Here is a 49,204-nt window from a genome sequence, read left to right as displayed (position 1 = left end):
CTCAAGAAGGCTCCGTGCCCGAGGTGGCGCAGGAATACGACTTCTACCACTGGAGCGCGATCTTGCGCAGCGTCAGCGGCTTTGAGGTCTACCGCAAGGTCTACCGCGACGTGATCCGACCCGAGCGGGTGGCCGAATTGTTGATCTTGCGGCCCGACATGCCGCGCTCGCTGCACGCCAGCTTGAACGAGGTGGTGGCCAACCTCAAGCTGGTCTCGCACGACGCCGACAGCGACACCCTGCGCCACGCAGGCCGTTTGCGCGCAGAGCTGGCTTTTGGCCGCATCGACGAGATCCTGGCCACCGGCCTGCATGCCTACCTGACGCAGTTTTTGGAGCGGGTGAATGTGCTGGGCGGGCGCATCAGCCGCGAGTTTTTGATGCCGCAGGCCGCTTGATTCAGTCCAGGGTCAAGACCACCGGCGCGTGGTCGCTGGGGCGCTCGTTTTTGCGCGGGGCGCGGTCGATCACGCAAGCCTTGGCGCGGGCCTTGAGGGCTGGCGAAATCAAAATGTGGTCGATGCGCAAGCCCCGGTTGCGTCGAAACGCAAACTCGCGGTAGTCCCACCAGCTGTAGCTTTTTTCGGGCTGCTCAAACAGGCGAAAGCTGTCGGTCAGGCCCAGGTCGATCAAGGCCTGCAGCTTATCGCGCTCGGCCACCGTGCAGTGGATCGTGTCTTTCAGGCCCACCGGGTCCCACATGTCGAGTTCGTCAAAGGTGATGTTGTAGTCGCCCAGCAGCACCAGGTTCGGGTGTTTTTGCATTTCGCTGCCGACCCAGTCGCGCAGGGCATCGAGCCAGCGCATCTTGTAGACAAACTTGTCGCTGTCGGGTGCTTGGCCATTGGGGAAGTACGCGCCAATGACCCGAACTGAAGCGCCCGCACCGTCAGAGTAGGTGGCGGCGATCACGCGCGACATGTCGTCTTCAAAACCGGGGATGTTTTTGACCACTTCGGTGCCCATGGCAGGCGAGATCAGGGCCACGCCGTTGTAGGTTTTTTGGCCGAACCAATGGGCTTGGTAACCCGTCTCTTGCAAAGCCGCGATGGGGAATTTGTCGTCGGTCAGCTTGAGCTCTTGCAAGGCCAGCACATCGATGCCACCGGACTCTTTTTGCGCCGCCAGCCAGTCCAAAACTTGCGGCAGGCGCACCGACAAAGAGTTCACATTCCAGGTGGCGATCTTCATGGTTTGGGAGTGCGTTGGTGTTGGTAGGTGACGAAGCTGAAGCGCAAACCATTGGCCGCCACATGGGCTTCGCGCTGCACTTCATTCCAGCCAGCGGACAACTCGGGCGCGAAGGCATCGCCTTCAAAGTCGGCTTCGATCTCGGTCACCACTGCTGTGCTGGCCAAGGGTTCGGCCTGGCGGTAAATTTCGGCACCGCCCATGATCCATGCATCGGGCGCATCGCCGCACTGGCGCGTGGCGTCTTCGATGGAAGCCGCACGCAAAGCGCCTTCGGCTTGCCAGTCGCTCTGGCGGGTGATCACGATGTTGACGCGACCCGGCAAGGGCCGAAAGCGTGCAGGCAGTGAATCCCAAGTTTTGCGGCCCATGATGACCGGCTGACCCAGCGTGACACGCTTGAAGTGCGCCAGGTCTTCGGGCAGGTGCCAGGGCATCTGGTTGTCTTTGCCAATCGTGCCGTTGCGGGCACGGGCGTAAATCAGGTGCAACTTCATCGTTCCCCGCCTCAGACAGCGACAGGCGCTTTGATGGCAGGGTGGCATTCGTAGCCCAGCACCTCGAAGTCTTCAAATTCGTAATCGAAGATGGAGGCTGGCTTGCGCTTGATGTTGAGCGTGGGGTAGGCCATGGGCGAACGGCTCAGTTGCAGCTCGACCTGTTCGTGGTGGTTGCTGTAAATGTGGCAGTCACCACCCGTCCAGATGAAGTCGCCCACGTCCATGTCGCACTGCTGGGCCACCATGTGGGTCAACAAGGCGTAGCTGGCGATGTTGAAGGGCACACCCAAAAAGATGTCGGCGCTGCGCTGGTAGAGCTGGCAGCTGAGCTTGGGTTTGTCGCCCGCTTTTTGGGGCGGCGCCACATAGAACTGAAAGAAAGCATGGCAGGGCATGAGCGCCATCTGGTCGAGCTCGGCCACGTTCCAGGCGTTCACGATGATGCGTCGGCTGTCCGGGTTGTTTTTGAGGGTGTCCATGACCTGCTGCATCTGGTCGATGTGGCCGCCACCCGGGGTAGGCCAGCTGCGCCATTGCACACCATAAACGGGTCCGAGCGAACCGTCTTCGCGAGCCCACTCGTCCCAAATGGTGCAGCCGCGCTCTTGCAGCCACTTCACATTGCTGTCGCCGCGCAAAAACCACAAGAGTTCCACGATGATGGCCCGTAAGAACACCTTTTTGGTGGTCACCAACGGAAAGCCTTCGTTCAGGTCAAAGCGCATTTGGTGCCCAAACACACTGCGCGTGCCGGTGCCGGTGCGGTCACCTTTTTGCACCCCCGTCGTGTAGACATGGCGCATGAAGTCTTCGTATTGGCTGCGGATGGGGCGGGGATTGGCAGGAGTGTTCATGGGGATTAAGTTTAAGGCACCCGCCAGGCGCTATGCTTATGCCTCCTTCAGTTGAATGTTGAGTCGTGAATATGAAAGTTTTATACCCAAGCCTCATGAATAAGGCGGCTTTGCTGGCCGGGTTGTGGATGGTTTTCGGAGCGCAGGCCAATGACACCCCTGTGGCCGTGGTGAACGGCGTGGCGATCGCTGCTCGCCTGATGGATCGCAACGTCCAAGCCAATGTGGCCCAAGGCCAAAGGGACACCCCCGAATTGCGAGCTGCGCTCAGGCAGGAACTGGTGGCGCGTGAGCTGATGACCCAAGAGGCGCAAAAGCGGGGCTTGGACAAATTGCCCGCCACCCAAGACGCCTTGCAGACGATGCGCCAAAACCTGCTGATTGATTTGGTGCTCAACGACGAGTTAACCAAGAACCCGATCACGGACGCAGAGCTCAAAACCGAATACGAGCGCCAGGTCAAAGCCTTGAAGGCCGCGGGTGAGCTGCAGCAGTTTCAGATTTCGACCATTGCGCTGGCCACCGAAGCAGATGCCCGCTCGGTGATGACAGCGTTGCGCTCAGGTCAGGCCTTTGATGCCACGGCCAAAGCCCGATCGATGGACCCGAGCAAAGACAAGGGCGGTGAGTTGGGATGGTTCCTGCCTGACCAGATTGCGCCCGCCATCTCCAATGTGGTGGTCAATCTGGCCCCAGGTGCGGTGTCGGCTGCGCCCATCCAGGTAGGGCCTTATTGGCATGTGGTCAAGTTAAACGCCAAGCGCCCCTTCCAAGTGCCCGGTTTCGAAGAGAGCAAAGCCCTGGTGCAATCGGCCGTGGTGCAAAGTCGGCGCGCTGCTTTGCTCAAAAGGCTGAGCGATGCGGCGGTTGTGAAGTGATTTCGAGTGCTTGAGCGCTTCAGCTCAGCTCAGCTCAGCTCAGCTCAGCTCAGCTCAGCTCAGCTCAGCTCCCGCCTATGATTTAGGATTAATTTTTTTAATGAGTAATAAATATTTAAATTTATTGCCATTGCAATACGCTGAGTACAAGGCAACGGTGGATATTGCGATGCTCACGATTTCCGGTGGAGAGTTGCCTCGAAGGGCGCAAGAATTGGTTCTGGATTGGGCTGAATTGCATCAGCAGGAATTGTTGGAAGATTGGCGTTTGTGCAGGGAAAAGCAGCAGCCCAAACCCATCGCACCATTGAAATGAGGACGAGCATGGATTGGGACGTTATCGATGTCAAACCTGTAGCACCTTTGGCGCTCAAGGTTGAGTTTGCCGATGGGACTGTGGGCAAAGTCCAATTTGAGGCAAGCCATTTGACGGGCGTATTTGCTGCCCTCAAAGATCCATCAATTTTTCAACAGGCATTCATCGACGGTGGCGCCGTGGCATGGCCCGGAAACTTGGATTTGGCGCCCGATGCCATGTACCAGGCCATCAAATCTCATGGTGAATGGGTCTTACGCTGAGGCGAATGTGGCAAAGCCATTTTCGGCCCTCAGTCTGGGGCTATCGCCCTTCAATTAAATCAAAACCCGCCCCGGGTTCAGGATGTTCTGCGGATCCAGCGCCTGCTTGACGGCGCGCATCATGGCCAGCGCGGTGGGGTCTTTGTACAAGGGCAGTTTGTTCACTTTTTGTGCGCCTACGCCATGCTCGGCGCTGATGGAGCCGCCATAAAGTTTGACCTTGTCGAACACCAAGGTGTTGATCTTGTCCTCGAAGGCGATCACAAAGGCTTTGCTGTCAGACGCTTCGGGCGCTTGCACGTTGTAGTGCAGGTTGCCGTCACCCAAGTGCCCAAAGTCGACCAAGCGCACGCCAGGCACCTCACGTTCCAGCAGGGCATCAGTCTCGGCCACAAAGGCCGGGATGCGTGAGACCGGGATGCTGATGTCGTGCTTGATGTTTTGGCCTTCTTGCACTTGGGCCAAAGTGATGCTTTCGCGGATGTGCCACAGGCCTTTGGCTTGTGTGAGGTTTTCGGCGACCACCGCATCGCTCACCCAGCCCTGTTCCATGGCGGTTTCCAGCAAGGCTTCAAACTGGGTGCGGGCGTGTTGTTCGCTCTCGCTGTCGGAGTTTTCCAGCAGCACGCACCAAGGCGTGTCCTTCCAAAGCGGCACGCGCAGATGGGGGTAGTGCTTGTCCACCAAGCTCAGGGCAAATTGGCCCATGACCTCAAAGCCCGTGAGGCCCGGCCCCAGGCGTTGGTGCGCCAGACCCAGCAGTTCAACGGCCGCTTCCATGCTGGGCACGGCGGCCCAAGCGGTCAGTTGAGCGGCGGGTTGGGGGTAGAGCTTCATGGTGGCGGCTGTGATGATGCCCAGTGTGCCTTCGCTGCCAATCATCAGGTTGCGCAGGTCATACCCGGTGTTGTCTTTGCGCAGACCGGTTAGGCCGTGCCAGATCTCGCCTTGTGCGGTGACGACTTCCAGGCCCAGGCACAGCTCGCGGGTGTTGCCGTAGCGCACCACTTGCGTGCCGCCTGCGTTGGTGCCCAGGTTGCCACCGATGGTGCAGCTGCCTTCGGCGCCCAAGCTCAATGGGAACAAAAATCCGGCTTGCTCGGCAGCCGTTTGCAGGTTTTGCAGCACGCAACCGGCTTCTACGGTGATCGTCAGGTTGGCTGGGTCGATGACGCGCACCGCATTCATGCGGGTCAGGCTCAGCACGATTTGCTGACCCGAGTTGTCGGGGATGCCGCCCACCACCAAGCCCGTGTTGCCGCCTTGCGGCACGATGGGTGTTTGGTGTGCGGCGCAGGCTTTGACCACAGCCGCCACTTGCGCCGTGTCGCCTGGCCTGACCACGGCCAAGGCTCGGCCGCTTACGCGTTTGCGCCAGTCTTGTTCCCAAGGGCTCAAGTCGGTGGCGGGGTCTTCGTGCGTCAGAACGTTCGCTGCGCCACAAATTTCGCGCAGCTCTTCAAGCAGTGGGTAGGGCAAGGGGATGCTCATGGTGTTCAGTCTCGGGGGACGGGGACAAAATTGCCAGTGGCTTTGGCCGCCTTGAAACGGATGCGGACATGCAGGGCGCAGGCCACAAACAAGGTGGTGCACAGCAAGGTTTGCAGCATGGCCAAGCCCGAAGAGGGCCAGGCATCGCCCCAGGCGCGAACCACCCCTTCGGTGAAGTACAACCAAACCAGCATGCTGACCCAGCGGTAGGTGTACATGCGGTTTTTCAATAATCCGGCCATGGGGATGCACAAAGGCAGCACCTTGATGGCCCACCAAGAGCCACCTTCGCGCAGCGGGGCCAGCCAAAGTTCCCAGGCCAGCCCCAGGACAATCAGGCCCAACAGGCTGCCCACGGCCAACCAGCGGGTGGTGGCCAGGCCTGCTGGCGCAGCAGATTCTTCGGGGGGGCGGGGGCTGGTTTCGTGGTTCGTGTTCATTGCGGTGGCATCATACCGGGCATGCCTTCCTCCTTGAACAAAACCTCTTTGCGTGCCCATGCCGGGCTGTGGTGGCAAGAGGTGTCGGTTTTTCCCTGGCGACAAATGGGTGCCGTGCTGGCCGAGCGCTTTCGCGATGCGCGTTTGGGTGTCAGCGCCAGTTCGCTCACCTTCACCACGGTGTTGGCCATGGTGCCGCTGTTTGCGGTGGGCTTGGCGGTGTTTTCGGCCTTTCCGATGTTTGGCAAGTTCCAGGACACGATCCAGCGCTGGCTGATTGAGAGCCTGGTGCCCGAGAGCATCGGCCGCCAAGTGCTCAGTTACCTCACCCAGTTCTCGCTCAAGGCCAGTCGGCTGGGCACAGCCGGGTTGTTGGCCGTGCTGCTGTCGGCTGTGTTTTTGATGGTGACGATCGAACGCACTTTGGGCCAAATTTGGCGCTTGCAGCGTCAACGGCCCTTGCCGCAGCGGGTGCTGCTGTATTGGTCGGCCATCACGCTGGGCCCTTTGCTGTTGGGCAGCAGTTTGGCCGCCACGTCTTTTGTGGTCACGGCTTCGCGCGATGTGGTGAATGTTTTGCCCGGTTCGACACGTTGGCTGTTGGACGGGTTTGAGTTTTTGATGCTCACCGCTTGTGTGAGCGGTTTGTATTTCTATGTGCCCTACACCCGGGTGCGCTGGCGGCATGCCATCACGGCCGGATTTTTGGTGGCGGTTTCGCTCGAGGTGGCCAAAAAATTGATGGCTTTTTACCTGCTGGAGGTACCCACCTATTCGCTGGTGTATGGCGCTTTTGCCGCGGTCCCGATTTTGCTGGTCTGGATTTATGTGACCTGGCTGCTGGTTTTGCTGGGTGCGGTGCTCGCGAGCAGTCTGCCCGAGTTGGGGCGCCAGGCATGGCGAAAACCCGAAGGCGCTGGGTGGTCATTCAGGCTCGCTTTGGAGGTGCTGGCCGAGTTGAATGCTGCCAAAGTCACCGAGCGACGTGGGCGCAGCGTTGACGAGTTGGCCGCGTTTTTGAGGGTTGAAACGGACGAGTTGCGTCAAGTGCTGGCGGTGCTGCAAAGCTTGGATTGGGTGGGCCGATTGAGCGAGCAAAACGACCTGGGTCAAGCCCGTCTGGTGTTGCTGGTGGACCCCGCCATGGCCAGTGTGGCCCCGCTGGCCGATCGTTTGCTGGTGCTGCGAGCTTCGCCCACTGACCCGCTGTGGCTGCAAACCGGGCTGGACCAGATTCGGCTGGTGCAACTGTTTAAAAACTGACTCTCCCACGCCACATGTCGCGGTACATCACCCAGTCGCCCATGAAGCTGTAGAGTGGGCGTTTGAAACTGGCGGGTTTGTTTTTCTCGAACACAAAGTGCCCGATCCAGGCGCAGCCATAGCCGCACAGCAAGGCGTATAAAAAGTATTGCGGTTTGCCCGTGATGGCCAACATGGCCAGACACATCAGGCTCAAGCTGCTGCCCAGAAAATGCATGCGGCGGCAGGTGCGGTCGCTGTGTTCGCTCAAGTAGAAGGGGTAGAACTCGGCAAAGCTGGCGTGCCGGGGTGCAGGTGTTTCAGCGGGGTTCATGGTGTGTCTCCAGGGGTGGATCGGATCGAAAATGGCGCCTGCAAAAAGCCGCGAAAGCGCGCCCGGCCGCCGCGAACCGGGGCTTGCGTCAGCTGGTAATCGGGAAAACGCTGCAAAAACCGCCCGATGGCGATGCGCCCCTCCAAACGCGCCAAACTCAAACCCGCACACTGGTGCACCCCGAAGCCAAAAGCCAAGTGCTTGTTGCCAGTGCGGCGCAGGTCCAGTTGTTCGGGGCTCTCGTACACGGCCGGGTCGCGGTTGGCCGCGCCGATGCACAGCGTGACCAAGGCCCCTGCTGGCAAATCGAAACCGTTGACCTGCGTGGCTTGCAGGGCGCGGCGGTTGCTCAGTTGGTTGGACGATTCAAAGCGCAAAAATTCATCCACCGCCAGGCCCATGATCTGTTCGCGCACTTCGTCGGTGGCGGCTTCTTTCAGGTCGGCCTTCAATTCTTCGCGCTGCTCGGGCCATTCCTGCAGGCTGATGAGCGCGTTGCCGATCAGGTTGGTGGTGGTCTCGTGTCCGGCGTTGAGCAAAAACACGCAGTTGTGCAGCAGCTCGACCTCGCTCAGGGCGTCGACACCATGGAAGTCGTCTTTTTCGCCCTGGATCAGCCGGGTCAGCACGTCGTTTTCCGGGTCGCCGGGGTGTTGGCGGCGCTGCGCCACCAACTCGCGCAGATAGGCCAAAAATTCGCTCACGCTGCGGTGACCCAGTGCTTCTTGTTCTGGGGTGAGCGAGGGCTCGAGCGCCCCCAAAATGGCCAGCGACCAGCCGCGCAGCGGTTCGCGCTCGGCGTGCGGCACGCCCAGCAGGTTGCCGATGATCTCCACCGGAATGGCCGAGGCGAAGTCTTCGATCAGGTCGCCGCCGCCCTTCGCCGCGATCTTGTCCAGCAGGCTGTCCACCAGCAGCACCAGGCCAGGCTCCATGGCTTCAATGGCGCGGCGGGTCAATGCACCCATGATCAGGCGGCGCACCCGGGTGTGCAGTGGCGGGTCGTTGAAGACCAAGCTGTGGGTGTGGTGCTCGAACAGCGGGGATACACCGCTTGATGTGGCGTAGGGCGGCTGGTTGAAAGGCACGTGGTTGTATTTGGGGCCAAATTCGACCTGCTTGTCAGAGCTGAAGACCTTGGCGTCGCGGTACACCGCCACCAAGTCGGCATGGCGCGTGAAGAAATACGAACCATCGGGCATGCGCTTGATGGGTTCGGTTTCGCGCAGCGCGGCATAGACCGGGTAGGGGTTGTTCAGGAAATCGGCAGGCAGCGCACGCAGGTCCAGGTTTTGGGCGATCTTTTGGGCCCGCGCCGCGTCCATGCTGGGCGTGGTGTTGAAGTTCATGGCTTCAAAAAATCTTTCAAAGCCAACAACACGCCTTCGGGCGCTTCGGTCATCAGTGAGTGGCCTGCCGGCAGCTTCACCACTTTGGGCTTGGCACACAGCTCGATCAGGCTTTGCGCCGCTTTGGGCGGCGTCATCTGATCGGCATTGCCCAGCACAAACAGGGTGGGGCAGGGCACTTGAGGCATGGCAGCTTCTGCGCCTCGGTAATCGTCGCAGGCCTTGAAGCCGGTGTGGAACACATTGACCTGTGTGTTGCTGGCCAGCACCCGGCGCATGAGCGCCTTGCTGCCGCCATAGAGCCAGGTGCCGGGGCCCAGGGCAGAGGGGGGCGGTGCCAGTGTGGAATGCGAAAAGTTGTTGACCATGTCAATCGCTTTGAACGGGGCGCTGACCGATAAATCGAGCAATGCGGGGGACACAGCCATGGGGTAAGCAGTGCCCACCATCACCAAATGGCTCACGCGCCCCGGGTGTGCTGCGGTGTCGCGGGCTGTGGCTTCCAAGGCGATGAGGGAACCAAAGCTGTGGCCGATCAGCGCGGCTTTTTTTATCTGCAGCGCATCGAGCAAAGCTATGACGGTGTCGGCGACTTCTTGCACACTTTGTGGTGGTGTGCCTTCGCTTTTGCAGTGGCCAGGCAGGTCGATGGCCAGTACGTTCCAGCCGTGGTGGGCCATGTAGCGGGTTTGCAAAATCCAGACGCTGTGGTCGTTGAGCACGCCGTGGATGAACACGGCAGTGGGTTGCACGGGGTTGAAGGGCTTGCCACCGGTGTACGCGTAAAGCTCGTGGCCTTGAACGGAGACTTTCATGGTCAGGCTCCTGCTTTCTCTGCCGCTTTGAGTGCCTTTTTCAGGTCTTCGATCAGGTCGGCCGGGTCCTCCAGGCCAATTGACAAGCGGATGGTGCCCGGGCCGATGCCGCCTGCGGCCAGTGCTTCGTCCGTCATGCGGAAATGCGTGGTGCTGGCCGGGTGGATCACCAGGCTCTTGGCATCGCCCACATTGGCCAGGTGGCTGAAGACCTTGAGTGCCTCGATGAAGGCTCGGCCTTGCTGGCGGCTGCCGGCGATGTCGAAACTGAAGACCGAGCCTGCGCCACGCGGCAAGAGTTTTTGCGCCAGCGCGTGGCTGGGGTGGCTCTCCAGCATGGGGTGGCCCACGCGGCTGACCAGCGGGTGCGCGGCCAGAAACTCGACCACTTTGGCCGTGTTCTCCATGTGCCGCGCCATGCGCAAGGGCAGGGTCTCGATGCCTTGCAGGATCAGCCAGGCGCTGTGTGGACTCAGGCAGGCGCCAAAGTCGCGCAGGCCCTCGCGCCGAGCCCGCAACAAAAACGCGCCCACGGTGCTCTCTTCGCTGAACACCATGTTGTGAAAGCCCGCATAGGCCTCGGTCAGTTCAGAGAACTTGCCCGAGCGCTCCCAGTCAAAGCTGCCGCCATCGACCAGCACGCCGCCGATCACGGTCCCGTGGCCCGACAAAAATTTGGTAGCCGAGTGGTAAACCAAGTCGGCCCCATGGTCGAAGGGCTTGATCAGCCAGGGCGAGGTCAGGGTGGAGTCCACCAGCAGCGGCACCCCCGCTTCGTGCGCGATGGCGCTCACCGCCTCGATGTCCAGCACGTCCATGCCGGGGTTGCCCACGGTTTCGCCAAAAAAGAGTTTGGTGTCGGGTTGCACCGCGGCGCGCCAAGCGTCCAAATCGCCAGGTTTGACAAAAGTGGTGCGGATGCCAAAGCGGCTCAGGGTGTAGTGCAGCAGGTTGTGTGAACCGCCGTACAAAGCGCTGGAGGCCACGATGTGCGAGCCCGCACCCATGAGGGTGGCAATGGCCAGGTGCAGCGCCGCTTGGCCGCTGGCGGTGGTGATGGCACCGATGCCGCCTTCAAGGGCCGAGATGCGCTGCTCCAGCACGGCGGTGGTGGGGTTGCTGATGCGGCTGTACACATGGCCGGCGCGCTCCAGATTGAAAAGGGCGGCGGCCTGGTCGCTCGACTCGAAGACGAACGAGGTCGACAGGTGCAAAGGAACGGCGCGCGCGCCGGTGGTCGGGTCGGGGCCAGCCCCGGCATGCAGCGCCAGGGTGTCAAAGCCAGGGTTGGAATAGCCGGGCATGTGGGGTGTCTCTCCAAGGGGTTTTCTGAAAGCGCAAACCGCTACGCACAGATGCCATTGTGGGCTATATTGAAGCCTCTTCACCGTCACACGCTCGCCATCCGGAGAACCACCATGCAAGTCAGCGACATCCTGCGCGTCAAAGGCAACACCCTGTTCACGGCTCAACCTGACCAACCCCTCATGGACGCGGTCAGCTTCATGGCCGACAAGGACCTGGGCTCGCTGGTGGTCATGGACAGGGGCCAGGTGTCGGGCATGCTGACTTTCCGTGAGGTGATTCAGCAGATTGTGAAAAATGGTGGGCAAGTCGGCAACACCTTGGTGAGCGAGGCGATGGAAGCCAAGCCCTTGGTCTGTTCTGGCGCCACCGAGATCGACGAGGTGCGCCGCATGATGCTGGAGCACCATGCCCGGTACATGCCGGTCATGGACGACCAAATGCTGATGGGTGTGATCAGCTTTTACGACGTGGCCAAAGCCGTGGTGGACAGCCAGAATTTTGAAAACACCATGCTCAAAGCCTACATCCGTGATTGGCCCGACGCTTCCTCTTCAGACGCGGGAAACGCCAAGCAGTGAAGCCTGTTGCAGCGGTGTGAGCCCGCTCTGGGATAATCCGACCCCATGAGCGGCAATACCTTCGGAAACCTATTCAGCGTCACCAACTTTGGTGAGTCCCACGGCCCAGCCATCGGCTGCGTGATCGACGGCTGCCCCCCCGGCATGCCCTTGAGCGAGGCCGACATCCAGCCTGATCTGGACCGCCGCCGCCCTGGCACCAGCAAATTCGTGACCCAGCGCAACGAGCCCGATGCGGTGCAGATTCTCTCGGGCGTTTACCAAGGCCTGACGACCGGCACCCCGATTTGCCTGCTGATCCACAACACCGACCAGCGCAGCAAGGACTATGGCGACATCCTGCAAACCTTCCGTCCTGGTCATGCCGACTACACCTATTGGCGCAAATACGGCCTGCGCGACCCACGGGGCGGTGGTCGCTCGTCGGCGCGCTTGACGGCCCCCATGGTGGCCGCAGGCGCAGTGGCCAAGAAGTGGCTCAAGGAAAAGTTTGGTACCACTTTTGTCGGTTGCATGACCCAGATCGGCGAGGTGCCGATTGGCTTTGAGAGCTGGGACCATGTGCCGAACAACCCGTTTTTTGCCCCAGTGGCCGATGTGTCGGCGCTGGAGGACTACATGAACGCGCTGCGCAAGTCGGGCGATTCGTGCGGTGCGCGGTTGCGCTTGGTGGCGCGTGGCGTGCCTGTGGGCCTGGGTCAGCCGCTGTTTGACAAGATCGACGCCGACATCGCCTTTGCCATGATGGGCATCAACGCCGTCAAGGGCGTGGAGATCGGTGCAGGGTTTGGCTGCGTCATGCAAAAAGGCAGCATGGCGGGCGACACGCTCACACCCGAGGGCTTTGTGGGCAACAACGCGGGCGGCGTGCTGGGCGGCATCAGCACCGGACAAGACATCGAAGTGTCGATCGCCATCAAGCCCACCAGCTCGATCCTGATTGCCCGCGATTCGATCGACTCAAGCGGTCAGCCCACCGAAGTCATCACCAAAGGTCGCCACGACCCCTGCGTGGGCATCCGCGCCACGCCGATTGCAGAAGCCATGTTGGCCCTGGTCGTCATGGAGCACGCCTTGCAGCACCGCGCCCAGTGCGGCGATGTCGAGCACGCGCAGGCCCCGATCGCTGCGACCAAGCCCTAAGGCATGACGTCACGCCGTCAGCTTTGGCCTTTTGCCGCCTTGTCGGCCAGTTACTTTGCTCACATCGGGTTTTTCAACCCGTATTTGCCGCTGTGGCTGCAAGACATGGGCTTGAGCTTGCTGACCATCAGCGTGCTGACGGCTGTGCAGGCCACCACCCGTTTGTTTGCCCCGTACGCCTGGGGCGCCATCAGTGACCGAACGGGTGAGCGCGTCAAGTTGCTGCGCATTGGCGCCGGGGTGGCCTTTGCCACGGCTTGCTTGCTGTTTGGGGATTGGGGGCCGCTGGGCCTGGGGCTGGTGCTGCTGCTCATGTTCACCCACACCAGCGCCATGATGCCCATGAGCGAGGCGGCCATGGCCCACCTGGTCAGCCGGGGCGGGGCATTTGACACCAAGCGCTATGGGCGGGTGCGGCTGTGGGGATCCATGGGTTTTCTGGTCACGGTGTTTGCGGCGGGGGCCTGGTTCGAGGCCTTTGGCATGCAGCACTTTCCGGCGTGGACGGTGTTGACCCTGGGCGCGGTGCTGCTGAGTGTGTGGTGGATGCCTGATCTGAAAGAGACCACCCACCACACGGATGCGCATGTCCCTGTATGGCCTGTCTTGCGCCAAAAGCCGGTATTTTGGTTTTTCTCTTCCACGTTTTTCCATGTGCTGTCGCACATTGGGGTGTACGTTTTTTTCTCGCTTTACCTCGATTCGCTGGGTTACAGCAAAACCATGATCGGCTTGTTGTGGGCCGTCTCGGTGGCGGTCGAGATCGTCTGGTTTTTCACCCAGTCGCGCTGGTTGCCGCGCATGCCTTTGGCGGCTTGGCTGGTGCTGTGCTCGGCCGTGATGGTGCTGCGGATGCTGATGACCGCGACTTGGGCCGATGTGTTGTGGGTTTTGCTGCTGGCGCAAACCCTGCACGCCATCACCTTTGCCACGCACCACACGGCCTGCATTGCACTGATATCGCAACATTTTTCCGGGCGCTTGCGTGGTCGCGGGCAGGCGCTGTACACCGTGATCGCCTACGGCTTCCCTGGCGTGTTGGGCGCCTTGTTGGGCGGCTTGGTCAGTGAGCGCTGGGGCTTGCAGAGTGTCTTCGTGCTCAGTGTGCTGACCAGTGTGGTGGCCACGATGGCGGCGTTTAAAGTTTGGCGCTTGCATGAACCCGTTTGAATGTCCTGATTTCTTACCCGCCGATCTGCGCTTGTCGCTGGGTGGTGCCACACGTCTGCACACCATTTGCGAGGGCAGCCGCACGGTTTGGCACGCTTGGGGACTGCCCTCACAGCCCGCAGTGGTTTTGCTGCATGGCGGCAGCGGCAGCTGGACGCACTGGGTTCGCAACATCGCCCCATTGCAAGCGGCAGGCTGGCGGGTGTTGGTGCCCGACTTGCCCGGTTTTGGCGACTCGGACTTACCGCCCGGCTGCACCGATGTGGACGCTATGCCCGCCCACCTGCATGCAGGCTTGCAGCAGCTGCAAGCCCGTGGTGAATGTGGCGTTCAGGTCCGGGTGGTGGGCTTTTCTTTTGGCGGCATGGCGGGCGCTTTGTGGCTGGCCGCGCACCCGCAAGACGCAGAGCAATTGGTGCTGGTCGGCGCGCCGGGCATGGGTCTGGCGACGTCGCAGCGGGTGCCCCTCAAAGGCTGGCGGCATTTGCCCACGCCCGAGGCACAGAACCAAGTGCACCGCCATAACCTGATGGCGCTCATGCTCGAATCGCCCACCGCTTTGGACGACTTGGCATTGAGCTTGCATGCCGCCAATGTGCAGCGCGACCGCATGCCGCGTAGGCGCTTGTCGTCGACCGACATCGTGGCACGTGCCTTGCCTCAATTGCTCGTGCCAGTCAGCGCCATTTTTGGTGAGCACGATGCTTTGTACCGGGAGCGCTTGTCAGAACTCCAAGAAGCCATGCCCCACATGGCACAAAGCTGGGGGCAGTGGCACACCGTGGCGGGTGCTGGGCATTGGGTGCAATACGAAGCTGCAACGGCTTTTGATGCGGCCATGTTGGCCTGCCTTCGCGCTGATCTGACTTAGAAGCCTGGCGGTCTGCTCGGCCAAGTACGGCTTTATTTGCCGATGGCCGACACCGCTGCGCGCAGGCCCAGCAGATAGCTGTCCACACCAAAACCAGCAATTTGGCCTTTGGCTATGTCGGCGATCACCGAGTGGTGGCGAAACGCTTCACGGGCGTGGATGTTGGACATGTGCACCTCGATGATGGGGCACTTGAGGATGGCCAGCGCATCCCGGATGCCGTAGCTGTAATGCGTCCAAGCTCCGGCGTTGATGACCACGGCCTGCACGCCATCGGCGTGCGCGCGGTGGATGCGTTCGGCCATCTCGCCTTCAAAGTTGGTTTGGTAGCACTCGACCTGCGCACCCAGTTCAAGGCCCAAGGCGGTCACTTGGGTGTTGATTTCGTCCAATGTGGTCGTGCCGTACTGGGCCGGGTCGCGTTTGCCGAACATGTTCAGGTTGATGCCGTGCAGGACAAGGATCTTCATGGTGGGGCTCTATCGCTCGAAGGATCATGGGAATTGGGTGGCTTGGATGCGATTGTCGGTGATTTACGGCAATATCCGAAGCCTTGCTTGAAAGTGCGCCATGACCCCTTTGAAAATCGATTTTGTTTCCGACATTGCCTGCCCTTGGTGCGCAGTGGGTTTGGGGGCGCTGGAGCAAGCCCTGGACCGCCTGAGTGCCGAAGTTCAGGCCGAACTGCACTTTCAGCCCTTTGAGCTGAACCCGCACATGCCCCCCGGTGGCCAAGACTTGGGTGAGCACCTGACACAAAAGTACGGGTCCACGCCTGAACAGCAAGCCCAGATTCGCCAAACGATTGCCGCACGCGGAGCTGAAGTGGGTTTTGCGTTCCATCCAGCGGGTCGGGGCCGTGTTTACAACACCTTCAACGCCCACCGCTTGCTGCATTGGGCCGAGGCCCAAGGGGTTGGCGCCCAGCACCGCCTGAAAAAAGCTTTTTTAGAGGCCTATCAAGGCCGCGCCGAGTGCATGGAAGACCCTGAGGTTTTGTTGGCGGGCGTGGCCGCAGCAGGCCTGGATGTGGGCGCAGCCCGCGAGGTGCTGCAAAGCGATGCGCTCACCCAAGAGGTGCGCGAGCGGCAACAGTTCTATACCCAAGCGGGCATCCGTTCGGTGCCTGCGGTCATCATCAATGACAAGCACTTGATCTCGGGCGGCCAGCCGGTCGAGGTGTTCGAGCAAGCCCTGCGGCGTATCGCCTTGGGCGAAGTGGATTGAGCAGGGGCTCGCACATGAACCCACCATTCAAGCGACCAGCTGCAAACCACGAGACGCCGATGGTCTGCACTTCACGGCGCAGACTTTTGGGCCAATGGCCTGCGGCGGCGGCCTTGACCCTGATGGGCATCTCGGGCTTGGTGCAGGCGCAGCCTGAGCGCAGCGCTGCAGCGGCCGAATTGCTGCGCCTGTGGCGCCAAGGCGGCGGCGCGCTGCTGATTCGCCATGCCGCGACCGAGGCGGGCTTGGGCGACCCGGCGGGATTCACTTTGGGCCAGTGCCGCACCCAGCGCAATTTGAGCGAAGCGGGCAGGCAGGCCTCGCAGGCTTTTGGAGCTTGGCTGCTAGCCCAAAAGTTCAAGCCTGATGCGGTGCTGAGCAGCCAGTGGTGCCGCTGCCAAGACACGGCGCGACTGGCTTTTGGGCAGGTCGAAGATTGGCCAGCCTTGAACAGCACCTTCGCCGGGCAGGGCGATCCGGCTGCGCAGCAAAAGGCCTTGCTGGCCCGTTTGCGTGGATTGCCCCAAGGGCGCACCGAGGTGTGGGTCACGCACCAAGTGATCATGACCGGCCTGACAGGGGCCTACCCCAGCATGGGCGAGGGCTTTTTGGTCGATCGCCAAGGCCGTTTGCTGGCCCGAGCGGAGCTCGCCCCATGAGCGGCCTGCACAGTTTGACCGTCTACTTTGACGGCTCGTGCCCCATGTGCCGGCGCGAGATCGCCATTTACCGGCGTTTGCCCCAAGCGGCTGCCATTGATTGGGTGGATGTGAGTGCTGGGGCCGAACTGGGCGACTTTCTCAGCTGCGCACAGGCGATGGCCCGTTTCCATGTGCGCGACCGCCAAGGCCGCTTGTACAGCGGCGCGGCAGCGTTCTCGCAAATGTGGCGCATGTTTCCGGGTTGGCGTTGGCTGGGCTGGCTGTCGGCCTGGCCACCTTTGTCGTGGCTGTTTGAGGCCGCTTACCGTTTGTTTTTGCCGTTGCGGCCCTCTTTGCAAAAGTGGGTGAGGCGCGGCTTGGGTGAGGAGAAATTGTGATGACCAGAGGCTTGAAGGGTTCTGTGCCCGCAGTGGTTGGCTTGGGTTTGATTGGCGTATTGGCATTGACGGGCTTGCCCCATGTCCTGGCCCAAGTCCCCAGCCCTGTTGGCGAGAAAGTGACATTGGGTCCCTGGGCCATCGATCGCACCGAGGTCACCATCGGTCAATTTGAGCGCTATGCCCGCGCCACCGGCACCGTGACCCGCGCAGAAAAAGAGGGCGGTGGTTTTGAGTACGGCGCAGGCTGGGAGCGGCGGCCCGGTTGGTCTTGGCGCAAGCCCGATGGTGTGGCCCCTGCCAGCCCCGATTTGCCCGCCGTGCACCTGGATTTTATCGAGGCACAGGCTTACTGCCGCTGGGCAGGAGGCCGCCTGCCCACGGGTGCTGAATGGCAAAAGGCGGGGTTCACTGAATTGCGAGATGCACCGCCTGCGCCTTGGGTGAAGGGCCGAACTTACCCTTGGAGCACAGGCGATAGCCCACAAGGTGCCAACACCAGCGATCCCGATCCTTGGCCACGTGCCGCACCCGCCGGAGCGACTCGGGCGGGCGTCAATGGTTTGTTCGACATGGGGGCCAATGCATGGGAGTGGACCACCGATGCGCGGGGGAACGAAAGGCGCACGGTCGGAAGCTCTTGGTGGTATGGCGCTTACAACATGAAAGCCGATGTTCAAGCCTATAAGCCCGCAGACTTTTATGCGGTCTACATCGGTTTTCGCTGCGTTTACGACCTGTCACCTGCTGTGCCCAGTTCGACCCGGGTCAAGCCATGATGAGCTCTTTGCCTGAGGGCTACCGGGCGCTGGTCGTGGGCGCCACCGGGGCGATTGGCGGGGCTTTGATGCAGCAACTACAAGCTGACCCGCGTTGTGCGGCGGTGGTGGGTGTGTCACGTCAAAGTACACCAGACTTGGATCTGCTGAGTGAGCCCAGCATAGAGGCCTGTGCCCAGGCCTTGGAGGAGCAGGGTCCGTTTCATGTGGTGCTGGACGCCACTGGGGCCTTGACGCTGAATGGGCGAGGCCCAGAAAAAAGACTGGACGAGTTGGATGCCGCGCACTTGCTCAATGTGCTGCACCTGAACGCTGTGGGCCCTGGCCTCTTGCTCAAGCACTTTGCGCCCTTGCTGGCTTCTGGGCAGCGGGTGATTTGGGGCAAATTATCGGCGCGGGTGGGCAGCATCGAAGACAACCGAAAAGGCGGCTGGTACGGTTACCGGGCGGCCAAGGCGGCGCTCAACATGCTGCTGCAAACGGCGACGATCGAGTTGTCGCGACGCAGGCCGCTTTTGGTGGTGGCCGCCTTGCAGCCGGGCACGGTGCAGTCGGCATTGAGCCAGCCCTTTGTGGGCCAAGATGCCCTGCACCCAAACGAGTCAGCCCAGCGCTTGTTGGCCACGCTCAATGGCTTGCAGCCCACCGGGCGCGCCCAGTTTGTAGACTATCAGGGGCAGCACATCCCTTGGTGATGCGCCCAAGCAGAGGGCCTTGATCAGCCCAGCGCCTTGGCAATCTTGTGGCGCGGCACGGTGGTTTTGGGGCACTGGCCTTTGGGCAGCTCAAACCACTGGCGCACATCGTTTTCCACGCCCACGCCGTGCATGAAGTTGTAGATGGCTTTTTTCAGGCCCTGGCCCAGCAGGTCGTGGTCCACGCCCGGGGGCATGGGGGTCGGGTCGACAAACCCCACATCGTTTTTGGCAAAAGTGCCCTCGGGCAGGGGCAATAACGTCACGCCATAGGCCTCGGGGTTCAGGCCAACGGGTGAGTGCACGGTGCAGACAAAGCGGTGGAAAAAACCGCTGTGGATGCAGCCGTTTTCAAACAACTGTCGCACGTATTCGAGCGCGTCTACCGTGTCCTGCACGGTCTGCGTGGGAAAGCCGTACATCAGGTAGGCGTGCACCAGCACGCCCGCATCGGCAAAACCTTTGGTCACTTGCGCCACCTGCTCGACCGAGACGCCTTTTTTCATCAGGCTGAGCAAGCGGTCAGACGCCACTTCGAGCCCGCCCGACATGGCAATGCAGCCGCTTTGCGCCAGCAGCTCGCACAGCTCGGGCGTGAAGGTTTTCTCAAAGCGGATGTTGCCCCACCACGAGATTTGTACGCCCCGGCGCAGCAGTTCTTCGGCCAAGGCTTTCAAGGCTTTGGGCGGCGCGGCCTCGTCCACAAAATGAAAGCCGGTCTGGCCCGTTTCGGCCACGATCTGCTCGATGCGGTCCACCAGCGTGCTGGCCTGCGCGGTTTCGTAGCGGCTGATGTAGTCCAGGCTCACATCGCAAAAGCTGCATTTCTTCCAGTAACAGCCGTGCGCGACGGTGAGCTTGTTCCAGCGCCCGTCACTCCACAGCCGGTTCATGGGGTTGAGCATGTCCAGCAATGACAGGTATTTGTGCAGCGGCAAGCCGTCCCAAGTGGCTGTGCCCACCTCTTCAAACGGGATGTCGGGCTCTTGCAGATGGATGTACTGCACCTGGCCAGCGTCGTTGCGCACAAATGTGCGCTGCAAGCGCAGCTTGCTGCGCTGGCCTTGCAAATGCTCGATCAGGCTGAGCAATGGGCGCTCACCGCCGTCGAGCGTGACGAAGTCCACATGGTCAAAGACGCGAGCGTCTTTCAGCTCTCGCAGCTCGGTGTTGACAAAGCCGCCGCCTAAGCCAATGCGGATGGCAGGGTGTGACCGCTTGATGCATTGGGCGATGCGAAAGGCCGCATAGACCGAGCCCGGGAAGGGCACAGACAGCAACACCAGCGTGGGCTGATGCCGTTCAACGGCCTCCAGCGCCAGGCGCTCCAGTGTCGTGTCGATCAAATGGGGAGGCTGGGCCAAGGCTTCGGCCAATGCGTCAAAGCTGGGCTGGCTGGCAGCCAGACGTTCGGCGTATCGCACGAATTCAAAGCCTTCGTCGACCGCATCGCGCAGCACGTCCGCCAAGTCGTTGAGGTAAAGCGTGGCCAGGTGCCGGGCGCGGTCGGTCTGACCCAGAGCGCCAAAAGCCCAGCCGATCGGGTCGCCTGTGCCATCGTCCTCATACGCATCGAGCGCGGCAAAGCGCGGGCCTTCGGGCAAAAAGCCCCGGCTTGCAACCCGGTGGCTGAGCGTACTGTCGCGGCCTTGCAAAAAAGCGATGACCGGGTCGATGCTGACGGCGTAGTCATGGAAGTGGTCGAGAAAGAAATTCACCGGGCCTGAGCGTTCTTCGACCGGCAAAGCCAGCGCCGCATCACGCAAATCGGTCAGGCCTTTTTTGTTCAGCAAGGCCAGCACGGTGGCCAGGGCCAGGTCTTCTTGCACCGCATCGAAACCCCTTGCACGCAAAAAACCCGTCAGGTAGGCCGTGGACGGGTAGGGCGTGTTGAGCTGCGTCATCGGCGGGATGAGGCTCAGGATTTTGAACGGGGCGGGGCTGGGCATGTGCGGTGTTGATGGATCGGTGCGTGATTATCAACGGGCAGCGCACATGTCCGCCTTCAGACGAAGGGACGGGCCACAAGGCCGCGTTAACATGCCACAGCTTATTCAACAGGTTCATCAGCATTCGCCGGATGGATTTCTTTCAGAGAACGCCCTGTCCCGAAATGTCCTCTCATGCTGCACCTTCCCTGTCGACCTTGATGGTGAAAGCCTCGGCGCAAGAGAAACTGAGTCCCGCACAACAGCGCTTCAACGACTTGCTGGAACGGATTGAGCGGCTTTCGGTGCAGATCCAGCGACTGCAGGCATGGTCTGACAAGCACCGTTATGCGCACATTCAGAGCCTGCGAGAGTCGGTGCAGCTGGCGCAAACGCACCGCAAAAGCCTGCTGCTCTTTGTGCATGAACGTCTGCAAACAGCAGACCTCACGGACCGGCAGCAAGGCATGGCACGGGGCATGGTGCGTGGCTTGATCGACCATTTGGCTCCCATGGCCGACCCGCAAGTGCAGTCGCTGGCCGATGTGTATGTGAGCGAAGAGGACACCCAAGAAGAGGCTCAAGAACAGGCCGAGGCGGCGCAGCGCTTGCGCGAGCGCATCGAAGAAGCGCTGGGCCAACCCATTGAAAAGCCGGACCAATACCAAACGCCCGAAGAGATGATGCAAGCGGGCATGCGCCAATGGCAACGCCAGCAAGAGGCCGACGAGCAACGCAAAGCGGCCAAGCGTGCCGCCCGAAAGGCGCAAAAACAAGCCCAAAAGAAATGTGCTGCCGCCGAGAAAGGCGAAGTGCCTGCGGCGCTGATGCGCGCGCTGGATGCCAAAAGTGCCATCCGAACCCTCTTTCGGCAACTGGCCAGTGCTTTGCACCCAGACCGCGAGCCCGATGAAACTGAACGCCTGCGCAAAACCGCGCTGATGAGTGAGGTCAACGCCGCCTATGAAAAAAACGACCTCACCACTTTGCTGCGCCTGCAAATGCAGGTGACGCAAGGTGCACCCCAAAACAAGGCAGGCGCGGCACGCATGGCTGACGACAAGTTGATCGCCATGTCGGTATTGCTCAAGGAACAGGTGTCGGCGCTGCAAGATGATCTGGACGAGTTGCAAAGCCGCTTGAGCCAAGAGTTGTGCGTGCCGGTGCGCGCCGATGCCGACGAGGCGACGATGACGCAAGCCCTGCAGCGCATCCAGGCCGACCAGCGCCACAGCGCCGACAGCTTGGCGGCCGATTTACGACGCATTCAGAACGATACCGAGCTCAAGCGCTGGCTCAAAGAGCAGTGGCAGTTGGCTAAAGCCACTTCTGCATGAAGCTGGCTTGTCCCGCGGCGGGGTCGAGCGCGTAAGGCTCAAAGCCAAAGCCCAGATAACTTTTTAAGGCCCGGGTGTTACCCGTCAGCACTTCCAACGTCAGCTTGCAGCAGCCGCGGACTTTGGCGTGCTCCTCGGCAGCCGCCAGCAAAGCCTGGCCAACGCCTGCACCCCGGTGACCCGGTAGCACAGCGATGTCGTGGATGTTCATCAGGGGCTGCGCCTTGAAGGTCGAATAGCCCTCGATGCAGTTGATGAGCCCCACCGGGGCATCGCCCAGCCAGGCGATGAAACTGGCCGCATCGGTGCGTGCGGCCAGGTCATCGCACAAGCGCGCTTTCACATCCTGCGCCAGTACTTCGCCCCCGCCCATGGGGTCTTGGGCATAAGCGTCTAAAAGCATCACCAAGGCATTGCGGTGGGCCGGATTTTGGTAATCGACGGGCAGGACGTGAAGTGGCATGGTCAGGCGGTGGCAGGGGTCATGAAGGAGCGCACATTGTCCTTCATGCCCGCCATCACGTGGCCTGCCAATTGGTGCGCTGTGATTGCGCTGAGCGTCCAGCCCAGGTGTCCGTGGCCGGTGTTGTAAAACACATTGGCTTTTTTGCCCGCCCCCACGCGCGGCAGCATGTTAGGCATCATGGGGCGCAGGCCTGCCCAAGGCACCACTTTGCGGGTGTCGATGTCTGGGAAGCACTGGTTGACCCACTGAATCAGGGGCTGGATGCGGTCGGCGCGGATGTCCAGGTTGATGCCGTTGAACTCGGCGGTGCCCGCGACGCGAAACCGGTCATCGCCCAGACGGCTGGTGACCAGCTTGGTCTCGTCGTCGAGCAGGCTGACCTGCGGCGCCGCAGCCTGGCTGGCACCGTCAGGCAGGTTGACGGTGATCGAGTAGCCCTTCACAGGGTAGATGTTCAGGCGGTCACCCAGCTGCGCGGCCAAGCGCCGGCCATGTACGCCTGCACAAATCACAATGCCGTCAAAGGTCAACGAGTCGGTATCACCGGCATGCTTGACCTGCACGAAAGCGCTTTGGCCGTTGGCGGCCACGCTCAGGACTTCGTGTTCGTTCAGGATCTTCACACCCAGGCGTTCGCAAGCTTTGGCCAGGCCGTAGGTGAACTTGTGGATGTCGCCGGTGGAGTCGCTTTCGGTGAAGTAGCCACCGTAGTAATGGCCGTGCAGTGTGGGCTCAATGGCTTTGATTTCCTCGGGCGTCACCGCGCGGCGGGGCAAGCCGCCCTGGGCCAGCAGCTTGGAGACTTCGCCCGCATGGTCAAAGCCCTTTTTGTCGCGGTAAAAATGCAGGATGCCTTCGCGCTTGTGGTCGAACTCGATGCCTTCGGCTTGGGCCCAGGCAAAGTGGTGTTCCCGCGATTCAATGGCCAGTTGCGCGGTGGCTATGGTGTTGTCTCGGTACTTGGGCATGGCAGCCATGAACTCGGCCATCCAGCTGAGCTTGTGCCAGGTGGGGGTGGGGTTCATCAGCAAAGGGGCATCGCTTTTGAGCATCCACTTCAGGCCCTTGATGATGGTGGAGGGGTGGGTCCAGACTTCGGCGTTGGAGGCCGACAGTTGGCCACCATTGGCATAGGATGTTTCCATGCCGGGGTAGCGATTTTTTTCGATCAGGGTGACGTCAAAACCCTGTTGAACCAGGGCATACGCGGAGGTGACGCCCGTGATGCCGCCGCCGATGACAACCATGTGTTTTTTCATGGAGCTTTTCTCTCTTTGATTCGTCTCAAACAAGTGGGCAAGCGGCACACCGGATGTGTGCTGCATGACCCCCTCTGTTTGAAACCTGAGAGATTCACCTCGTATGAGGCTTGCTCCTGCGGTGGTCCCGGGTGACGAACCCGGGTCGCTCTTCAGAGTGTGTGGCGCTTGGAGCGCCGTTTCGCATCGGTCCTTTTGCCTGAGAGTTTCCGGGGTGGTTGCTCCTTCGGCGCTGTCTGAGGTGACAGTCTCTCCCGATGCGGGTATTTGATTTTGAAGTGTGGGTCTTCCTTTGTGGGTGGATCAGGCGTACTCGCCCACCGGGATGCAGCTGCAAAACAGGTTGCGGTCGCCGTAGACGTTGTCGACCCGACCCACCTGAGGCCAGTACTTCACGCTGCCCGGCACGCGCTGGGCTTGCGCCGAGCCGACTTCGCGGCTGTAGGGGCGGGCCCATTCGCTGCCCAGCAGGCTGTCTGCGGTGTGCGGCGCGTGTTTCAGCGGGTTGTTGTCCTGTGGCCAGGTGCCGGCTTCGACTTGGCGGATTTCCTCGCGGATGGCGATCATCGCGTCGATGAAGCGGTCAAGCTCTTCGAGTGTTTCGCTTTCGGTGGGCTCGACCATCAGGGTGTTGGCCACAGGGAAGCTCAGCGTGGGCGCGTGAAAGCCGTAGTCCATCAGGCGCTTGGCCACGTCTTCGGCCATGACGCCGCAGCTTTCCTTGAAGTGGCGCAGGTCCAAGATGCACTCGTGGGCCACATGGCCGTTGTCACTGGCGTAGAGCGTGGGGTAGTGGGCGCTGAGGCGCTTGCTGATGTAGTTGGCCGCCAAAATCGCAGCCTCGGTCGCGTGCTTCAGGCCCTCGGCGCCCATCATGCGGCAGTACATCCAGCTGATGGGCAGCACGGCGGCATTGCCCAAGGGGGCAGCGCTGACTGCACCCACACCGTTGACCGGCACGCCACCTGTGGCGTGACCCGGCAGATAGGGCACCAAGTCTTCGACCACACAAACCGGGCCGACGCCGGGGCCGCCACCGCCGTGCGGGATGCAGAAGGTTTTGTGCAGGTTCAGGTGGCTCACGTCGCCGCCAAACTCGCCGGGCGCGGCCACGCCCACCAGGGCGTTCATGTTGGCACCGTCCACGTACACACGACCACCGTGCTGGTGCACCAGCTCGCAGAGCTGCTTGACTTGGGTCTCGAATACGCCGTGTGTGCTGGGGTAAGTGATCATCACAGCGGCCAGATTCGCGCTGTGCTGCTCGCACTTGGCCTGCAGGTCGGCCATGTCCACGTTGCCGTTTTCATCGCACTTGGTGACCACCACGGTCATGCCGACCATTTGAGCGCTGGCCGGGTTGGTGCCGTGCGCGCTGGACGGGATCAGGCAGATGTTGCGGTGGCCCTGACCTTGGGCGCGGTGGTAGGCCTGGATAACCAAGAGACCAGCGTATTCGCCTTGTGATCCGGCATTGGGCTGCAAGCTGATGCCTTTGTAGCCGGTGGCTTGGCACAGCCAGTCGCGCAGCTGCTGGTCCAGCTGGGCATAGCCCTTGAGTTGATCAGCCGGGGCAAAGGGGTGCACATGGGCAAACTCGGGCCAGGTGATCGGGATCATCTCGCTGGTGGCGTTGAGCTTCATGGTGCAGCTGCCCAGCGGGATCATGCTGCGGTCCAGCGCCAGGTCCTTGTCGGACAGCTGACGGATGTAGCGCAGCATGCCGGTCTCGGAGTGGTAGCGGTTGAACACTGGGTGCGTGAGGAAGGCGCTGGTGCGGCGCAGCGAATCGGGGATGAGCGGGGCGATGCCTTTTTCAAAGGGATCCCACTTTGGCAGGGGCTGACCCTCTTGGGCGAACACTTGCCAGAGCAGGTTCACGTCGTCCCGGGTGGTGGTTTCGTCCAGCGACACACACAGGTACTCGTCCCACATCACCCGAATGTTCACGCCACGCTGGACAGCACGCTGTGCCAATGCGCGTGCGCGGTCGGCGCCGACATGCAAGCACAGCGTGTCAAACGCATGCTCGTGCAAAGGGGTGTAGCCCATGCCTTGGAGTCCAGCGGCCAGCACCGAGGTGAGGCTCGCCACGCGCTGCGCAATGCGCTTCAAGCCCTGCGGGCCGTGGTACACGGCGTACATGCTGGCCACCACGGCGGGCAACACTTGCGCGGTGCAAATGTTGCTGGTCGCTTTTTCGCGGCGAATGTGCTGTTCGCGGGTTTGCAGTGCCAAGCGGTAAGCTGGGTTGCCATGTGCATCCACACTCACGCCCACCAATCGGCCAGGCAGCGAGCGCTTGTATTCGTCACGGCAGGCCATGAAGGCGGCGTGCGGGCCGCCAGCGCCCATGGGCATGCCAAAGCGTTGGGTGGTGCCGACCACGATGTCGGCACCGTGGGCACCACCACCATCCCATTCGCCCGGCGGCATCAGCAGGGTCAGCGCGAGCAAATCAGCGGCAACAATGTAAGCCGCGTTCTTGGCGTGCACTTTGATGGTGTCCCCAGTGTCTTGACCCAAGCGTCCGGTGGTCGATGGGTACTGCTCCAACACTGCAAAATAATCGTCGCCTTCCAGCAACTCGTTCCACTGCGCTTCGCTCTCGGCCAGGACCACTTCGATGCCCAGCGGCTCTGCGCGTGTGCGGATCACCTCGATGGTCTGTGGGTGTGCGTCGCCCGCAACGATGAAGCGATTGCCCTTGGCTTTGACCGAGCGCTTGGCCAGCGTCATGGCTTCGGCCGCCGCAGTGGCTTCGTCCAGCATCGAGGCATTGGCAATCGGCATACCCGTCAGGTCGCACACCATGGTTTGGAAGTTCACCAGCGCTTCCATGCGACCTTGTGAAATTTCGGCTTGGTAGGGCGTGTAGGCGGTGTACCAAGCGGGGTTTTCCAGGATGTTGCGCAGGATCACACCTGGCGTGTGTGTGCCGTAATAGCCTTGACCGATGTGGCTTTTGAGGAGGCGGTTTTTTTGCGCCAGGGTTTTGAGTTCGGCCAACGCGGCAGCCTCGGTCACCGGGGCGGGCAAGTCCATGGCTTGGGCGCGGGCGATGCTGCGCGGCACGATGGACTCGATCAGGGCGCGGCGCGAGGCCTCACCGATCACGCTGAGCATGTGCTGTTCGTCGGCAGCGCTGATGCCAATGTGGCGGGCGATGAATTCGGATGGGTTTTCGAGTTCGCCCAAGGGCTTGAGGGTGGACATCAGCATGCGCAACTCCGTTAAAAAATCAACCAGCAGAGAATTTGTTGTAAGCCGTTTCGTCCAACAGGGCATCGGTCTGCGACGGGTTGGACAGCTTGACCTTGAAGAACCAGCCTTTGCCCAGTGGGTCGGTGTTGGCCAGTGACGGGTCGCCGCGGAGTTCTTCGTTGACTTCGGTGACTTCGCCGTCCACGGGCATGTAAACGTCGGCGGCGGCCTTGACCGACTCGACCACGCCAGCGACTTCTTTGGCTGCAAAAGACTTGCCGACTTCAGGCAGGTCCACAAACACCACATCGCCCAGCGCATCTTGCGCGTGGTGGGTGATGCCGACGACGGCGGTGTCACCGTCAATTTGCAACCATTCGTGGTCTTCGGTGTACTTGATCATGTGGGGGCTCCTTGTGTGTTGGGGAATTGAATTGGGGTCAGATCCCAATTGTTTGGCTTGGACGGGTGTGTGGATTTAATTGGGATCTGACCCCGATTAACGATTCAATGAGCCTTTAGCCGCGGAAATAGCGGTTGGGCACGAAGGGCAGGGCGCTGACTTCCATGGGCACGGCTTTGCCGCGCACCATGGCGTTCAGGCGTGTGCCTGCTGGCGCATATTTTGCCTGCACATAGGCCAGCGCCACGGGCCGATCGGCGGTGGGGGCGAGCAGGCCGCTGGTGACCTCGCCTACCTTCTGGCCCGCGTCGTTGTGCAACTCGACATGCTCGCGCACCGGCACACGTTCCAGGCCCACCAAGCCCACACGCAAGCGCTGCGCCGGGGCTGTGCCGTCGAGCTGAGTCAAAATTTTGCCGGCACCGGGGAAGCCGCCCGCCCGCGCACCACCTGTGCGTCGCACTTTTTGCATGGCCCAGTTCAGGCCCGCTTCAACCGGGGTGGTGGTGGTGTTGATGTCGTTGCCGTACAGGCACAGCCCGGCTTCCAGGCGCAGAGAGTTACGGGCACCCAGGCCAATCGGCTTGACCTCGGGCTGTGCCAGCAAGCGGCGGGCAAAGGCTTCGGCGGCGTGGGCGGGCAGGGAGATTTCGAAACCGTCTTCGCCGGTGTAGCCGCTGCGGGTCACGTACAGGTCTGCGCCGTCTACTTCAAAAGCTGCTCCGGTCATGAACACCAGTTTTTCCACACCAGGCAACAGACGCTGCAAAGCGATCACGGCTTGCGGGCCTTGCAGGGCCAGCAAGGCGCGGTCAAATTGAGGTGTGATGGTGCAGCGGCTGCCCATGCCCTCTTGGATGTGGGCCAAATCGCCGTGTTTGCAGGCACCGTTGACGATCACAAAAATATCGCCACCGGTGGCCACATCGCGGTTCACAAACATCAGGTCGTCGATGATGCCGCCCTCGTCATTGAGCAACAGGCCGTAGCGCTGTTTGTTGACGCCCAGGCCGATCACGTCCACCGGCATCAAGCTTTCAAAGGCAGCTGCGGCGTCTGGGCCGCTCAGGCACAACTGGCCCATGTGCGAGACGTCGAACAAGCCTGCCGCGTTGCGGGTGTGGTGGTGCTCGGCGACCAGGCCAGCAGGGTATTGCACCGGCATGCTGTAACCGGCAAAAGGCACCATGCGTGCGCCCAGCTCGGTGTGTAAAGCGTGCAAAGGGGTGGTGAGCAAGTCGGCAGCAGCGGTCACAAAAAACTCCAAGGGCAATGAAAAACCACAGCACATGCTGTGGCGCTTGCCCTCGCTGTCCGCTTTACCTGAGAGATTCGCCGGTAACCTTCAGCCCAAAAGCCAAACGTTCTGCGGGTTGCTCCTTCGGTGGATGCCGTGGATCGATGTCCCGGCACCTCTCTCCAGTGAGGTAACGCTTTGAAAAAAGCGTTTTGTCAGTCCTTTTGCCTGAGCGTTCAGCAGTTTTTCAAACCGCCTGCGCCTTCGGCGGCCTGACTTGTTTCACAAGGGAAGACAAGTCAGGCACTCTCCTGACAGAATTTGATTCTAGCTTTATTTGTTGAAAACCAGATCCCGCAAGGTCAAGGAAATGGAGGGTACATAACTGATCAGCATCAGACAACCCAAAATCACTCCAATAAAAGGGATCAGGTCTTTGATGACACGGTCCAGTGATATTTTGGCCACAGTACACGCTGCAAACAGGTTGACACCAAAAGGCGGGGTGACCATGCCCAGCGCCAAGTTCACCACCATGACCATACCCAGGTGCACGGGGTCGATGCCAAAGTGGACAGCCACCGGAACCAAGATCGGAGCCAAAACGAGGATGGCTGCGCCTGTTTCGATGAACATGCCGATGATGAACAAGGCAATGTTGATGCCCAGTAAGAAATAGGCGGGCGACTGCAAAACTTGCTGCAACCATGTACCAATCGCCTCAGGAGCGCCTGCACGCGTCAACAAAAATGCGAACAAGCCCGCGTTGGCAATGATGAACATGATGACCGAACTGGAAATCACCGATTTGCGCAAGATGTTGTAAATGTCTTTGATACCAATTTCGCGGTAGATGACAGTGCCCACAATGAAGGAATAAAACACCGCTACAGCTGCCGCTTCTGTGGGGGTAAACACCCCACCGTAGATGCCACCCAGCACGATCACCGGCATCAGAAGGGCCCAGCCGGCTTGCCATGTGGCATTGCCAAAACTCAGACGCCCATCACCATCGTTTTTACCCCAACCTTTGTATTTTGAATAAAGCCATACAAACAACATCAAGGCTCCGCCAATGAGTAGACCAGGGCCGACTCCAGCGACGAACAGTTCGCCAATCGAGACTTCGGCACTCACGCCGAACAAAATCATGGGAATGGACGGGGGAATGATCACGCCAAGCTCCGCCGAGGTGGCTTGCAAAGCGGTGGCCCAGGGCTTGGGATAGCCGTGTTTGATCAAGGCCGGAATCAGGATCGCGCCCACGGCGAAGGTGGTGGCCACCGACGAGCCCGAGACGGCTGCAAAAATCATGCAGGTCAGCACGCAGGTCATGGGCAGGCCACCTTGCACACCGCCCACGATGCTCTTGGCGAATTCCACCAGACGGCGAGATATGCCGCCGGTCTCCATCAGGTTACCGGCCAAGATAAAAAACGGAATGGCCGCCAAGGGGAATTTATTGATGGAGTTGAACATTTCCTTGACAGAAATGAGCATGTTGGCATTAGCCATCTGAATGCCAAGAATGGAAGACAGACCGATGGATACCGCCACAGACACTGTCAATGTAAAACACAACAGCATCGTTAAAAGCATGGCAAAACTCATTGTGCGGCCTCCAATTCCATGCGCTGCGGGTCCAACCAAAAACCGATGATGCCGATGATGCTGAAGGCTGCGCCCACCGGCAAAGCCAAATAAGCCCAGAACATGGACACACCCTCGAGTCCAATCATGGACTGAACGCCGCCTCGTTTAGCGTAGTCCGAACCCCACCACAAAATGACGCCGCAAAGGGTCAGAGCCGCAATCGCCACCACACTGTCCAAAACGCGGCGCATGCGATCACCACTTAAGCGGTAGAGCATGTCCACGCTCACCATGGCCCCTTGCCGAAAAGCTGTAGGGATACCCAAAAACACCATCCAGATCAGGCAAAAGCGTATCAACACTTCGGTCCATTCTGCGGGGGACTCGATGATAAAACGGGTAAAAATTTGGTGAATGCCAAACCCTGATGCCAAAGCCATCATGACGCAGGCAACCATCATCGACAGGGAAGTTGTCCAGTGCTCGAAGCGCAAAAAGAGATGTTTCATCGGCCTATCGCGTTGTGTTCAAAAAAACGCCCGCCAGCATGCGCTGGTCGGGCATTACAAAAAGGCTCAAATCACTTGTAATTGCGAATGCGGTCCAAGTTGGCCTTACCGAATCTCTTTTCAAACTCTGCGTTCACAGGTCCCATAGTGGCAATGAATTTAGCCTTATCGACGTTTTCGATAACGGTCATGCCACGTTTGCGCAATTCGGCCACTCCTCCAGCGTCGTCCTTGTCAACTCGGGCGCGGTTGGCTTTGGCACCTTCTTTGGCTGCATCCAAAAAAATCTGTTGGTCAGCTTTGCTGAGTTTGTCAAAAACCGCTTTGTTCATCAGAAAAACAGAGGGTGAGTACACATGACCTGTCAGTGTGATGTGTTTTTGTACCTGATCGAAATTGGCCGCCATGATGACCGAAAGTGGGTTTTCTTGACCGTCAATGGTGCCCGTCTGCAAAGCTGTGAAAACCTCCGGAAACGCCATGGGTGTGGTCACGATGCCCAAGCCTTTGTAGGCAGCAACGTGCACCGGATTTTCCATGGTGCGCATCTTGAGACCTTTGAGGTCGTCCGGGCCATTGACTGAACGCTTGTTGTTGGTCATGTGGCGAACGCCGTTTTCAGTCCAAGCCAGCGCCTTGAAGCCTTTGGGTTCGAATTTGGCCAACAATTCTTGCCCGATCGGGCCATCAAGCACAGCCCGAGCATGGGCTTTATCGCGGAACAAAAACGGCACATCCAAGATGGCCGTTTCGGGTACAAAGTTGGGCACGGGGCCAGTTGAGTTGTGGCCCAGCTCTTGAGTGCCCAGTTGCACCGCTTCCATCACTTCACGCTCGCCGCCGAGCGAGCCGGAGTAAAAATTCTTGATGACAATTCGTCCGTTGGTTCGCTTTTCAACTTCTCGCGCCAAAGTGTCGACGGCTTCACCTGCATGAGAATTCTGCGCCACGGAAATGGCGTTGCGCATCACGATTTGCGCTGTGGCGGTGGTCATGAGACCAACGGCCAGACTCAGGCCTAACATCAATTTACTCAATTTCATGGGTTGACTCCTCAAAGTTTGGATCAAGACAAAGCGAGATTAAATTTTTTCTGCATCCAAATTATGGAGTTGATGCGAAGAGACGCCATTCGGGTTTTCGAGAGGTTTTTCCAGCAGTTTTGTCAAAGTCTGAGTTTTTATTCAATGACGACAAACCAGTCACTGAATCACTTGACAAGAGTCAGGGTCCGGTTTCAATTGGGTCTGATGGCTCGTTGGGTAATTCTTCTTTTTCCTTGCAACAGGTGCAGCTATGAATGACTTTGAATCGGGTATTTTTCGTGTCGGCATTACCCGTGATGTCTTGACAAGCAATGGGCAGCCCATCTTTGGACAGGCGGTTTTTGAATTCCTCAATCATCCCGGATTGGTTTGGGAATACATGGAAGAATCTACCGTTATCCGCCCAGAACATGTCGCCCGTTATGACGCGATATGCGCCATGCTGACCCGCTTCACACCTGAAAGCTTGGGGCCAGAAAAACCCCGGTTGAAAGTGATTGCACGTTTTGGTGTGGGTTACGACACCATCGATGTCCCTACTTGCCAGAAAGCGGGAATTCTTCTGACCATTGCGCCCGATGGCGTTCGACGCCCAGTGGCGGTCTCAGCCATTACCTTCATGCTCATGCTCGCTCACAAAGTCGGTATCAAGGACCGATTGACGCGCTCGGGCCGTTGGGCAGAGAAATCTGATCACATTGGCACAGGCTTGACAGGCCGGATCTTGGGTTCTCTGGGGGTGGGAAATATTGGAGCAGAGATGTTTCGTCTGGCCAAGCCATTCGACTTGAAGTTCATTGCTCACGATCCTTACGCCGATCCTAAACTGATGGCTTCGCTGGGAGTGGAGTTGGTGGATTTGGACACCCTGTTTCGCAACGCGGATTTTTTGACTGTGAATTGTCCTTTGAATGAATCGACTCGTGGTTTGGTCAATGCAAACAAGTTGTCTTTGATGAAAAAAACGGCTTACCTCATCAATACAGCCCGGGGTCCTATCGTGGACGAGTCAGCGCTTTATCAGGCATTGGTGGAGCAAAAAATTGCTGGGGCAGGTTTGGACGTTTTCGAGGTAGAGCCCACACCCGCAGACAACCCCTTGCTGCAGTTGGACAATGTGGTGGTGACGCCCCACGGCATTTGCTTTACCGATGAATGCATGCAGGGCTTGGCCGAAAGTGCTTTCAGGGCCGTTGTTGATGTGATGCAGGGTAAAAAGCCGCCACATGTTGTGACCGCCTGATCTGTAGCTCCTTCAACTTTTAAAGGATTCACATGACAAATGACAAGCCACTGAAGTCAACCATCATGTCTGGCCAGACTGTCGCCGGCGCCATGGTTTTTGAATTTTTCACACCGGGCATCTCGCAGATACTGGCCAATTCAGGCGCCCGCTTTGCAATTTACGACATGGAGCACACGGGTTTGGGTTTTGAAACCCTGAAATGGTTGTTTGCCACTTGCCGAGGTTTACCCTTGGAGCCCATGGTTCGCGTACCCACCGGTGAGTACACCTGGATAGCACGTGCCCTGGACATTGGTGCGCGCGGGGTGATGGTCCCAATGGTGGAGGACCGGGACCAGGCCGTGCGTCTGGCCCAGGCTTGCCGTTATCCTGGGCTGGGTCGCAGGGGGGCAGCTTTTGGATTTGCGCAATGCGATTACAAGGGCGGAGATGTGGGTGAAAAAATGCGCCTTTACCATGATCGAACTTTGCTGATTGCACAGATCGAAACAGAAAAGGGCTTGCAAAATGTCGAAGATATTGCTGCTGTTGATGGGGTAGATGTTTTATGGGTGGGGCACTTTGATTTGTCCAATTTCATGGGCATACCAGGGCAATTCGATCATCCTGATTTTTTGGCTGCTATGAAGCATGTCGCCCAAGTCGCCAAAAAACATGGAAAGATCGCGGGCTTCATGGCGACTGACAAAGCCTGGATAGAAAGAGCAAAGACCATGGGCTACAGCATGCTGGCGGCAGGAACCGATACAGCTTTGCTGCAACAGGCTCTGGGCGAACTGATTGGTGACATCAATTTCGCAACCAAAGCCTGAGTTGAGGCTTCACATGCCGGTGTAGTTGGGCCCGCCGCCGCCTTCCGGTGTGACCCAGACGATGTTTTGTGTGGGGTCCTTGATGTCGCAAGTCTTGCAATGCACGCAGTTTTGCGCATTGATCTGCAGGCGGTCGGAGTTGTCTTCGTTTTTCACAAATTCATAAACGCCAGCCGGACAGTAGCGTGACTCAGGTCCAGCGTATTTCGCCAGGTTGATGCCGACGGGAACAGACGCGTCCTTGAGCGTCAGGTGGGCCGGCTGGTTTTCTTCGTGGTTGGTGTTGCTGATGAAGACGCTGGACAGACGGTCAAAGGTCAGCTTGCCGTCCGGTTTCGGGTACTCGATCTTCTCGCACTCGGCCGCAGGCTTCAGATAGGTGTGGTCGGCTTTGTCACGGCGCAGCGTCCATGGAATGTGGCCGCGCAGCACGAACTGCTCAATACCGTTCATGAGCGTGGCCACCGTCAGGCCCTTTTTGAACCAGGTCTTGAAGTTGCGTGACTTGTTCAGTTCGGTGTGCAGCCAGCTGGCTTCAAAAGCCTCGGGGTAGGCACTCAGCTCGTCGTGCTCACGACCGGCGACGATGGCGTCATACGCCGCTTCGGCGGCCAGCATGCCGGTCTTGATGGCGGCGTGGCTGCCTTTGATGCGGCTCACGTTCAGGTAACCGGCATCACAGCCCACCAGAGCACCACCGGGGAACACGGTCTTGGGCAGGCTCATCAGGCCGCCAGCGGTGATGGCGCGGGCACCGTAGCCGATGCGCTTGGCGTTGACTTCGCCTTGGTCGTTGGTGAAGTACCACTTGATGTTGTTGTGGGTCTTCCAGCGCTGGAATTCTTCAAAGGGGCTGAGCCACGGGTTGGCGTAGTCCAAACCGACCACATAACCGATAGCGATCTTGTTGTCTTCCATGTGGTACATGAACGCGCCGCCATAGGTGTCGTTGTTCATGGGCCAGCCGGCGGTGTGCATCACAAAGCCGGGCGTATGGCGTGAGGGGTCTATTTCCCAGACTTCCTTGATGCCGATGCCGTAGGTCTGCGGATCGCGGCCTTCATCCAATTTGTATTTCGCGATCAGTTGTTTGCCCAGATGGCCGCGTGCGCCTTCGGCGAACACGGTGTACTTGCCGTGCAGCTCCATGCCCAGCTGGAAGTTCTCGGTCGGCTCGCCGTCTTTGCCCACACCCATATTGCCGGTGGCCACACCTTTCACCGAACCGTCATCGTTGTAAAGCACTTCTGCGGCGGTGAAGCCGGGGAAGATTTCCACGCCCAGGTTTTCGGCCTGTTGGCCTAACCAGCGGGTGAAGTTGGACAGGCTGATGATGTAGTTGCCGTGGTTTTGTGCGCACTCGGGCAAGAAAATTCCGGGGGTGCGGGTGGCACCGGTTTCAGACAAGAAGCTCCATGCGTCGTCGGTCACGGGCTGGTTGAGAGGGGCTCCTAACTCTTTCCAGTTGGGAAAGAGTTCGGTCAAGGCCTTGGGATCCATGATGGCACCGGACAAAATGTGCGCACCGGGCTCGCCGCCTTTTTCAAGAACGACCACCGACACGTCTTGGCCTTTTGCAGAAGCCAGTTGCTTGAGGCGGATGGCGGTGGACAGGCCAGCGGGGCCGCCGCCCACCACGACGACGTCGTATTCCATGGATTCGCGGGGGCCGTAGGTGCTGAGGATGTCTTCGGGGCTCATGAACGTCTCTTCTGGGGAAAGGGGTCAAAACAAGGGCCCGAACACAGGGTGTCGGACGCGTGACTCATTTTATGCGGCTCTGACCGGCTTGCACCGCACAATGGTGTCATCTGTTTTGCCCTGTGGGGTCCATTCTTGAAGGAGTTGTCATGGCTTATGAAATTGATTTGTCCGGTCGCGTGGCCTTGGTGACGGGCGCCTCGGGCGGCTTGGGGGCGCAATTTGCCAAAACCCTGGCCGCAGCGGGCGCGGGCGTGGTGTTGGCCAGCCGCCGCATCGAAAAGCTCAAGGACCTGCGCGCCGAGATCGAAGCCGCTGGTGGCGACGCCCATGTGGTCGAGATGGACGTGACCGACCGCCACAGCATTGCTGCGGCCGTGGCACACGCCGAAACCGAGATGGGCAGCATCGACATTTTGGTGAACAACTCAGGGGTGAGCACCACCCAGCGCATCCAGGATGTGACCGAAGACGATTACGACTTCATCATGAACACCAATGTGCGCGGCGCTTTTTTTGTGGCGCAAGAAGTGGGCAAGCGCATGCTGGCCCGGGCCAAGGGGGCAGCGCCCGGTAGCTTTACCGGCGGGCGCATCATCAACATCGCCTCGATGGCGGGCCTGAAGGTCTTGCCGCAAATTGGCGTGTACTGCATGAGCAAGGCCGCCGTGATCCAGATGACCAAGGCCTTTGCGGTGGAGTGGGGCAAATTTGGCATCAACGTGAACGCGATTTGCCCCGGCTACATTGACACCGAAATCAACCACCACCACTGGCAAACCGAGCAAGGCCAAAAGCTCATCAGCATGCTGCCGCGCAAACGCGTGGGCCAGCCGCAAGACCTGGACGCCTTGCTGATGCTGCTGGCCAGCGACCAGAGCCACTTCATCAATGGCGCGGTGGTGTCGGCCGACGACGGCTTCGCGGTGTGAGGACCTGACCATGAAGCTGGAGTTGCCCGAGCATAAAAAGCAAGTTTTCGAGTTGGTCATTCCCATCCGCTGGGGTGATATGGACGCCATGGGCCATGTCAACAACACGGTGTACTTTCGCTACATGGAGACGCTGCGCATCGACTGGTTTGAGGCTATCGGGTGTCAGGTCAACCCGCAAGGGCAGGGGCCGGTCATCGTGAACGCATTTTGTAATTTCTACAAACAGTTTGAATTTCCCGGCGACATTCTGGCCAAGATGTTTGTCAGCGACCCGGGCCGCACCACGTTTGAAAGTTGGTGCACCTTGGAGCGCACCGACCAGCCCGGGGTAATTTTTGCCGCTGGTGGAGCGACCACGATTTGGGTGGATTTCCCCAACCAAAAGGCGGTGACCCTGCCCGAATGGGTGCGGGCTTTGGTCAGCGACTGAGCGCTGTTTTTTTGTAGGAGCGCAACCCTGTGCGCGAAGGTTTCAGGCTGCTGATGAAGTCGGCGGTCCCACCGCACGCCACTGGTCGGCGTGGCTTTGCAGCCAGTCTTGCGACAGCGTGGCGCTGCCCACTTGCATGGGGTGAAAGTCTTGGCGGGTGTAAGCCCACAAGGGCTTGGCCACGCGCCAAACCATGCCGTGGCGACCGAACAAAAACTTGGCCGCCGACCACCAAGTAGAAGGCTTGAAGAGCGTCTTGTCGTGCCAGAGGTTGTTGACGGTCTGGCGGAACACGTCGGTGCTGAACTGGACGGTGACGTACCAAAACCAGCGCATGCGCCACTGGTGATTGCCACCCAAGCGTTGGTACAGGTCAAAGGCCACGCATTTGTGCTCGGACTCTTCGGCCGCGTGCCAGCGCCAAAGGGTTTTGAGCGGGTCTTCGGCCTTGGCAAACCAGTCGCCGGGCTGGTCCAGGCGGTCCAAAGTCAGGTCACCAAAGATCGAGGTGTAGTGCTCAAAAGCGGCGGTGATGGCCAACTCATGCAGGTAGCCCTTTTCGCTCTTGCTGAAGAATTCCTCGCGTCCTTTTTTCAGGCGTTGCTCAGCCCGGGGGCCCCAGTGGTTGACCAAGCCTTGTTTTTCCAAGTGGGCGTTGTACAGCGCATGCAGGTGACGGTGGGTGGCTTCTTGACCTACAAAGCCCTTGGCGATGTTTTTGAGCTCAGCGTTCTCAGGGGTGTCGGGCAGGTTTTTGGCGCCATTTTTGACCGCGTCGATGAAAGACTGCTCTCCAACTGGAAAGCTCATCGACAAAGCGTTGGCATAAGCCGTCAAAAACGCATCGCCGCCGTTCCAGTGGCGAGAAAAACCTTGGCTCAGGTCCACGCTCAGGCGTCGGACGGTCAACTCGGTGGGGGCTGCGGGTGTGTTCATGGCGTGCTTTGTGGGTGATCGGTCAGAATGTGAGCATTGTTCAGGTTTTGCAAAGACCTTGCAACTCGCGATCTGCTCACATTTTTTCAAGGGCTTTTCATGGCCGCAGCCAAACCCACCAAAACATCCGCTCAGCCGCAAGCCCCAGTCAGCCTGCGTCGCCAGCCCTCGCAGGCTAGGGCGCAGCAGACCATGCAAACCTTGTTCAAGGCGGCTGCTCAGATTTTGGACAAAGAAGGCGAGGCCGGTTTGACGACCAACAAGGTGGCCGCTGCAGCCGGTTTCTCGATTGGCACGCTGTACCAATACTTTCCCAGCAAAGAGGTGCTGGTGCAGGCCATGGCGGCCAAAGGGCAGGGCCTGGTTTTGCAAGAGCTGGGTCGCTACCTGAGTGAGCTGGAGAATTTGCCCAATGTTCGCGAATTGGACGGCCGCGAGCTGTTGGCCAAAGCCATTCGCATCTTGGTGCGGGGTTTTGCCACGGGCAAGGGCTTGAGCCAAAGCCTGATTCACCTGTGCTGGACACTGGAAAAGCCCGAAGAAACGGCCAGCGCCGTGCGTCAGGTGGCCGACCGCTTGGCCGTGTTTTTTGAACGCATAGACCACCCAGCCCTGCAAACGCCCAGCACGGCCCAAATGTTTGTGCTGACCCGCTCTGTGATTGGGACCTTGCGCAGTGCCAGCCTGGAAAAGTCACCCCTGTTGGGCAGCCCCGCGTTTGAGCAGGCGCTGACCCAAATGGCTTGGGCTTTGCTGGCCAGGCCTGAAGCCCATCAGGCGGCGGGTTTGACCTTGGGTGCGCGGCCCATCAAGTAAAACTCGGGGTTGGGCATCATGCCGCTGAAACTGGCCATGCGGTTGCTTAGGCCAAAGAAGGCGGTGATGGCCGCGATGTCCCAGATGTCTTCGTCGTCAAAGCCGTGGGCGTGCAGGGCGGCAAAGTCGGCGTCTTCCACCTGGTCGGAGTGGTTGCAGACTTTGAGTGCGAAGTCCAGCATGGCGCGCTGGCGTGGGCTGATGTCGGCTTTGCGGTAATTGATGGCAACTTGGTCGGCCACCAGTGGTTTTTTTTCGTAAATGCGCAAGATCGCACCGTGGGCCACCACGCAATACAAGCAGTTGTTGGCCGCGCTGGTGGTGGTCACGATCATTTCACGCTCACCCTTGCTCAGGCCGCTGCTGCGCCCTACAGACTCGGGCACCATCAGGGCGTCGTGGTAGGCAAAAAACGCCCGCCACTCAGCAGGGCGACGGGCAAGCGCCAAAAACACATTAGGCACAAAACCGGCTTTTTCCTGCACCTCTAGGACCTTGGCGCGGATGTCCTCGGGCAAGTCTTTGATTTCGGGGGCGGGGTAGCGGGATGGTGTCGCCGGTGTGGGTGTGCTCATGGTGTCTCCTGTTGGGCAAGCCTTTGATTATGCTCAGGGCTCTTACAGGAGCCTGTCATGTCCCCAACACCCCCAAGTTCCCCGATCGAGCAAGCCCGCGAAGCCCGCCCCAACGATGCTGCATTTCAGGCGGGCCTCACCACCCGCACCCAGGTCATGGGCCCAGCTTATGTGGAGCGCGCTTTGGGCGCCGCTACCGACTACACCATGCCCATGCAAGAGTTCATCACGGCCAACGCCTGGGGTAACGTGTGGCAGCGCCCGGGCCTGGACCTGAAAACCCGCAGCCTGATCACCGTGGCCATGCTGGCGGCACAGGGCAAGCAGCATGAACTCAAAGCCCATGTGCGCGGGGCCATCCACAACGGCGCTACACCCGAAGAACTGCGTGAAGTGATGCTGCACGCCACCGTGTACTGTGGCTTCCCCACGGCCATCGATGCGTTTCGCAGCGTGACCGAAGTGGTCGAATCGATGGCCTGAGCGGCCGATCAGTTGGCCCGCGCCACCCAGACGGTGGCGCCTTGCGGGCCATACAGTTCGGCGTGGGCCACGTTGCGTGCCAACCTGAAAAAGTCGCCCGCTTTCAGGTGCTTGACCTCTTCGCCCACGGTCAACCAGTACTCGCCTTGCACCACATAAGCGCTGACGTCAAACGAGTGGGTGTGGGTGTCGAGTTTCAAGTTGGCGTCCCATTGGCGCACCAAAATTTCGTCAAAACCTTCGTCCATCGATTGGGCGGTGAAGGATTCCAAAGTGGGTGTGGTCATGTGCGCTTCCAGATCATTTGCCATTGATGGCGAGCAATTCGACTTCAAACACCAAAGTCGCATTGGGGGGGATCACGCCGCCCGCGCCGCGTTCACCATAGGCGGTGGCGGGTGGGCAGGTCAATTTGGCGCTGCCCCCCACCTTCATCATCTGAACGCCTTCGGTCCAGCAGGGAATCACCCGGTTGAGGGGAAACTCAATGGCCTCGTTGCGCTTGTACGAGCTGTCAAATTCCTTCCCATCGGGCAGCGTGCCCCGATAGTGCACTTTCACTTTGTCTGAGGCTTTGGGGCTGGCGCCCGTGCCTTCTTTGAGGGCGCGGTACACCATGCCCGAAGGGGTGAGCCGGGCGCCCGCTTCTTGGGCCGCTGCTGCGGTGACCGCATTGGAAGCCCAGACCGGCGAGGCGCTCAAAAGGCAAAAAGACAAGCTGCTGAGGGCGAAAAGGGTTTTCATAGGCAAAGTCAATGTTGGGATGGGAGTGTCAGAGCTTAGCCAAAAGACGCTTGTTGTGCCAACTGCCCCAGACGGGCCGCGATGCTGCGAAATTCAGCCACGGTTTGTTCGATGATTTGCTGAGCGGTCAGGACTTCATGAACCAGGCCCGCCGATTGGCCTGCCAAGGCCGGTGCAGCATTCATGTCGCCGCCAAAGTAAACCTGTTGAATGCCTTGAAAGGCATCGGGCCCCATGAGGCCTGCTTCATGCAGGGTTTGGGTGAAGGGTGCTTTCAGGGCTCGTATGCAGGGCGATGACTTGGTGTTGAGCATGTATGTGCCAGTGGTGCTGGCGTCCACGATGGCCTGTTTGTAATGGGCATGGACTGGGCTTTCGGCGCAGGCCACAAAGCGGGTGCCCATTTGGATGGCCTCGGCCCCCAGGGCAAATGCGGCGGCCATGCCGCGCCCATCCACAATGCCGCCTGCGGCAATCAGGGGCAGGTCGGTCTTTTCGCGAATGGCTTGCAGCAGTACCAGGGTACTGACTTCATCCGGGTTTTTGAAGCCACCCCCTTCAGAGCCTTCGACGACCAAGCCATCCACGCCAGCGTCGGCGCATTTGAGCGCGGCCTCCAAAGTCGGTACGGCGTGGTACACCGCGATGCCTGCGGCTTGCAGCGGCGCCACAAACTTGGCTGGGCTGCCCGCTGAGGTGGTGACAAAGCGCACGCCGGATTCGCAGACAAAGCGCAGCATGGCGTCGTCTTTCAAAAACCGGATCGGCAGGTTGACGCCAAAAGGTAAACCCGTTTGGCGCATGGCCATGATTTCACGTTGGCAGTTTTCAGTTTCACCCGAGGAGGTCTCGATGATTCCCAAGCCGCCAGCCCGAGACACCGCAGAGGCCAGAGCGCTTCTGGCAATCCAGCCCATGGGCGCTTGCAAGATGGGGTAAGTTGCCCCGGTGTGGGCCAAAACGCGGTTCATGTCGGTGCCTTGAAGCTGAAATAACCATGATACGGCCCCCGGCCTGCTGGCGCAGTCGCCAAGCTGTCGCAACTTTCGCTGGGGTGTGCCTAAACTTGCGCCTTCTTCATTGAAAGGTTTGGTCATGGCTTTGACCCTGTTTGCTTTTGACACCCCCAATGCCCGCAAGATCACCGTGGCCTTGGAAGAAATGGGCCTGAGTTATGCAGTGCAGGTGGTCGACATCACGCGCGATGAGCAATTTGCACCTGATTTTTTGAAAATCAGCCCCAACAACAAAATTCCGGCCTTGGTCGATACCGATGGTTTCGATGGACAAACTCAAACGGTCTTTGAATCGGGTGCCATCCTGATTTATTTGGCCGAGAAAACCGGGCAATTTCTCCCCCCTCAAGGCCCCGGCAGAGTGGCCACTTTGGAGTGGTTGATGTTTCAGATGGGGGGCTTTGGGCCAGCGCCGGGCCAGGTGCACCACTTTGTGGCTTTGAAGGACGAAACTGACAAGCGTTATGGCTTGCAGCGCTTCATGGCCGAAACACTGCGCCTTTATGGCGTGATGGACCGCCGCTTGGCCGAGCAAGCTTTTTTTGCAGGCGATTTGTCGATCGCCGACTTCGCGATCTTGGGTTGGGTATGGCGCCACCCGCGTCACCAGGTTGATTTGGCCCAGTTCCCACATGTTCAGCGTTGGTATCAGGCTCTGATGGCGCGGCCAGCCGTGCAAAAGGGCTTTGCCGTGGCCTTGCGCCGAGACTGAGTCAGACTTTGGGTTCAGTCCCGGCGAATTGCAAAGGGCTCGCATTTCGACCTCTAAGAACTCAACCTGGACTCAAACGCCTCAATCTTGTGGCTTAATACCGTTTTGCATTTTTTATCCGGAGCCACAGATGGGCAACAAAATCGTCACCGAAGCAGATCGTAAATTCACTCAGCCACTGCCCGCATTGCCCGGCGTTAACCTGCCCACGGCTGGCCGTGGTCAGCGTGTCAGCCTTGAGCGCGGCGTGGCCACACGCAGCAAGAAAAACCCCGGCAAGCGTTCCAAAAAGGGCGGTTGATCACGGTGCGCCCGGTGCCTGCCGGGCCAGTGCCCAGCCACTGAAGTTTCAGTGGCTTTTTTTTCGATTTTTTTGGCGATCTCAAGGAGAGCTGAATGTTGATTTCATATGGTGCCGTGTTGGTGGCCGGGATCATGCCGGTGGTGTGTGCGGGCATTGCCAAATCGGGCTTCAAGGGCTACGACAACAGCGACCCCCGAGCTTGGCTGTCCAGGCAGACCGGCTTCAGAGCACGCGCCAATGCCGCGCAAGCCAACTGTTTTGAGGCCTTTCCCTTTTTTGCCCTGGCGGTGGTTTTGGCTCTGCTCACCGGGGTCGAGCCTGACACGGTCGACGCCTTGGCCATGCTTTTCATCGCCTTAAGGGTGGCGTATGTCTTCTTTTATGTGACCGACAAAGCCAAATGGCGCACCATGGTCTGGTCGGGTGCCTATGTGGTGGTGCTTGCACTGTTCGCCATGGCGATGCTGAATTTGCACCTCGGTTGATGCCGAAAAGCCAAGTTAACAAGGCACAATAAGCCCTCTGCCCCGGTGGTGAAACTGGTAGACACACCGGACTTAAAATCCGTTGCTTCCTGAAAAGGGGCGTGCCGGTTCGATTCCGGCTCGGGGCACCAAAGTACTCAAAGCACCATCATGACCCAAGACAACGCAGCGCTTGAAATCCACGTGCATGGTGATGTGCCCCTCAAGCCCGGCACCGACACCACCGCCATTCAAGAGGCCTTGAAGCCCTTGTGGCGATATGCTGGTGCGCGCAGTTTGGTAGAAGGAGCCATCAGCCTTTACGAAGAAGAGCCAGGCATCCGTTTTGACCCGGCATCCTGCCGCTTGCAACTGTGCTGGACCGTGCGGGGGGACGAAGATTTCCGTCTGGTCATGGACGATCTGTGCATGAACCTCAATGAGTTGTCTGCAGCCGGCACCCAAATCGAGGTGACTTTCTACGACACCGAGTTCGACGACGAGGACGAGGCCAGTGGGGTCGAGTCGCGTGATGATTTTGTGATGCTGTTTGTCGGCCCTGACCCAGGGGCCATCATGCAAGCCCAGCGTGATTTGCTGGTGCACGATGTCGTCAACATGATGGAGCGCCACTTTGATGGCGCAGAGTTGTCGGGCGTGGTGGCTGAAATTGACAAGTTGTTCAGCTCGCGCTTTGACAGTTTGGTCAGCTCTTTGGACATCGGCAGGCCGCCCCGTGGCCCCGGTGGCGGCAATGGCCACGGCGGTGGTGGCGGACGCCGTCCACGTCACCTGCACTGAAGGGTCCCCCCATGAACGACTCAGGTCTTCGTTCTGCCCTCAATCCGGGTGTGCGCTTGCGCGAGGTCTTTGGCTGGGCCATGTACGACTTTGCCAACTCGGGCTATTCCACGGTGGTCATCACGGCCGTGTTTGCCGCTTACTTTGTGGGGGGCGTGGCCGATGGGGCTGACTGGGCCACTTTGGCCTGGACATCGGGCCTGAGCCTGTCTTATCTGATCGTCATGCTCACCATGCCCGGTCTGGGTGCTTGGGCCGATCGGTTGGCGGGCAAAAATCGCATGCTGATGTGGGTCACCTTGGGTTGCGTGCTGAGCACGGCGGCCTCGTCTCTGGTGGGGCCAGGACAGGTGGCGTTGGGCTTGTTCATTTTGGTGTTGTCCAACACCTTCTTTTCTTATGGCGAGTCGCTCACCGCCTCGTTTTTGCCCGAATTGGCCAAGCCCCATGCCATGGGCCGCGTGAGCGGTTGGGGGTGGTCTTTGGGCTACATCGGCGGCATGCTGACTTTGGGCATCTGCTTGGCTTATGTGCTGGCGGCGCAAGCGCGTGGCGAGTCGGGCTCGCAGTTTGTGCCGGTGACCATGTGGATCACTGCCGCCATGTACGGTGCTGCAGCCCTGGTGACTTTCTCCTTGCTGCGCGAGCACTCGCCAGCGCAGCCGAATGCCCAGGTGGTGACGGTGGTGAAAAGCTTGCGCGGCCTGCGCCAAACCCTGCGCGAGGCCTTGCCTTACCGTGATTTCACCCGTTTGCTGGCCTGTGCGGTGGCTTACCAGGGCGGGGTGGCCGTGGCCATCACGCTGGCGGCCATTTATGCCGAGCAGGTGATTGGTTTCCAGCCACAAGAGACCATGGTGCTGATTTTTGTGCTGAACCTGGCCGCTTTTGCGGGGGCTTTGTTGCTGGGCCATGTGCAAGACCGCCTGGGCCACAAGCTGACTTTGTCCCTGACTTTGCTGGGTTGGGTGGCCACCTGTTTCATTGCGGCTTTGTCGACCGACAAGGCCACGTTCTGGTGGGCTGCAGGCATCGCTGGTTTTTGCATGGGTTCCAGCCAGTCTTCGGGTCGGGCCATGGCGGGCCTGATGGTTCCAGCCCACCGTTTGGGTGAGTTTTTTGGCCTGTGGACCTTCGCCATTCGCCTGGCCAGCATCTTGGGGCCTTTGATGTACGGTCTGATCACTTGGCTGAGCGATGGCAACCAGCGTTTGGCGATTGGGGCGACCTCCTTGCTGTTCATTTTGGGCCTGGTCCTCTTGATGCCCGTGGATGTGGAGCGCGGCCGTTTGGCGGCCCAAAAGCCGGCCTGATGGTTCAGGCTTGCAGATTGGCAGGCGCTGCCTCGCACAACTCAGGCGGCAAACCCAACCAACGCATGGCAGCCGCTTGCAGCCCTTGCAAGTCACCCGTGGTCATTAAGCGCATGGGCAGCCCAGAGCCATGGGGCTCTTGCGTGTTCAGTAAACCAGCCGCCGCCAACAATCGCTGCGTTTGACGCGCCACCGCTTCGCCTGTCGAGATCAGTTGCACATCTGGCCCGAGCAGTTGCCGCAAATCGTTTTCGACAAACACATAGTGGGTACAACCGAGCACCAAGGTGTCGATGTCGCCAGGTCCTGAACCAAAGCGGCCCATGGCATCGGTATAGCTCTTCAGCAAATGCGCGATTTGCGCTTGCGCAGCCATCGCTTGATCGGGCAGGGTGCTTTGCTCGATGGCCAAGGCCAAGCCGTTACAGGCCTGCACCACAAAATGGGCCTCGCCTTGCACACTGGCCAACAGGCGAGCGAATTTGTCACTGCCCACCGTGCCCCGCGTTGCGATCACACCGATATGGCCCGTGTGGCTGAGGGCCAGGGCCGGTTTCAGTGCAGGCTCGACACCCACCAGAGGCAGTTGGGGGTGCTGGGCACGCAGTTCGTGGATGGCTGCAGCGGTGGCGGTGTTGCAGGCCACCACCAGCGCTTTGATGTGGTGTTGCGTGAGCAAATGCGTTGCAATCGCTTGGGTCCGCTGGCGGACAAAGACCTCGGTTTTTTCGCCATAGGGCGCGTGCGCGTTGTCGGCCAAATACACAAAGCGTTCGTGCGGCAGAGCCTTTTGCAAGGCCCGCAGCACACTCAGGCCCCCAATGCCGCTGTCAAAAACGCCAATGGGGGTGTTCACATTCAGCCGGCGTTAACGCCGATGCCCTTGAACTCACCGGTGGCGATGCGCTTTTGCCATTCGGCGGGGCCGGTGATGTGGGCGCTGGTGCCGCCCGCATCGACCGCCACCGTCACCGGCATGTCCACCACGTCGAATTCATAGATGGCTTCCATGCCCATGTCGGCAAAGCCCACGACCTTGGCGTGCTTGATGGCTTTGGACACGAGATAGGCCGCGCCGCCCACGGCCATCAGGTAAGCACTCTTGTGCTTTTTGATCGCCTCGATGGCGACCGGGCCGCGCTCGGCCTTGCCGATCATGGCGATCAGGCCGGTTTGGGCCAGCATCATTTCGGTGAAGCCGTCCATGCGCGTAGAAGTCGTTGGTCCTGCGGGACCCACAGCCTCGTCGCCCACCGGATCCACGGGACCCACGTAATAGATCACGCGGTTTTTGAAGTCCACAGGCAGCTTCTCGCCCTTGGCCAGCATGTCTTGGATGCGTTTGTGTGCGGCGTCGCGGCCGGTGAGCATCTTGCCGTTGAGCAAGAGCGTCTGGCCGGGTGTCCAGCTGGCGACTTCGGCTGGGGTAAGGGCGTTCAGGTCCACGCGTTTGCTCTTCTCGGTGTCGGCCGTCCAGCCCACGTTGGGCCACAGGTCCAGCGAAGGCGCTTCCAAATACGTGGGGCCGGAGCCGTCGAGCACGAAGTGCGCATGGCGCGTGGCGGCGCAGTTGGGGATCATGGCCACGGGCTTGCTGGCCGCGTGGGTGGGGTACATCTTGATCTTCACGTCCAGCACGGTGGTCAAGCCACCTAAGCCTTGCGCGCCAATGCCCAGGGCGTTGACCTTGTGGTAGAGCTCCAAGCGCATTTCTTCGACGGGGTCGAGTTTCTCGCCTTGGCTGGATTTTTCGAGCAACTGGTACATGTCCAGGTCGTCCATCAGGCTTTCTTTGGCCATGAGCACGGCTTTTTCGGCGGTGCCGCCGATGCCGATGCCCAGCATGCCCGGTGGGCACCAGCCCGCGCCCATGGTGGGCACGGTCTTCAAAACCCAGTCGACGATGCTGTCGCCGGGGTTGAGCATGATCATCTTGGACTTGTTTTCGCTGCCGCCGCCTTTGGCCGCCACGGTCACATCGACCTTGTTGCCGGGCACGATCCTGGTGAAGATCACGGCAGGCGTGTTGTCTTTGGTGTTTTTGCGGTTGAAGTGCGGGTCAGAGACCACGGATGCACGCAGCGTGTTGTCGGGGTGGTTGTAGCCGCGGCGCACACCTTCGTTGATGGCGTCTTCCAGGCTGCCGGTGAAGCCGTCAAACTTCACGTCCATGCCGACCTCAAGGAAAACGTTGACGATGCCGGTGTCTTGGCAAATCGGGCGGTGGCCGGTGGCGCTCATTTTGCTGTTGGTCAGGATCTGGGCGATGGCGTCTTTGGCGGCCGGGCTCTGCTCACGATCGTAGGCGCGGGCCAGGTGGGCGATGTAGTCGGCTGGGTGGTAGTAGCTGATGTACTGCAGTGCGGCTGCGACAGATTCGATCAGGTCTTCTTGTTGGATCAGGGTGGTCATGTTGTTGGCGTCTGTGAGGATTCAAGAAAAACGGGATCAGTGCTCAGCTTTGTCGTGGTGTGACATCAAACGGTCTGCATAGGCGATGGCGATGGCGCTGAACAAGAAGGCAATGTGGATGATGGTTTGCCACATCAAGACCTGTTCCGTGTAGTTGGCGGCGTTGATGAAGGTCTTGAGCAAATGGATCGAGCTGATGCCGATGATGGCCGTGGCCAGCTTGACCTTGAGCACCGAGGCGTTCACATGGTCCAGCCATTCGGGTTGATCGGGGTGGCCTTCCAGGTTCAGACGCGAGACAAAGGTTTCGTAGCCGCCCACGATCACCATGATCAAGAGGTTAGAGATCATGACCACGTCGATCAGACCCAGCACGACCAGCATGATGACCACTTCATTGAGGCCGGTGATGGGGGCATCGGTCTTGTAACCGATGCTGCCAACCAGCGCCTGCAACGCGGTCTGGCTGCCAAATGCCGCCTCCAGCAAATGGACCAACTCCACCCAGAAGTGAAAGACATAAACAGCCTGTGCTGCGATCAATCCCAAATAAAGGGGCAATTGCAGCCAACGGCTGGCAAATATGAAGCTGTTGATGTGGGTAATCGAGGATTTGACGATAGGGCGTGGCATGATTTTCCAAGTTTGAAGTTCACAAAGGGTGCCTTCATTGCGCTGGCGATTTTAGGCCGAAGTGTTCGAGTGTGAACCCGCCCTTGCGCAAGTTTGATGTCAGTCAGTGGTTTGTAAGAGCCAAGAACGACATTTGCGCCAGTTTAAAATTTGACTTGTTACAAAGGAGACAGCCGCCATGAGCACCCCGACTTACCTGCCCAGTGCCGATTTCGTCAAAAATGCCCACATTTCGGGCATGCCCGCTTACGAGGCGCTGTGCAAAGAGGCCGAAAACGATTACGAAGGCTATTGGGCCCGGCTGGCCAAAGAGCTGATCAGCTGGAAAACCCCTTTTACCAAGGTGCTGGACGAGTCCAACGCGCCTTTCTTCAAGTGGTTCGAAGACGGCACCCTGAACGCTTCTTACAACTGCTTGGACCGCAACGTCGAAAAAGGCCTGGGCGACAAGACCGCCATCATCTTTGAAGCCGACGGGGGCGAAGTCACCAAGGTCACTTACAGCCAGTTGCTGGCCAAAACCTGCCAATACGCCAACGCTTTGAAGAGCCTGGGCATCAAAAAAGGTGACCGCGTCGTCATCTACATCTCCATGTCCGTCGAGGGTGTGGCCGCGATGCAAGCTTGTGCCCGCATCGGCGCGACCCACTCGGTGGTATTTGGTGGTTTCTCGGCCCAGTCGCTGCGCGACCGCATCGAAGACACCGGCGCTGTGGCCGTGATCACCGCCGACAACCAAGTGCGCGGTGGCAAGTTGCTGCCCCTCAAAGCCATCGTGGACGACGCCATCAAGCTGGGCGGTTGCGGCTCGATCAAAAACGTGTTGGTCGTCAAGCGCTCAGGCGCTGAGATCGCCATGACCGCTGGCCGTGACCAGTGGATGGCCGAGTTGGCCGACCAGCAAGCCATCACCTGCGAACCCGAGTGGGTCGGTGCCGAGCACCCCCTGTTCTTGCTCTACACCTCCGGCTCCACCGGCAAGCCCAAAGGTGTCCAACACTCCACCGGTGGTTATTTGCTGCACGCAGCCCTGACCACCCAATGGACCTTTGACCTGAAGGCCGACGACGTGTTCTGGTGCACGGCCGACATCGGCTGGGTGACCGGCCACACCTACATCACCTATGGCCCCTTGGCCCTAGGCGGCACCGAAATCGTGTTCGAGGGCGTGCCCACCTACCCAGACGCTGGCCGATTCTGGAAGATGATCCAAGACCACAAGGTCTCGATCTTCTACACCGCGCCCACCGCCATCCGCTCGCTCATCAAGGCCGCGGAAGCCAACGACGCGGTGCATCCCAAGAGCTACAACCTCAGCAGCCTGCGTTTGTTGGGTTCGGTCGGCGAGCCGATCAACCCTGCCGCGTGGGAGTGGTACCACAAGCATGTGGGCGGCGGCAATTGCC

Annotated in this window: 55 protein-coding genes, 1 tRNA gene and 4 riboswitches (1 of these 60 only partly in view); of the genes, 28 read left to right on the top strand and 28 right to left on the bottom strand. The window is 59.7% G+C overall.

Annotated elements, in window-relative coordinates; translation table 11 throughout:
* Positions 1-398: alpha-E domain-containing protein (locus tag ABWQ00_RS07180; RefSeq protein WP_353237989.1), on the top strand; the 398-nt coding region annotated here is incomplete at its 5' end.
* Between the two features lies 1 nt (position 399).
* Here the strand turns inward: ABWQ00_RS07180 and xth are convergent.
* From xth to ABWQ00_RS07165, 3 genes are read right to left on the bottom strand one after another with little or no spacing between them, the layout of a single operon-like run.
* The gene (gene xth, locus ABWQ00_RS07175; RefSeq protein WP_353237988.1) at positions 400-1,191 is read right to left on the bottom strand and encodes an exodeoxyribonuclease III; all 792 of its coding nucleotides are present in this window, start codon (positions 1,189-1,191) and stop codon (positions 400-402) included.
* Entirely contained in the window at positions 1,188-1,688 is a 501-nt protein-coding gene (locus tag ABWQ00_RS07170) for a dihydrofolate reductase (RefSeq protein ID WP_353237987.1), read from the bottom strand. The genes xth and ABWQ00_RS07170 overlap by 4 nt, the downstream gene beginning before the upstream one ends.
* 11 nt (positions 1,689-1,699) lie before the next feature.
* Positions 1,700-2,545 carry a thymidylate synthase gene (locus ABWQ00_RS07165; RefSeq protein ID WP_353237986.1) on the bottom strand — a complete coding sequence of 282 codons (846 nt, stop codon included), beginning with the start codon at positions 2,543-2,545 and terminating at the stop codon, positions 1,700-1,702.
* A 71-nt stretch (positions 2,546-2,616) separates the two neighbouring features.
* Here ABWQ00_RS07165 and ABWQ00_RS07160 point away from each other — a divergent pair, with 71 nt between their 5' ends.
* Genes ABWQ00_RS07160 through ABWQ00_RS07150 form a run of 3 tightly spaced genes read left to right on the top strand, consistent with a single transcriptional unit; the run spans position 2,617 to position 4,002 of the window.
* A complete protein-coding gene (locus tag ABWQ00_RS07160) occupies positions 2,617-3,423 on the top strand; it encodes a peptidylprolyl isomerase (RefSeq protein WP_353237985.1) in 807 nt (268 codons plus the stop codon).
* A 10-nt stretch (positions 3,424-3,433) separates the two neighbouring features.
* Positions 3,434-3,739 carry a DUF4160 domain-containing protein gene (locus ABWQ00_RS07155; RefSeq protein ID WP_353237984.1) on the top strand — a complete coding sequence of 102 codons (306 nt, stop codon included), beginning with the start codon at positions 3,434-3,436 and terminating at the stop codon, positions 3,737-3,739.
* Positions 3,694-4,002 carry a DUF2442 domain-containing protein gene (locus ABWQ00_RS07150; RefSeq protein ID WP_353237993.1) on the top strand — a complete coding sequence of 103 codons (309 nt, stop codon included), beginning with the start codon at positions 3,694-3,696 and terminating at the stop codon, positions 4,000-4,002. The genes ABWQ00_RS07155 and ABWQ00_RS07150 overlap by 46 nt, the downstream gene beginning before the upstream one ends.
* Before the next feature lie 54 nt (positions 4,003-4,056).
* On the opposite strand, the gene ABWQ00_RS07145 is transcribed toward ABWQ00_RS07150, so the two are convergent.
* Positions 4,057-5,493 (bottom strand): FAD-binding oxidoreductase, encoded by a 1,437-nt coding sequence (locus ABWQ00_RS07145; RefSeq protein ID WP_353237983.1) that lies wholly within the window; start codon positions 5,491-5,493, stop codon positions 4,057-4,059.
* A gap of 5 nt (positions 5,494-5,498) precedes the next feature.
* On the bottom strand, positions 5,499-5,933 hold the full coding sequence (locus ABWQ00_RS07140; RefSeq protein ID WP_353237982.1) for a DUF2069 domain-containing protein: 435 nt from the start codon (positions 5,931-5,933) through the stop codon (positions 5,499-5,501).
* A gap of 21 nt (positions 5,934-5,954) precedes the next feature.
* Between ABWQ00_RS07140 and ABWQ00_RS07135 the strand changes: the two genes are divergently transcribed.
* Complete coding sequence (locus ABWQ00_RS07135) at positions 5,955-7,196, top strand: YihY family inner membrane protein (RefSeq protein ID WP_502908094.1); 1,242 nt, start codon at positions 5,955-5,957, stop codon at positions 7,194-7,196.
* Here the strand turns inward: ABWQ00_RS07135 and ABWQ00_RS07130 are convergent.
* From ABWQ00_RS07130 to ABWQ00_RS07115, 4 genes are read right to left on the bottom strand one after another with little or no spacing between them, the layout of a single operon-like run.
* Positions 7,186-7,509, bottom strand: coding sequence for an Mpo1-like protein (locus tag ABWQ00_RS07130; RefSeq protein ID WP_353237980.1), 324 nt, complete (start codon positions 7,507-7,509; stop codon positions 7,186-7,188). The genes ABWQ00_RS07135 and ABWQ00_RS07130 overlap by 11 nt on opposite strands.
* Complete coding sequence (locus ABWQ00_RS07125) at positions 7,506-8,858, bottom strand: cytochrome P450 (protein WP_353237979.1); 1,353 nt, start codon at positions 8,856-8,858, stop codon at positions 7,506-7,508. The genes ABWQ00_RS07130 and ABWQ00_RS07125 overlap by 4 nt, the downstream gene beginning before the upstream one ends.
* Complete coding sequence (locus ABWQ00_RS07120; protein WP_353237978.1) at positions 8,855-9,673, bottom strand: alpha/beta fold hydrolase; 819 nt, start codon at positions 9,671-9,673, stop codon at positions 8,855-8,857. Before ABWQ00_RS07120 ends, ABWQ00_RS07125 begins: the two co-directional genes overlap by 4 nt.
* A gap of 2 nt (positions 9,674-9,675) precedes the next feature.
* Positions 9,676-10,977 carry an O-acetylhomoserine aminocarboxypropyltransferase gene (locus ABWQ00_RS07115; RefSeq protein WP_353237977.1) on the bottom strand — a complete coding sequence of 434 codons (1,302 nt, stop codon included), beginning with the start codon at positions 10,975-10,977 and terminating at the stop codon, positions 9,676-9,678.
* A gap of 114 nt (positions 10,978-11,091) precedes the next feature.
* Here ABWQ00_RS07115 and ABWQ00_RS07110 point away from each other — a divergent pair, with 114 nt between their 5' ends.
* Genes ABWQ00_RS07110 through ABWQ00_RS07095 form a run of 4 tightly spaced genes read left to right on the top strand, consistent with a single transcriptional unit; the run spans position 11,092 to position 14,743 of the window.
* Positions 11,092-11,559 carry a CBS domain-containing protein gene (locus tag ABWQ00_RS07110; RefSeq protein ID WP_353237976.1) on the top strand — a complete coding sequence of 156 codons (468 nt, stop codon included), beginning with the start codon at positions 11,092-11,094 and terminating at the stop codon, positions 11,557-11,559.
* A 45-nt stretch (positions 11,560-11,604) separates the two neighbouring features.
* Positions 11,605-12,702, top strand: coding sequence for a chorismate synthase (gene aroC, locus ABWQ00_RS07105; protein WP_353237975.1), 1,098 nt, complete (start codon positions 11,605-11,607; stop codon positions 12,700-12,702).
* A gap of 3 nt (positions 12,703-12,705) precedes the next feature.
* A complete protein-coding gene (locus tag ABWQ00_RS07100; RefSeq protein ID WP_353237974.1) occupies positions 12,706-13,872 on the top strand; it encodes an MFS transporter in 1,167 nt (388 codons plus the stop codon).
* Entirely contained in the window at positions 13,859-14,743 is an 885-nt protein-coding gene (locus ABWQ00_RS07095; protein ID WP_353237973.1) for an alpha/beta fold hydrolase, read from the top strand. Before ABWQ00_RS07100 ends, ABWQ00_RS07095 begins: the two co-directional genes overlap by 14 nt.
* A gap of 32 nt (positions 14,744-14,775) precedes the next feature.
* Here ABWQ00_RS07095 and aroQ read toward each other — a convergent pair whose 3' ends face one another.
* The gene (gene aroQ / locus ABWQ00_RS07090) at positions 14,776-15,213 is read right to left on the bottom strand and encodes a type II 3-dehydroquinate dehydratase (protein ID WP_353237972.1); all 438 of its coding nucleotides are present in this window, start codon (positions 15,211-15,213) and stop codon (positions 14,776-14,778) included.
* A 100-nt stretch (positions 15,214-15,313) separates the two neighbouring features.
* On the opposite strand from aroQ, the gene ABWQ00_RS07085 reads away from it, so the two are divergent.
* From ABWQ00_RS07085 to ABWQ00_RS07065, 5 genes are read left to right on the top strand one after another with little or no spacing between them, the layout of a single operon-like run.
* Positions 15,314-15,970, top strand: coding sequence for a DsbA family oxidoreductase (locus ABWQ00_RS07085; RefSeq protein ID WP_353237971.1), 657 nt, complete (start codon positions 15,314-15,316; stop codon positions 15,968-15,970).
* A gap of 14 nt (positions 15,971-15,984) precedes the next feature.
* The gene (locus ABWQ00_RS07080) at positions 15,985-16,629 is read left to right on the top strand and encodes a histidine phosphatase family protein (protein ID WP_353237970.1); all 645 of its coding nucleotides are present in this window, start codon (positions 15,985-15,987) and stop codon (positions 16,627-16,629) included.
* The gene (locus ABWQ00_RS07075) at positions 16,626-17,009 is read left to right on the top strand and encodes a thiol-disulfide oxidoreductase DCC family protein (protein ID WP_353237969.1); all 384 of its coding nucleotides are present in this window, start codon (positions 16,626-16,628) and stop codon (positions 17,007-17,009) included. Before ABWQ00_RS07080 ends, ABWQ00_RS07075 begins: the two co-directional genes overlap by 4 nt.
* The gene (locus ABWQ00_RS07070) at positions 17,009-17,788 is read left to right on the top strand and encodes a formylglycine-generating enzyme family protein (protein WP_353237968.1); all 780 of its coding nucleotides are present in this window, start codon (positions 17,009-17,011) and stop codon (positions 17,786-17,788) included. Before ABWQ00_RS07075 ends, ABWQ00_RS07070 begins: the two co-directional genes overlap by 1 nt.
* Positions 17,788-18,483: an SDR family NAD(P)-dependent oxidoreductase gene (locus ABWQ00_RS07065; RefSeq protein ID WP_353237992.1), complete on the top strand. Its 696-nt coding sequence runs from the start codon at positions 17,788-17,790 to the stop codon at positions 18,481-18,483. The genes ABWQ00_RS07070 and ABWQ00_RS07065 overlap by 1 nt, the downstream gene beginning before the upstream one ends.
* 23 nt (positions 18,484-18,506) lie before the next feature.
* Here ABWQ00_RS07065 and ABWQ00_RS07060 read toward each other — a convergent pair whose 3' ends face one another.
* The gene (locus ABWQ00_RS07060; protein ID WP_353237967.1) at positions 18,507-20,432 is read right to left on the bottom strand and encodes a B12-binding domain-containing radical SAM protein; all 1,926 of its coding nucleotides are present in this window, start codon (positions 20,430-20,432) and stop codon (positions 18,507-18,509) included.
* 164 nt (positions 20,433-20,596) lie between these two features.
* On the opposite strand from ABWQ00_RS07060, the gene ABWQ00_RS07055 reads away from it, so the two are divergent.
* Complete coding sequence (locus tag ABWQ00_RS07055; RefSeq protein WP_353237966.1) at positions 20,597-21,748, top strand: J domain-containing protein; 1,152 nt, start codon at positions 20,597-20,599, stop codon at positions 21,746-21,748.
* Here ABWQ00_RS07055 and ABWQ00_RS07050 read toward each other — a convergent pair.
* The 8 genes from ABWQ00_RS07050 to ABWQ00_RS07015 form a co-directional block, all read right to left on the bottom strand.
* Entirely contained in the window at positions 21,729-22,211 is a 483-nt protein-coding gene (locus tag ABWQ00_RS07050) for a GNAT family N-acetyltransferase (protein WP_353237965.1), read from the bottom strand. The two genes, ABWQ00_RS07055 and ABWQ00_RS07050, sit on opposite strands and share 20 nt — an antisense overlap.
* A 2-nt stretch (positions 22,212-22,213) precedes the next feature.
* The gene (locus ABWQ00_RS07045; RefSeq protein WP_353237964.1) at positions 22,214-23,473 is read right to left on the bottom strand and encodes a D-amino acid dehydrogenase; all 1,260 of its coding nucleotides are present in this window, start codon (positions 23,471-23,473) and stop codon (positions 22,214-22,216) included.
* Positions 23,474-23,537: 64 nt separating this feature from the next.
* Positions 23,538-23,639: riboswitch (glycine riboswitch) on the bottom strand.
* A gap of 11 nt (positions 23,640-23,650) precedes the next feature.
* A riboswitch (glycine riboswitch) is annotated at positions 23,651-23,740 on the bottom strand.
* Between the two features lie 36 nt (positions 23,741-23,776).
* Positions 23,777-26,695, bottom strand: coding sequence for an aminomethyl-transferring glycine dehydrogenase (gcvP, locus tag ABWQ00_RS07040; protein WP_353237963.1), 2,919 nt, complete (start codon positions 26,693-26,695; stop codon positions 23,777-23,779).
* A 19-nt stretch (positions 26,696-26,714) separates the two neighbouring features.
* The gene (gcvH, locus tag ABWQ00_RS07035; protein WP_353237962.1) at positions 26,715-27,080 is read right to left on the bottom strand and encodes a glycine cleavage system protein GcvH; all 366 of its coding nucleotides are present in this window, start codon (positions 27,078-27,080) and stop codon (positions 26,715-26,717) included.
* A 115-nt stretch (positions 27,081-27,195) separates the two neighbouring features.
* Positions 27,196-28,371 carry a glycine cleavage system aminomethyltransferase GcvT gene (gene gcvT / locus ABWQ00_RS07030; protein WP_502908092.1) on the bottom strand — a complete coding sequence of 392 codons (1,176 nt, stop codon included), beginning with the start codon at positions 28,369-28,371 and terminating at the stop codon, positions 27,196-27,198.
* Between the two features lie 9 nt (positions 28,372-28,380).
* A riboswitch (glycine riboswitch) is annotated at positions 28,381-28,513 on the bottom strand.
* Between the two features lie 10 nt (positions 28,514-28,523).
* Positions 28,524-28,641, bottom strand: a riboswitch (glycine riboswitch).
* Between the two features lie 9 nt (positions 28,642-28,650).
* Positions 28,651-29,928: a TRAP transporter large permease gene (locus ABWQ00_RS07025; RefSeq protein WP_353237960.1), complete on the bottom strand. Its 1,278-nt coding sequence runs from the start codon at positions 29,926-29,928 to the stop codon at positions 28,651-28,653.
* Positions 29,925-30,419, bottom strand: a complete 495-nt coding sequence (locus ABWQ00_RS07020; RefSeq protein ID WP_353237959.1) for a TRAP transporter small permease — start codon at positions 30,417-30,419, stop codon at positions 29,925-29,927. The genes ABWQ00_RS07025 and ABWQ00_RS07020 overlap by 4 nt, the downstream gene beginning before the upstream one ends.
* A 71-nt stretch (positions 30,420-30,490) precedes the next feature.
* The gene (locus tag ABWQ00_RS07015) at positions 30,491-31,462 is read right to left on the bottom strand and encodes a TRAP transporter substrate-binding protein (protein WP_353237958.1); all 972 of its coding nucleotides are present in this window, start codon (positions 31,460-31,462) and stop codon (positions 30,491-30,493) included.
* A 253-nt stretch (positions 31,463-31,715) separates the two neighbouring features.
* Between ABWQ00_RS07015 and ABWQ00_RS07010 the strand changes: the two genes are divergently transcribed.
* Positions 31,716-32,708 (top strand): 2-hydroxyacid dehydrogenase, encoded by a 993-nt coding sequence (locus tag ABWQ00_RS07010; RefSeq protein WP_353237957.1) that lies wholly within the window; start codon positions 31,716-31,718, stop codon positions 32,706-32,708.
* A gap of 182 nt (positions 32,709-32,890) precedes the next feature.
* Positions 32,891-33,523, top strand: coding sequence for an HpcH/HpaI aldolase family protein (locus tag ABWQ00_RS07005; protein WP_353237956.1), 633 nt, complete (start codon positions 32,891-32,893; stop codon positions 33,521-33,523).
* A gap of 9 nt (positions 33,524-33,532) precedes the next feature.
* Here the strand turns inward: ABWQ00_RS07005 and ABWQ00_RS07000 are convergent, their stop codons facing one another.
* Entirely contained in the window at positions 33,533-35,224 is a 1,692-nt protein-coding gene (locus ABWQ00_RS07000) for an electron transfer flavoprotein-ubiquinone oxidoreductase (RefSeq protein WP_353237955.1), read from the bottom strand.
* 149 nt (positions 35,225-35,373) lie between these two features.
* Here ABWQ00_RS07000 and ABWQ00_RS06995 point away from each other — a divergent pair, with 149 nt between their 5' ends.
* Both ABWQ00_RS06995 and ABWQ00_RS06990 read left to right on the top strand, forming a co-directional pair.
* Positions 35,374-36,156, top strand: coding sequence for an SDR family oxidoreductase (locus ABWQ00_RS06995; protein WP_089961680.1), 783 nt, complete (start codon positions 35,374-35,376; stop codon positions 36,154-36,156).
* A 10-nt stretch (positions 36,157-36,166) separates the two neighbouring features.
* The gene (locus tag ABWQ00_RS06990) at positions 36,167-36,589 is read left to right on the top strand and encodes an acyl-CoA thioesterase (RefSeq protein WP_353237954.1); all 423 of its coding nucleotides are present in this window, start codon (positions 36,167-36,169) and stop codon (positions 36,587-36,589) included.
* Between the two features lie 42 nt (positions 36,590-36,631).
* On the opposite strand, the gene ABWQ00_RS06985 is transcribed toward ABWQ00_RS06990, so the two are convergent.
* Positions 36,632-37,525 carry a metal-dependent hydrolase gene (locus tag ABWQ00_RS06985; RefSeq protein WP_353237953.1) on the bottom strand — a complete coding sequence of 298 codons (894 nt, stop codon included), beginning with the start codon at positions 37,523-37,525 and terminating at the stop codon, positions 36,632-36,634.
* Between the two features lie 99 nt (positions 37,526-37,624).
* On the opposite strand from ABWQ00_RS06985, the gene ABWQ00_RS06980 reads away from it, so the two are divergent.
* The gene (locus ABWQ00_RS06980; RefSeq protein WP_353237952.1) at positions 37,625-38,341 is read left to right on the top strand and encodes a TetR/AcrR family transcriptional regulator; all 717 of its coding nucleotides are present in this window, start codon (positions 37,625-37,627) and stop codon (positions 38,339-38,341) included.
* Here ABWQ00_RS06980 and ABWQ00_RS06975 read toward each other — a convergent pair.
* Positions 38,299-38,916, bottom strand: coding sequence for a peroxidase-related enzyme (locus tag ABWQ00_RS06975; protein WP_353237951.1), 618 nt, complete (start codon positions 38,914-38,916; stop codon positions 38,299-38,301). The genes ABWQ00_RS06980 and ABWQ00_RS06975 overlap by 43 nt on opposite strands.
* Before the next feature lie 57 nt (positions 38,917-38,973).
* Between ABWQ00_RS06975 and ABWQ00_RS06970 the strand changes: the two genes are divergently transcribed.
* A complete protein-coding gene (locus ABWQ00_RS06970) occupies positions 38,974-39,399 on the top strand; it encodes a carboxymuconolactone decarboxylase family protein (protein ID WP_353237950.1) in 426 nt (141 codons plus the stop codon).
* Positions 39,400-39,407: 8 nt separating this feature from the next.
* On the opposite strand, the gene ABWQ00_RS06965 is transcribed toward ABWQ00_RS06970, so the two are convergent.
* Genes ABWQ00_RS06965 through ABWQ00_RS06955 form a run of 3 tightly spaced genes read right to left on the bottom strand, consistent with a single transcriptional unit; the run spans position 39,408 to position 41,114 of the window.
* On the bottom strand, positions 39,408-39,686 hold the full coding sequence (locus tag ABWQ00_RS06965; protein ID WP_353237949.1) for a cupin domain-containing protein: 279 nt from the start codon (positions 39,684-39,686) through the stop codon (positions 39,408-39,410).
* A 13-nt stretch (positions 39,687-39,699) separates the two neighbouring features.
* Complete coding sequence (locus ABWQ00_RS06960; protein WP_353237948.1) at positions 39,700-40,143, bottom strand: FKBP-type peptidyl-prolyl cis-trans isomerase; 444 nt, start codon at positions 40,141-40,143, stop codon at positions 39,700-39,702.
* 35 nt (positions 40,144-40,178) lie between these two features.
* Positions 40,179-41,114, bottom strand: coding sequence for an NAD(P)H-dependent flavin oxidoreductase (locus ABWQ00_RS06955; RefSeq protein ID WP_353237947.1), 936 nt, complete (start codon positions 41,112-41,114; stop codon positions 40,179-40,181).
* Between the two features lie 124 nt (positions 41,115-41,238).
* Between ABWQ00_RS06955 and ABWQ00_RS06950 the strand changes: the two genes are divergently transcribed.
* From ABWQ00_RS06950 to ABWQ00_RS06925, 6 genes are all read left to right on the top strand, one after another.
* Positions 41,239-41,871: a glutathione S-transferase family protein gene (locus ABWQ00_RS06950; RefSeq protein WP_353237946.1), complete on the top strand. Its 633-nt coding sequence runs from the start codon at positions 41,239-41,241 to the stop codon at positions 41,869-41,871.
* 130 nt (positions 41,872-42,001) lie between these two features.
* Positions 42,002-42,172 (top strand): hypothetical protein, encoded by a 171-nt coding sequence (locus ABWQ00_RS06945; protein WP_353237945.1) that lies wholly within the window; start codon positions 42,002-42,004, stop codon positions 42,170-42,172.
* A gap of 95 nt (positions 42,173-42,267) precedes the next feature.
* Complete coding sequence (locus ABWQ00_RS06940; RefSeq protein ID WP_353237944.1) at positions 42,268-42,660, top strand: MAPEG family protein; 393 nt, start codon at positions 42,268-42,270, stop codon at positions 42,658-42,660.
* A 39-nt stretch (positions 42,661-42,699) separates the two neighbouring features.
* Positions 42,700-42,791: transfer RNA gene (locus ABWQ00_RS06935), tRNA-Leu, on the top strand.
* Positions 42,792-42,810: 19 nt separating this feature from the next.
* The gene (locus tag ABWQ00_RS06930; RefSeq protein WP_353237943.1) at positions 42,811-43,440 is read left to right on the top strand and encodes a DUF6806 family protein; all 630 of its coding nucleotides are present in this window, start codon (positions 42,811-42,813) and stop codon (positions 43,438-43,440) included.
* Positions 43,441-43,451: 11 nt separating this feature from the next.
* Positions 43,452-44,753 (top strand): MFS transporter, encoded by a 1,302-nt coding sequence (locus ABWQ00_RS06925; protein WP_353237942.1) that lies wholly within the window; start codon positions 43,452-43,454, stop codon positions 44,751-44,753.
* Between the two features lie 4 nt (positions 44,754-44,757).
* On the opposite strand, the gene murI is transcribed toward ABWQ00_RS06925, so the two are convergent.
* From murI to ABWQ00_RS06910, 3 genes are read right to left on the bottom strand one after another with little or no spacing between them, the layout of a single operon-like run.
* A complete protein-coding gene (gene murI / locus ABWQ00_RS06920; protein WP_353237941.1) occupies positions 44,758-45,609 on the bottom strand; it encodes a glutamate racemase in 852 nt (283 codons plus the stop codon).
* Positions 45,610-45,611: 2 nt separating this feature from the next.
* Positions 45,612-47,165 (bottom strand): fumarate hydratase, encoded by a 1,554-nt coding sequence (locus ABWQ00_RS06915; protein WP_353237940.1) that lies wholly within the window; start codon positions 47,163-47,165, stop codon positions 45,612-45,614.
* 36 nt (positions 47,166-47,201) lie between these two features.
* A complete protein-coding gene (locus ABWQ00_RS06910) occupies positions 47,202-47,798 on the bottom strand; it encodes a TIGR00645 family protein (protein WP_353237939.1) in 597 nt (198 codons plus the stop codon).
* A gap of 178 nt (positions 47,799-47,976) precedes the next feature.
* On the opposite strand from ABWQ00_RS06910, the gene acs reads away from it, so the two are divergent.
* Positions 47,977-49,204, top strand: the 5' portion of a protein-coding gene (gene acs / locus ABWQ00_RS06905) for an acetate--CoA ligase (protein WP_353237938.1). It continues 734 nt past the right edge of the window; only the first 1,228 of its 1,962 coding nucleotides appear in the window; it begins with the start codon at positions 47,977-47,979; its stop codon lies beyond the right edge, outside the window.

It is taken from the genome of Limnohabitans sp., from assembly GCF_040400975.1.
Lineage (GTDB): Bacteria > Pseudomonadota > Gammaproteobacteria > Burkholderiales > Burkholderiaceae_C > Limnohabitans_A.
Note: the sequence above shows the minus strand (reverse complement) of the source record. Positions and strands in the feature narration are given on the sequence as shown.

Excerpts from the sequence above, each read along its gene's own strand:
- ABWQ00_RS07085 (WP_353237971.1), top strand. The coding sequence starts at position 15,314 with ATGACCCCTTTGAAAATCGATTTTGTTTCCGACATTGCCTGCCCTTGG.
- ABWQ00_RS07025 (WP_353237960.1), bottom strand. The coding sequence starts at position 29,928 with ATGAGTTTTGCCATGCTTTTAACGATGCTGTTGTGTTTTACATTGACA.
- ABWQ00_RS07130 (WP_353237980.1), bottom strand. The coding sequence starts at position 7,509 with ATGAACCCCGCTGAAACACCTGCACCCCGGCACGCCAGCTTTGCCGAG.
- ABWQ00_RS06985 (WP_353237953.1), bottom strand. The coding sequence starts at position 37,525 with ATGAACACACCCGCAGCCCCCACCGAGTTGACCGTCCGACGCCTGAGC.
- ABWQ00_RS07165 (WP_353237986.1), bottom strand. The coding sequence starts at position 2,545 with ATGAACACTCCTGCCAATCCCCGCCCCATCCGCAGCCAATACGAAGAC.
- ABWQ00_RS07020 (WP_353237959.1), bottom strand. The coding sequence starts at position 30,419 with ATGAAACATCTCTTTTTGCGCTTCGAGCACTGGACAACTTCCCTGTCG.
- ABWQ00_RS07000 (WP_353237955.1), bottom strand. The coding sequence starts at position 35,224 with ATGAGCCCCGAAGACATCCTCAGCACCTACGGCCCCCGCGAATCCATG.
- ABWQ00_RS06950 (WP_353237946.1), top strand. The coding sequence starts at position 41,239 with ATGGCTTTGACCCTGTTTGCTTTTGACACCCCCAATGCCCGCAAGATC.
- ABWQ00_RS07140 (WP_353237982.1), bottom strand. The coding sequence starts at position 5,933 with ATGAACACGAACCACGAAACCAGCCCCCGCCCCCCCGAAGAATCTGCT.
- ABWQ00_RS06955 (WP_353237947.1), bottom strand. The coding sequence starts at position 41,114 with ATGAACCGCGTTTTGGCCCACACCGGGGCAACTTACCCCATCTTGCAA.
- ABWQ00_RS06970 (WP_353237950.1), top strand. The coding sequence starts at position 38,974 with ATGTCCCCAACACCCCCAAGTTCCCCGATCGAGCAAGCCCGCGAAGCC.
- ABWQ00_RS07080 (WP_353237970.1), top strand. The coding sequence starts at position 15,985 with ATGAACCCACCATTCAAGCGACCAGCTGCAAACCACGAGACGCCGATG.
- ABWQ00_RS07170 (WP_353237987.1), bottom strand. The coding sequence starts at position 1,688 with ATGAAGTTGCACCTGATTTACGCCCGTGCCCGCAACGGCACGATTGGC.
- ABWQ00_RS06945 (WP_353237945.1), top strand. The coding sequence starts at position 42,002 with ATGGGCAACAAAATCGTCACCGAAGCAGATCGTAAATTCACTCAGCCA.
- ABWQ00_RS07120 (WP_353237978.1), bottom strand. The coding sequence starts at position 9,673 with ATGAAAGTCTCCGTTCAAGGCCACGAGCTTTACGCGTACACCGGTGGC.
- aroQ (WP_353237972.1), bottom strand. The coding sequence starts at position 15,213 with ATGAAGATCCTTGTCCTGCACGGCATCAACCTGAACATGTTCGGCAAA.
- gcvH (WP_353237962.1), bottom strand. The coding sequence starts at position 27,080 with ATGATCAAGTACACCGAAGACCACGAATGGTTGCAAATTGACGGTGAC.
- ABWQ00_RS07110 (WP_353237976.1), top strand. The coding sequence starts at position 11,092 with ATGCAAGTCAGCGACATCCTGCGCGTCAAAGGCAACACCCTGTTCACG.
- gcvP (WP_353237963.1), bottom strand. The coding sequence starts at position 26,695 with ATGCTGATGTCCACCCTCAAGCCCTTGGGCGAACTCGAAAACCCATCC.
- ABWQ00_RS07115 (WP_353237977.1), bottom strand. The coding sequence starts at position 10,977 with ATGCCCGGCTATTCCAACCCTGGCTTTGACACCCTGGCGCTGCATGCC.
- ABWQ00_RS07015 (WP_353237958.1), bottom strand. The coding sequence starts at position 31,462 with ATGAAATTGAGTAAATTGATGTTAGGCCTGAGTCTGGCCGTTGGTCTC.
- ABWQ00_RS06930 (WP_353237943.1), top strand. The coding sequence starts at position 42,811 with ATGACCCAAGACAACGCAGCGCTTGAAATCCACGTGCATGGTGATGTG.
- ABWQ00_RS07160 (WP_353237985.1), top strand. The coding sequence starts at position 2,617 with ATGAAAGTTTTATACCCAAGCCTCATGAATAAGGCGGCTTTGCTGGCC.
- ABWQ00_RS07050 (WP_353237965.1), bottom strand. The coding sequence starts at position 22,211 with ATGCCACTTCACGTCCTGCCCGTCGATTACCAAAATCCGGCCCACCGC.
- ABWQ00_RS07010 (WP_353237957.1), top strand. The coding sequence starts at position 31,716 with ATGAATGACTTTGAATCGGGTATTTTTCGTGTCGGCATTACCCGTGAT.
- ABWQ00_RS06990 (WP_353237954.1), top strand. The coding sequence starts at position 36,167 with ATGAAGCTGGAGTTGCCCGAGCATAAAAAGCAAGTTTTCGAGTTGGTC.
- ABWQ00_RS07055 (WP_353237966.1), top strand. The coding sequence starts at position 20,597 with ATGTCCTCTCATGCTGCACCTTCCCTGTCGACCTTGATGGTGAAAGCC.
- ABWQ00_RS07075 (WP_353237969.1), top strand. The coding sequence starts at position 16,626 with ATGAGCGGCCTGCACAGTTTGACCGTCTACTTTGACGGCTCGTGCCCC.
- ABWQ00_RS07070 (WP_353237968.1), top strand. The coding sequence starts at position 17,009 with ATGACCAGAGGCTTGAAGGGTTCTGTGCCCGCAGTGGTTGGCTTGGGT.
- aroC (WP_353237975.1), top strand. The coding sequence starts at position 11,605 with ATGAGCGGCAATACCTTCGGAAACCTATTCAGCGTCACCAACTTTGGT.
- ABWQ00_RS06925 (WP_353237942.1), top strand. The coding sequence starts at position 43,452 with ATGAACGACTCAGGTCTTCGTTCTGCCCTCAATCCGGGTGTGCGCTTG.
- ABWQ00_RS06975 (WP_353237951.1), bottom strand. The coding sequence starts at position 38,916 with ATGAGCACACCCACACCGGCGACACCATCCCGCTACCCCGCCCCCGAA.
- ABWQ00_RS06965 (WP_353237949.1), bottom strand. The coding sequence starts at position 39,686 with ATGACCACACCCACTTTGGAATCCTTCACCGCCCAATCGATGGACGAA.
- gcvT (WP_502908092.1), bottom strand. The coding sequence starts at position 28,371 with ATGTGCTGTGGTTTTTCATTGCCCTTGGAGTTTTTTGTGACCGCTGCT.
- ABWQ00_RS06915 (WP_353237940.1), bottom strand. The coding sequence starts at position 47,165 with ATGACCACCCTGATCCAACAAGAAGACCTGATCGAATCTGTCGCAGCC.
- ABWQ00_RS07100 (WP_353237974.1), top strand. The coding sequence starts at position 12,706 with ATGACGTCACGCCGTCAGCTTTGGCCTTTTGCCGCCTTGTCGGCCAGT.
- ABWQ00_RS07135 (WP_502908094.1), top strand. The coding sequence starts at position 5,955 with ATGCCTTCCTCCTTGAACAAAACCTCTTTGCGTGCCCATGCCGGGCTG.
- ABWQ00_RS06940 (WP_353237944.1), top strand. The coding sequence starts at position 42,268 with ATGTTGATTTCATATGGTGCCGTGTTGGTGGCCGGGATCATGCCGGTG.
- ABWQ00_RS06980 (WP_353237952.1), top strand. The coding sequence starts at position 37,625 with ATGGCCGCAGCCAAACCCACCAAAACATCCGCTCAGCCGCAAGCCCCA.
- ABWQ00_RS06995 (WP_089961680.1), top strand. The coding sequence starts at position 35,374 with ATGGCTTATGAAATTGATTTGTCCGGTCGCGTGGCCTTGGTGACGGGC.
- xth (WP_353237988.1), bottom strand. The coding sequence starts at position 1,191 with ATGAAGATCGCCACCTGGAATGTGAACTCTTTGTCGGTGCGCCTGCCG.
- ABWQ00_RS07125 (WP_353237979.1), bottom strand. The coding sequence starts at position 8,858 with ATGAACTTCAACACCACGCCCAGCATGGACGCGGCGCGGGCCCAAAAG.
- ABWQ00_RS07095 (WP_353237973.1), top strand. The coding sequence starts at position 13,859 with ATGAACCCGTTTGAATGTCCTGATTTCTTACCCGCCGATCTGCGCTTG.
- ABWQ00_RS07060 (WP_353237967.1), bottom strand. The coding sequence starts at position 20,432 with ATGCCCAGCCCCGCCCCGTTCAAAATCCTGAGCCTCATCCCGCCGATG.
- ABWQ00_RS07065 (WP_353237992.1), top strand. The coding sequence starts at position 17,788 with ATGAGCTCTTTGCCTGAGGGCTACCGGGCGCTGGTCGTGGGCGCCACC.
- ABWQ00_RS06910 (WP_353237939.1), bottom strand. The coding sequence starts at position 47,798 with ATGCCACGCCCTATCGTCAAATCCTCGATTACCCACATCAACAGCTTC.
- ABWQ00_RS07045 (WP_353237964.1), bottom strand. The coding sequence starts at position 23,473 with ATGAAAAAACACATGGTTGTCATCGGCGGCGGCATCACGGGCGTCACC.
- ABWQ00_RS07145 (WP_353237983.1), bottom strand. The coding sequence starts at position 5,493 with ATGAGCATCCCCTTGCCCTACCCACTGCTTGAAGAGCTGCGCGAAATT.
- ABWQ00_RS06960 (WP_353237948.1), bottom strand. The coding sequence starts at position 40,143 with ATGAAAACCCTTTTCGCCCTCAGCAGCTTGTCTTTTTGCCTTTTGAGC.